General features: G+C 73.1%; 57 protein-coding genes (1 of these 57 only partly in view). 31 read left to right on the top strand and 26 right to left on the bottom strand.

Annotated features, from left to right (window positions below; genetic code table 11):
* The 5 genes from ureG to ATJ97_RS17525 all read left to right on the top strand — a co-directional run.
* Positions 1-391 carry the final stretch of an urease accessory protein UreG gene (gene ureG / locus ATJ97_RS17545; protein WP_098484841.1) on the top strand. Its footprint begins 413 nt before the window's first position, so only the last 391 of its 804 coding nucleotides appear in the window; its start codon lies off the left edge, out of view; its stop codon occupies positions 389-391.
* Between the two features lie 140 nt (positions 392-531).
* Positions 532-834, top strand: coding sequence for an urease subunit gamma (locus ATJ97_RS17540; RefSeq protein ID WP_098484840.1), 303 nt, complete (start codon positions 532-534; stop codon positions 832-834).
* Positions 831-1,391, top strand: coding sequence for an urease subunit beta (locus ATJ97_RS20500; protein ID WP_245862693.1), 561 nt, complete (start codon positions 831-833; stop codon positions 1,389-1,391). Before ATJ97_RS17540 ends, ATJ97_RS20500 begins: the two co-directional genes overlap by 4 nt.
* On the top strand, positions 1,369-3,078 hold the full coding sequence (locus ATJ97_RS17530) for an urease subunit alpha (protein ID WP_098484839.1): 1,710 nt from the start codon (positions 1,369-1,371) through the stop codon (positions 3,076-3,078). The genes ATJ97_RS20500 and ATJ97_RS17530 overlap by 23 nt, the downstream gene beginning before the upstream one ends.
* Positions 3,079-3,281: 203 nt before the next feature.
* Positions 3,282-4,007, top strand: a complete 726-nt coding sequence (locus ATJ97_RS17525; protein ID WP_170037555.1) for an urease accessory protein UreD — start codon at positions 3,282-3,284, stop codon at positions 4,005-4,007.
* Positions 4,008-4,502: 495 nt separating this feature from the next.
* On the opposite strand, the gene ATJ97_RS17520 is transcribed toward ATJ97_RS17525, so the two are convergent.
* Both ATJ97_RS17520 and ATJ97_RS17515 read right to left on the bottom strand, forming a co-directional pair.
* Positions 4,503-5,741, bottom strand: coding sequence for a serine hydrolase domain-containing protein (locus tag ATJ97_RS17520; protein WP_098484837.1), 1,239 nt, complete (start codon positions 5,739-5,741; stop codon positions 4,503-4,505).
* Between the two features lie 36 nt (positions 5,742-5,777).
* The gene (locus tag ATJ97_RS17515; RefSeq protein ID WP_098484836.1) at positions 5,778-6,200 is read right to left on the bottom strand and encodes a VOC family protein; all 423 of its coding nucleotides are present in this window, start codon (positions 6,198-6,200) and stop codon (positions 5,778-5,780) included.
* 250 nt (positions 6,201-6,450) lie between these two features.
* On the opposite strand from ATJ97_RS17515, the gene ATJ97_RS17510 reads away from it, so the two are divergent.
* Positions 6,451-6,861, top strand: a complete 411-nt coding sequence (locus tag ATJ97_RS17510) for a phage holin family protein (protein WP_098484835.1) — start codon at positions 6,451-6,453, stop codon at positions 6,859-6,861.
* Between the two features lie 39 nt (positions 6,862-6,900).
* Here ATJ97_RS17510 and ATJ97_RS17505 read toward each other — a convergent pair whose 3' ends face one another.
* Both ATJ97_RS17505 and ATJ97_RS17500 read right to left on the bottom strand, forming a co-directional pair.
* On the bottom strand, positions 6,901-7,344 hold the full coding sequence (locus tag ATJ97_RS17505; RefSeq protein ID WP_245862691.1) for a helix-turn-helix domain-containing protein: 444 nt from the start codon (positions 7,342-7,344) through the stop codon (positions 6,901-6,903).
* A gap of 49 nt (positions 7,345-7,393) precedes the next feature.
* Positions 7,394-8,239 carry an alpha/beta fold hydrolase gene (locus ATJ97_RS17500; protein ID WP_098484834.1) on the bottom strand — a complete coding sequence of 282 codons (846 nt, stop codon included), beginning with the start codon at positions 8,237-8,239 and terminating at the stop codon, positions 7,394-7,396.
* 175 nt (positions 8,240-8,414) lie between these two features.
* Here ATJ97_RS17500 and ATJ97_RS17495 point away from each other — a divergent pair, with 175 nt between their 5' ends.
* On the top strand, positions 8,415-9,188 hold the full coding sequence (locus ATJ97_RS17495) for an SDR family oxidoreductase (RefSeq protein WP_098484833.1): 774 nt from the start codon (positions 8,415-8,417) through the stop codon (positions 9,186-9,188).
* A 28-nt stretch (positions 9,189-9,216) separates the two neighbouring features.
* On the opposite strand, the gene ATJ97_RS17490 is transcribed toward ATJ97_RS17495, so the two are convergent.
* Both ATJ97_RS17490 and ATJ97_RS17485 read right to left on the bottom strand, forming a co-directional pair.
* Positions 9,217-9,897 (bottom strand): potassium channel family protein, encoded by a 681-nt coding sequence (locus ATJ97_RS17490; RefSeq protein ID WP_170037552.1) that lies wholly within the window; start codon positions 9,895-9,897, stop codon positions 9,217-9,219.
* 62 nt (positions 9,898-9,959) lie between these two features.
* Entirely contained in the window at positions 9,960-10,463 is a 504-nt protein-coding gene (locus ATJ97_RS17485) for a MarR family winged helix-turn-helix transcriptional regulator (protein WP_098484831.1), read from the bottom strand.
* 91 nt (positions 10,464-10,554) lie between these two features.
* Between ATJ97_RS17485 and ATJ97_RS17480 the strand changes: the two genes are divergently transcribed.
* Positions 10,555-11,550, top strand: a complete 996-nt coding sequence (locus ATJ97_RS17480; RefSeq protein ID WP_098484830.1) for an EamA family transporter — start codon at positions 10,555-10,557, stop codon at positions 11,548-11,550.
* A 44-nt stretch (positions 11,551-11,594) separates the two neighbouring features.
* On the opposite strand, the gene ATJ97_RS17475 is transcribed toward ATJ97_RS17480, so the two are convergent.
* Positions 11,595-12,185, bottom strand: coding sequence for a nuclease-related domain-containing protein (locus ATJ97_RS17475; RefSeq protein WP_098484829.1), 591 nt, complete (start codon positions 12,183-12,185; stop codon positions 11,595-11,597).
* Positions 12,186-12,226: 41 nt separating this feature from the next.
* Between ATJ97_RS17475 and ATJ97_RS17470 the strand changes: the two genes are divergently transcribed.
* On the top strand, positions 12,227-12,415 hold the full coding sequence (locus ATJ97_RS17470) for a hypothetical protein (protein WP_098484828.1): 189 nt from the start codon (positions 12,227-12,229) through the stop codon (positions 12,413-12,415).
* A gap of 943 nt (positions 12,416-13,358) precedes the next feature.
* On the opposite strand, the gene ATJ97_RS17465 is transcribed toward ATJ97_RS17470, so the two are convergent.
* Complete coding sequence (locus tag ATJ97_RS17465; RefSeq protein ID WP_098484827.1) at positions 13,359-14,417, bottom strand: glucose 1-dehydrogenase; 1,059 nt, start codon at positions 14,415-14,417, stop codon at positions 13,359-13,361.
* A 5-nt stretch (positions 14,418-14,422) separates the two neighbouring features.
* Positions 14,423-16,219: a glycoside hydrolase family 15 protein gene (locus tag ATJ97_RS17460; protein ID WP_098484826.1), complete on the bottom strand. Its 1,797-nt coding sequence runs from the start codon at positions 16,217-16,219 to the stop codon at positions 14,423-14,425.
* Between the two features lie 193 nt (positions 16,220-16,412).
* Between ATJ97_RS17460 and ATJ97_RS17455 the strand changes: the two genes are divergently transcribed.
* Positions 16,413-16,781, top strand: coding sequence for a cupin domain-containing protein (locus ATJ97_RS17455; protein WP_098484825.1), 369 nt, complete (start codon positions 16,413-16,415; stop codon positions 16,779-16,781).
* A 21-nt stretch (positions 16,782-16,802) separates the two neighbouring features.
* Here ATJ97_RS17455 and ATJ97_RS17450 read toward each other — a convergent pair whose 3' ends face one another.
* On the bottom strand, positions 16,803-19,328 hold the full coding sequence (locus ATJ97_RS17450; RefSeq protein ID WP_098484824.1) for an MMPL family transporter: 2,526 nt from the start codon (positions 19,326-19,328) through the stop codon (positions 16,803-16,805).
* Positions 19,329-19,462: 134 nt separating this feature from the next.
* On the opposite strand from ATJ97_RS17450, the gene ATJ97_RS17445 reads away from it, so the two are divergent.
* Complete coding sequence (locus ATJ97_RS17445; protein ID WP_170037549.1) at positions 19,463-20,134, top strand: TetR/AcrR family transcriptional regulator; 672 nt, start codon at positions 19,463-19,465, stop codon at positions 20,132-20,134.
* Between the two features lie 54 nt (positions 20,135-20,188).
* On the opposite strand, the gene ATJ97_RS17440 is transcribed toward ATJ97_RS17445, so the two are convergent.
* Positions 20,189-21,748, bottom strand: coding sequence for a serine/threonine-protein kinase (locus ATJ97_RS17440; protein ID WP_170037546.1), 1,560 nt, complete (start codon positions 21,746-21,748; stop codon positions 20,189-20,191).
* A gap of 24 nt (positions 21,749-21,772) precedes the next feature.
* Positions 21,773-22,207 (bottom strand): ATP-binding protein, encoded by a 435-nt coding sequence (locus ATJ97_RS19910; protein WP_098484821.1) that lies wholly within the window; start codon positions 22,205-22,207, stop codon positions 21,773-21,775.
* Between the two features lie 144 nt (positions 22,208-22,351).
* On the opposite strand from ATJ97_RS19910, the gene ATJ97_RS17430 reads away from it, so the two are divergent.
* The 4 genes from ATJ97_RS17430 (at position 22,352) to ATJ97_RS17415 (ending at position 27,463) form a co-directional block, all read left to right on the top strand.
* On the top strand, positions 22,352-23,911 hold the full coding sequence (locus ATJ97_RS17430; RefSeq protein ID WP_245862689.1) for an MFS transporter: 1,560 nt from the start codon (positions 22,352-22,354) through the stop codon (positions 23,909-23,911).
* A 218-nt stretch (positions 23,912-24,129) separates the two neighbouring features.
* Positions 24,130-25,989 (top strand): calcineurin-like phosphoesterase C-terminal domain-containing protein, encoded by a 1,860-nt coding sequence (locus tag ATJ97_RS17425; protein ID WP_098484819.1) that lies wholly within the window; start codon positions 24,130-24,132, stop codon positions 25,987-25,989.
* Between the two features lie 141 nt (positions 25,990-26,130).
* Positions 26,131-26,562 (top strand): GNAT family N-acetyltransferase, encoded by a 432-nt coding sequence (locus tag ATJ97_RS17420; RefSeq protein ID WP_098485579.1) that lies wholly within the window; start codon positions 26,131-26,133, stop codon positions 26,560-26,562.
* A 91-nt stretch (positions 26,563-26,653) separates the two neighbouring features.
* Positions 26,654-27,463, top strand: a complete 810-nt coding sequence (locus tag ATJ97_RS17415; protein ID WP_098484818.1) for a DsbA family protein — start codon at positions 26,654-26,656, stop codon at positions 27,461-27,463.
* 90 nt (positions 27,464-27,553) lie between these two features.
* On the opposite strand, the gene ATJ97_RS17410 is transcribed toward ATJ97_RS17415, so the two are convergent.
* The gene (locus ATJ97_RS17410; protein WP_098484817.1) at positions 27,554-27,823 is read right to left on the bottom strand and encodes a hypothetical protein; all 270 of its coding nucleotides are present in this window, start codon (positions 27,821-27,823) and stop codon (positions 27,554-27,556) included.
* A gap of 170 nt (positions 27,824-27,993) precedes the next feature.
* Here ATJ97_RS17410 and ATJ97_RS17405 point away from each other — a divergent pair, with 170 nt between their 5' ends.
* Together ATJ97_RS17405 and ATJ97_RS17400 are read left to right on the top strand one after the other, a co-directional pair.
* On the top strand, positions 27,994-28,764 hold the full coding sequence (locus ATJ97_RS17405) for a DUF554 domain-containing protein (RefSeq protein WP_098485578.1): 771 nt from the start codon (positions 27,994-27,996) through the stop codon (positions 28,762-28,764).
* A 498-nt stretch (positions 28,765-29,262) separates the two neighbouring features.
* Positions 29,263-29,724 (top strand): GNAT family N-acetyltransferase, encoded by a 462-nt coding sequence (locus ATJ97_RS17400; protein WP_211287274.1) that lies wholly within the window; start codon positions 29,263-29,265, stop codon positions 29,722-29,724.
* Between the two features lie 7 nt (positions 29,725-29,731).
* Here ATJ97_RS17400 and ATJ97_RS17395 read toward each other — a convergent pair whose 3' ends face one another.
* From ATJ97_RS17395 to ATJ97_RS17385, 3 genes are all read right to left on the bottom strand, one after another.
* Positions 29,732-30,472 carry a sulfite exporter TauE/SafE family protein gene (locus ATJ97_RS17395; protein ID WP_098484815.1) on the bottom strand — a complete coding sequence of 247 codons (741 nt, stop codon included), beginning with the start codon at positions 30,470-30,472 and terminating at the stop codon, positions 29,732-29,734.
* Positions 30,473-30,673: 201 nt separating this feature from the next.
* On the bottom strand, positions 30,674-31,261 hold the full coding sequence (locus ATJ97_RS17390; protein ID WP_098484814.1) for an NADPH-dependent FMN reductase: 588 nt from the start codon (positions 31,259-31,261) through the stop codon (positions 30,674-30,676).
* 324 nt (positions 31,262-31,585) lie between these two features.
* The gene (locus ATJ97_RS17385) at positions 31,586-32,539 is read right to left on the bottom strand and encodes an NAD-dependent epimerase/dehydratase family protein (protein WP_098484813.1); all 954 of its coding nucleotides are present in this window, start codon (positions 32,537-32,539) and stop codon (positions 31,586-31,588) included.
* Between the two features lie 217 nt (positions 32,540-32,756).
* On the opposite strand from ATJ97_RS17385, the gene ATJ97_RS17380 reads away from it, so the two are divergent.
* From ATJ97_RS17380 to ATJ97_RS17365, 4 genes are all read left to right on the top strand, one after another.
* Complete coding sequence (locus ATJ97_RS17380) at positions 32,757-33,269, top strand: hypothetical protein (RefSeq protein WP_143427062.1); 513 nt, start codon at positions 32,757-32,759, stop codon at positions 33,267-33,269.
* 103 nt (positions 33,270-33,372) lie between these two features.
* Positions 33,373-34,824 (top strand): sucrose phosphorylase, encoded by a 1,452-nt coding sequence (gene gtfA / locus ATJ97_RS17375; protein WP_098484811.1) that lies wholly within the window; start codon positions 33,373-33,375, stop codon positions 34,822-34,824.
* Between the two features lie 85 nt (positions 34,825-34,909).
* Positions 34,910-35,344, top strand: a complete 435-nt coding sequence (locus tag ATJ97_RS17370; protein ID WP_098484810.1) for a VOC family protein — start codon at positions 34,910-34,912, stop codon at positions 35,342-35,344.
* Positions 35,341-36,057, top strand: coding sequence for a DNA alkylation repair protein (locus ATJ97_RS17365; RefSeq protein ID WP_098484809.1), 717 nt, complete (start codon positions 35,341-35,343; stop codon positions 36,055-36,057). The genes ATJ97_RS17370 and ATJ97_RS17365 overlap by 4 nt, the downstream gene beginning before the upstream one ends.
* Positions 36,058-36,118: 61 nt before the next feature.
* Here the strand turns inward: ATJ97_RS17365 and ATJ97_RS17360 are convergent, their stop codons facing one another.
* Positions 36,119-36,562, bottom strand: coding sequence for a nitroreductase family deazaflavin-dependent oxidoreductase (locus ATJ97_RS17360; RefSeq protein WP_098484808.1), 444 nt, complete (start codon positions 36,560-36,562; stop codon positions 36,119-36,121).
* Positions 36,563-36,768: 206 nt separating this feature from the next.
* Between ATJ97_RS17360 and ATJ97_RS17355 the strand changes: the two genes are divergently transcribed.
* Entirely contained in the window at positions 36,769-38,664 is a 1,896-nt protein-coding gene (locus ATJ97_RS17355; RefSeq protein ID WP_245862686.1) for a penicillin-binding transpeptidase domain-containing protein, read from the top strand.
* Between the two features lie 282 nt (positions 38,665-38,946).
* Here ATJ97_RS17355 and ATJ97_RS17350 read toward each other — a convergent pair whose 3' ends face one another.
* Positions 38,947-39,555 (bottom strand): maleylpyruvate isomerase family mycothiol-dependent enzyme, encoded by a 609-nt coding sequence (locus ATJ97_RS17350; protein WP_245862684.1) that lies wholly within the window; start codon positions 39,553-39,555, stop codon positions 38,947-38,949.
* A gap of 350 nt (positions 39,556-39,905) precedes the next feature.
* On the opposite strand from ATJ97_RS17350, the gene ATJ97_RS17345 reads away from it, so the two are divergent.
* Positions 39,906-40,355 carry an SgcJ/EcaC family oxidoreductase gene (locus ATJ97_RS17345; RefSeq protein WP_098484805.1) on the top strand — a complete coding sequence of 150 codons (450 nt, stop codon included), beginning with the start codon at positions 39,906-39,908 and terminating at the stop codon, positions 40,353-40,355.
* A gap of 57 nt (positions 40,356-40,412) precedes the next feature.
* On the opposite strand, the gene ATJ97_RS17340 is transcribed toward ATJ97_RS17345, so the two are convergent.
* Both ATJ97_RS17340 and ATJ97_RS17335 read right to left on the bottom strand, forming a co-directional pair.
* Positions 40,413-41,540: a CE1 family esterase gene (locus ATJ97_RS17340; protein WP_170037543.1), complete on the bottom strand. Its 1,128-nt coding sequence runs from the start codon at positions 41,538-41,540 to the stop codon at positions 40,413-40,415.
* A 148-nt stretch (positions 41,541-41,688) separates the two neighbouring features.
* Positions 41,689-42,021 (bottom strand): TfoX/Sxy family protein, encoded by a 333-nt coding sequence (locus tag ATJ97_RS17335; protein WP_342746918.1) that lies wholly within the window; start codon positions 42,019-42,021, stop codon positions 41,689-41,691.
* Positions 42,022-42,180: 159 nt separating this feature from the next.
* On the opposite strand from ATJ97_RS17335, the gene ATJ97_RS17330 reads away from it, so the two are divergent.
* Genes ATJ97_RS17330 through ATJ97_RS17320 form a run of 3 tightly spaced genes read left to right on the top strand, consistent with a single transcriptional unit; the run spans position 42,181 to position 45,282 of the window.
* Positions 42,181-43,251, top strand: coding sequence for a LolA family protein (locus ATJ97_RS17330; protein WP_098485577.1), 1,071 nt, complete (start codon positions 42,181-42,183; stop codon positions 43,249-43,251).
* Complete coding sequence (locus tag ATJ97_RS17325) at positions 43,248-44,351, top strand: ABC transporter ATP-binding protein (RefSeq protein WP_098484802.1); 1,104 nt, start codon at positions 43,248-43,250, stop codon at positions 44,349-44,351. Before ATJ97_RS17330 ends, ATJ97_RS17325 begins: the two co-directional genes overlap by 4 nt.
* A complete protein-coding gene (locus ATJ97_RS17320; RefSeq protein WP_170037540.1) occupies positions 44,341-45,282 on the top strand; it encodes an ABC transporter permease in 942 nt (313 codons plus the stop codon). The genes ATJ97_RS17325 and ATJ97_RS17320 overlap by 11 nt, the downstream gene beginning before the upstream one ends.
* A gap of 6 nt (positions 45,283-45,288) precedes the next feature.
* Here ATJ97_RS17320 and ATJ97_RS17315 read toward each other — a convergent pair whose 3' ends face one another.
* Positions 45,289-45,810 carry a CarD family transcriptional regulator gene (locus ATJ97_RS17315; RefSeq protein ID WP_170037537.1) on the bottom strand — a complete coding sequence of 174 codons (522 nt, stop codon included), beginning with the start codon at positions 45,808-45,810 and terminating at the stop codon, positions 45,289-45,291.
* A gap of 360 nt (positions 45,811-46,170) precedes the next feature.
* Here ATJ97_RS17315 and ATJ97_RS17310 point away from each other — a divergent pair, with 360 nt between their 5' ends.
* Both ATJ97_RS17310 and ATJ97_RS17305 read left to right on the top strand, forming a co-directional pair.
* Positions 46,171-46,509: an ArsR/SmtB family transcription factor gene (locus ATJ97_RS17310; RefSeq protein ID WP_098485576.1), complete on the top strand. Its 339-nt coding sequence runs from the start codon at positions 46,171-46,173 to the stop codon at positions 46,507-46,509.
* Positions 46,506-47,000, top strand: coding sequence for an SRPBCC family protein (locus tag ATJ97_RS17305; protein ID WP_425432772.1), 495 nt, complete (start codon positions 46,506-46,508; stop codon positions 46,998-47,000). The genes ATJ97_RS17310 and ATJ97_RS17305 overlap by 4 nt, the downstream gene beginning before the upstream one ends.
* Positions 47,001-47,053: 53 nt before the next feature.
* Here the strand turns inward: ATJ97_RS17305 and ATJ97_RS20710 are convergent, their stop codons facing one another.
* A complete protein-coding gene (locus ATJ97_RS20710) occupies positions 47,054-47,551 on the bottom strand; it encodes a DUF1918 domain-containing protein (protein WP_170037534.1) in 498 nt (165 codons plus the stop codon).
* Positions 47,552-47,711: 160 nt separating this feature from the next.
* On the opposite strand from ATJ97_RS20710, the gene ATJ97_RS17295 reads away from it, so the two are divergent.
* Positions 47,712-48,128, top strand: coding sequence for a ChaB family protein (locus ATJ97_RS17295; RefSeq protein ID WP_098484799.1), 417 nt, complete (start codon positions 47,712-47,714; stop codon positions 48,126-48,128).
* A 146-nt stretch (positions 48,129-48,274) separates the two neighbouring features.
* On the opposite strand, the gene ATJ97_RS17290 is transcribed toward ATJ97_RS17295, so the two are convergent.
* Complete coding sequence (locus ATJ97_RS17290; RefSeq protein WP_143427061.1) at positions 48,275-48,991, bottom strand: hypothetical protein; 717 nt, start codon at positions 48,989-48,991, stop codon at positions 48,275-48,277.
* A gap of 58 nt (positions 48,992-49,049) precedes the next feature.
* On the opposite strand from ATJ97_RS17290, the gene ATJ97_RS17285 reads away from it, so the two are divergent.
* Positions 49,050-50,066, top strand: coding sequence for a DMT family transporter (locus ATJ97_RS17285; protein ID WP_098484797.1), 1,017 nt, complete (start codon positions 49,050-49,052; stop codon positions 50,064-50,066).
* Between the two features lie 63 nt (positions 50,067-50,129).
* Here ATJ97_RS17285 and ATJ97_RS17280 read toward each other — a convergent pair whose 3' ends face one another.
* Complete coding sequence (locus tag ATJ97_RS17280) at positions 50,130-50,798, bottom strand: slipin family protein (RefSeq protein ID WP_098484796.1); 669 nt, start codon at positions 50,796-50,798, stop codon at positions 50,130-50,132.
* Positions 50,799-51,266: 468 nt separating this feature from the next.
* Here ATJ97_RS17280 and ATJ97_RS17275 point away from each other — a divergent pair, with 468 nt between their 5' ends.
* Positions 51,267-51,824, top strand: a complete 558-nt coding sequence (locus tag ATJ97_RS17275) for a dihydrofolate reductase family protein (protein WP_098484795.1) — start codon at positions 51,267-51,269, stop codon at positions 51,822-51,824.
* A 52-nt stretch (positions 51,825-51,876) separates the two neighbouring features.
* Here ATJ97_RS17275 and ATJ97_RS20610 read toward each other — a convergent pair whose 3' ends face one another.
* A complete protein-coding gene (locus ATJ97_RS20610; RefSeq protein ID WP_170037531.1) occupies positions 51,877-54,735 on the bottom strand; it encodes a helix-turn-helix transcriptional regulator in 2,859 nt (952 codons plus the stop codon).
* A 5-nt stretch (positions 54,736-54,740) separates the two neighbouring features.
* The gene (locus ATJ97_RS17265) at positions 54,741-54,944 is read right to left on the bottom strand and encodes a hypothetical protein (protein WP_098484793.1); all 204 of its coding nucleotides are present in this window, start codon (positions 54,942-54,944) and stop codon (positions 54,741-54,743) included.
* Positions 54,945-54,962: the final 18 nt, after the last annotated feature.

Below are 54,962 nucleotides of genomic sequence, written 5' to 3'. Positions count from 1 at the left end.
CGACGTCGCCGGCGGCGGTGACGTCGCCCGCAAGGGGGGACCGGGCATCGCGCGCGCCGACCTGCTGATCGTCAACAAGATCGACCTCGGCCCCTATGTCGACGTCGACGTCGACCAGATGGTCGCCGACGCCACCGCCGCCCGCGACGGTGCGCCGGTGCTGGCCCTCTCCCGCAAGCTCCCCGACACGGTCGAGCAGCTGTGCGCCTGGGTGCTGTGGCTGCACGAGCAGCATGTGCAGGGGCAGCACATTCCCACCGACCCCGGCCCCATGGCCCCTCATTTCCACGCCGGGCCGGACGGGGGCGGCTACGTCCACGCCCACGGCCAGGACGGCGAGCACGTCCACGCCCACGGCCAGGACGGCGAGCACGAGCACAGTCCCCGGTAGGCCAGGCGGTGGTGTCGGGGCCCGGCACTCCGGCGAGGGGTGACAGGTGACCATTGCCCACGCCCGTCGGGCGCGAGTAGATTCGGCAGCCCAGCGAGGTGGCGGCGCCGTCACCTGTGGCTACCGCTCGGAGGACTCTGATGTTCTTGACGAGGTACGAGCACGAACGGCTGCTGATCTACACCGCGGCGAAGCTGGCGATGGAGCGCAAGGAGCGAGGGCTCAAGCTCAATCTGCCCGAGGCCACCGCGATCCTGACCGCCTACCTGCTGGAAGGTGCCCGAAACGGGGACTCGGTCTCCGACCTGATGGAGTCCGGCCGGGAGATCCTGACCCGCGACGACGTCATGGAGGGCGTGCCCGAGATCCTCGCCCAGGTGCAGGTCGAGGCCACCTTCCCGGACGGCACCAAGCTCGTGACCGTCACGGGGCCGATCCAGTGAGGGTCACCGAGAACCCCTTCGGGCGGCCCGGGCCGGCCGCGGACTATCGCGACGACAACTACTCTCACCCCAGCGACCATCCCGGCTACGAAACCGGGGTGGTGTACAACCACAAGGTCAAGCACCCCGCCTCGGGCCCGGGCACGCTGAGCCCGCCGCGCCGGCCGGGATCGAACGAGCGACAGGCACCTCAGCGGCAGAGCGAGAAGCAGCTCCACGCCTACGAGGCCGTCATACCTGGCGAGGTGCTCTACGGCGACCATCCGGTCGAGCTCAACGCCGGGGCGCCGGTAACGACCCTCCGGGTCGTCAACACCGGCGACCGCCCCGTGCAGATCGGGTCCCACTACCACTTCGCCGAGGTCAACGCCGCGCTCGCCTTCGACCGGGCGGCGGCCTGGGGGCAACGGCTGAACGTGCTCTCGGGCGGGTCCATGCGCTTCGAGCCGGGAGCCGTCGAAGAGGTCGAGCTCATTCCTATCCGTGGCCAGCGCATCGTCCGAGGCCTTCGCGGCCTGTGCGGAGGAAAGCTCGATGACACGAATCCCCCGTTCTGAGTACGTCGCCTCCTTCGGGCCGACGACCGGTGACCGCATCAGGCTGGCGGACACCGACCTGCTGATCGAGGTCGAGGAGGACCGCTGCGTCGGCGGCGACGAGGCCGTCTTCGGCGGCGGCAAGTCGGTGCGCGAGTCGATGGGGCAGGCCGCCGCCACCCGGGCCGAGGGCACTCCCGACCTCGTCATCACCGGCGCCGTGATCCTGGACCACTGGGGCGTCATCAAGGCCGACGTCGGCGTGCGCGACGGCCGCATCGTCGCCCTCGGAAGGGCCGGCAACCCGGAGACCATGGACGGGGTGCACCCCGACCTGGTCATCGGCCCCTCGACCGAGGTCATGTCCGGCAACGGCCTGATCCTCACCGCCGGCACCATCGACACCCACGTCCATTTCGTCGGCCCGGACATGCTCGCGGTCGGCCTGGCCGCCGGGACCACCACGGTCGTCGGCGGCGGCACCGGCCCCACCGAAGGGTCCAAGGCCACGCTGGCCACCCCGGGATCCTGGTGGATGCGGAAGATGCTCGAGAGCATGGAGCCCTGGCCGCTCAACGTCCTGTTCCTCGGCCGGGGCAACACGATGTCCCACGAGGCCCTGTGGGAGCAGCTGCGTGGCGGCGTCGCGGGCTTCAAGGTGCACGAGGACTGGGGCGCCACCCCGGCCTCCATCGACACCGCCCTCCAGGTGGCCGACGAGGCAGGCGTCCAGGTCGCGATCCACAGCGACACCCTCAACGAGGCCGGGTTCGTCGAGGACCTCCTTGCCGCCGTCAAGGGCCGCACGTTCCACGCCTTCCACACGGAAGGTGCCGGCGGCGGGCATGCCCCCGACATCATCAGGATCGCGGGCGAGCCCTACGTCCTGCCGGCCTCGACCAACCCCACGCGCCCCTTCACCGTCAACACGGTCCACGAGCACCTGGACATGGTGATGGTCGCCCACCACCTCAACCCTCAGGTGCCCAACGACCTGGCGTTCGCGGAGAGCCGGGTGCGTGCCGGGACCATCGCCGCCGAGGACGTCCTCCAGGACATCGGTGCCCTGTCGATCATGTCCTCCGACGCCCAGGCGATGGGCCGGATCGGGGAGGTCGTGATCCGCACCTGGCAGACCGCGCACCGGATGAAACGGCTGCGCGGCTCCCTGCCGGGCGACACCCGCGCCGACAACCACCGGGCTCGGCGGTACGTGGCCAAGTACACGATCTGCCCGGCCGTCGCGCACGGTCTCGAGCGCGAGATCGGCTCCATCGAACCGGGGAAGATGGCCGACATGGTGCTGTGGCAGCCGGCCCTGTTCGGCATCCACCCCACCGCGGTCTTCAAGGGAGGCGTGGCGGCGGTCGCCGCGCTGGGCGACCCGAACGCCTCCATCCCGACACCCCAACCGGTCTTCGAGCGGCTCGGTTTCAACGTCGCCTCCCGCTCGGCGGCATCCACCTCCGTCGCCTTCGTCGCCCCCGCCGCCATCGAGGACGACCTTGCCGGGCGGCTGGACATCAACCGCGAGCTGGTGGCGGTGGAGAACGTGCGCGGACGCGGCAAGGCGGACATGCCCGAGAACACCGCCCTGCCGAAGATCGAGGTCGACCCGGACACGTACGCGGTCAAGGTCGACGGCGAGCTCATCGAGCACGAACCCGCCACCGAGCTGCCGATGGCCCAGCGCTACTTCCTCTTCTGACCGTGCCCGGCACCGTGACACAGGCTGGAGCCGGCGCCACACCCGAGAGCCGGTCCGCACCACCCGCGAGCCGGTCCGCCACACCGTCCGGCCAACCCCGCGACTCCCCGCCGCCCCGGCGTGCCACCATGCGGGCCCGCGCCGTCGTAAGCACCGAATACACGGCAACGACAGCGGGCCCGGGACGTACCCAAATCACTCGGATGCGATCCGAGGCCCCGCTCGTCCTCCGTCCCACCGTTCTCGTACGAGGCGAGCCCGCAGGCGACAGGCCCCAGGCGGCGAGGGTCTCCGTCGCCGCCGGCGCCGCCGGACCGGTCGGCGGGGACGAGCTGAGCCTCGACGTCGACGTCGGAGCTGGGAGCACCCTCGTCCTCGGCGAGATCTCGGCACGCCTGCTGCTCCCCGGGCCGCACGGAGAACGCTCGCGTTCGAGCAGCACCGCCCGCGTCGGCAGCGGCAGCACCTTCGTGTGGCTGCCGCAGCCGATGATCGCCGCCACCGGCTGCCGGCACCTCAACGAGGTGATCGTCTCCCTCGCCGACGACGCCCGGTTGCTGCTGCGGGAGGAGATCTTGCTCGGCCGGCACGGCGAACAGCCCGGCACCCTCGCGCAGCACGTGCGCGTGCAACTTGCCGGCCGCCCCTTGTACGACCAGCGCCTCGACTTCGGGCCCGACGCCACCGGTTGGGACAGCCCCGCAGTCGTCGGCACCGACCGGGCGCTGGGCTCAGTCCTCGTCGTCGACCCCGCCTGGGCGTCCGACGGCCCACCCCCTGCTCGGCCCCTGGGTGAGGACGCCGCCGTGCTCCCTCTGGCAGGCCCCGCAGTCCTCATCTGTGCCGTCAGCCCAGACAGCCTGGCGCTCCGGAACGCCCTCACCGCCGGGCTCCGTTCCCTCGGGCCCCCCTGGGCACCCCCGGTCTAGACGCGTCCGGTGGAACGCAGGAGGAACCGGGCACCTCGGTCGTCCTGCAGTCAGTTGGTGATCTTCTTAACCATCCGTTGCCGCCGCTTGATATGCGGCCCGCCCTGGTGATGATGGAAGAGCGGCCCAAGGGGCCGACACCGACAAGCAGGGAGGCAACAATCCATACGTGGATGAAGAAGCAGGACTTCGCTACCCCCACGAGCCCCGGCTCACCACCGCCGAATGTCGTGTACTCGACCGCGGTGCCGAAGAGTCCTGGGAACCCCGTGCCGGACGCGCCTCCGGCGCTCGTCGTCCCGAAGAGTCCGGGCTCACCGCCTCCGGGCGTGCCCGAGCCCGACGCCGTGCCGATGGCGCCCGGCGCCTCGCCGGCCGCTTCCGTGGAATGCGGGAGCTGAACAGGCTCTGAGGCCCCGTCAGGTCCACGACGGGCGTCGCCCCTGCCGGTTGTCGGCAGGGGCGACCGCATACCGACCGCCACGCACGGCCGGCTCAACGACCGGCAGACCCACCGACGTCGTCGGCCACCGTCCGGAGCACCTCGACCCAGGCGTCCGGCTCGATCCCGTAGCCGGAGCCCAGCCGGACCACCACGACGTCCGTCGCCGGATCGACGTAGACGAACTGCCCATGGTTGCCGTGGGCGTAGAAGCGGCCGTCCCTCTCGACGTCGATCCACCAGCCGTACTGGTACTGCGCGGCCGGGTCGGTCGTGAGGTCCTCCGCCGTCGCCTCCTGCAGCCACGCCGCGGAGACGACCTGACGGCCGTCGACCACACCCTCGTGGGCGGCGAGGTAGCCGAACCCAGCGAAGTCCATGGCGCGGGCGTTGACGCCGCTCTCCATCTTCTCGAAGCCGCTCTCGGTGCTGTCGATGCTCCACGAGCCGTCCGCCCCGGCGCCCATCGGCTGCCACAGCACCTCGGACATGTACTCGGCCACGCTCATGCCGGTCGCACGCTCGAGCACCAGCCCGGTCAGCAGCGGGTTGTAGTTGTTGTAGTGGAACCGCTCCCCCGGCGGTCCGGCCACCTCGGCGGAGAGCGCGACCGCGCGCAGGTCCGGCGCGTAGTACGTCGTCGCGTCGTCGCTCCAGGGCAACCCCTGCTCCTCGTACCGCAGGCCGGAGGACATCGAGACCAGGTGGCGCAGCGTGATCTGCTCGAACCGCTCGTCCCGGTCGGCCAGCTCGGGGACGTAGTCGGTGACCGGATCGTCGAGGCTCCCGATCTCGCCACGGTCAATCGCGATGCCGAGCAGGGTGGAGAGGAAGGACTTGGCCACCGAGAAGGACGTCTGTGTCGCCGTCGCCGACGAGCCGTTCAGGTACTGCTCGACCAGAACGTCGTCGCCCCGGAGCACGATGAACGCCGTCGACCCGGTCTCCTGGAGCAGCTCCTCGAGGCTTCTTCCGTCGACGTCGGAGCTGAGGATCGCGCCGTCCGGCGCCTCCCGTAGCTCGAGCGTGTGGTCGCCGGCGGGAACGGGCCGGGAGTCGAAGCGACGCCAGTCACCGGTGTCGGACTCCATCCAGACGAGAGCACGGGCCACGCCGGACTCGTCGAGCATCAGCCGTGCCCACACCAGCACGCCGCCGGCGACCACCGCGAGCACGACGACGACGCTCACCAGCGCGCGCAGCCGACGTCGCGCGGTCGCCCGGCGGACCAGGAGCACCCCGGCCACGGCGAGTGCCACGACACCTGCGGCGACGGCCAGCGTCACACCCATGTCCACCTCCCGGCGGACGCTAGCACGGCGGCGTCGTCACACCTGCGACGTCGGGACGTCGGCGAGCTCGGTGACGCGGATGTGGTTGCCGAACGGGTCCCGCAGGCCGAAGTCGAGGCCGTAGGGGCGGGCGGTCGGTTCGTCGGTGATGTCGACGCCGCGCTCGACCAGCCGCTCGTACATGGCCTGGGCGTCCTCGGTGATGAAGAAGAGGTGGCCGCCGGCGGCACCCTTGGTCACCAGGTCGCGGACCTGCTCGGCCGTGGCCTCGTCCATCGACGGCGGACCCGGGCGCTCGAGCAGGACGTGGCGGCCGTCGGGCGTCTTCACGGTGAGCCACCGCATGAACCCGAGCTCCATGTCGTCGCCGACCTCGAGACCGAGCGTGCCGACGTAGAAGTCGAGCGCCTGGTCCTGGTCGAGAACGTAGAGCTGGCTGATGCGAAGCGAGGTGATCATCGTCGGTCTCCCGGTTCGGGCCGCCGGCGGTCCGGCGGCTGACAGGGCACGACGCTACCGAGGCCCGCCGACGCGCGGCTTCTCCGAAACTGCTCGATCGCCGCACCCCGGGCCGCCGGTCGACCGGGGACGACGACGTCGAGGAGGTTCACGGCCCGGGCACCTCGCTGCGTGCCGCAACCCTCTACGGAACGGCGCGGGACCGCCGTACCCTGGAGGTGCCACAGGGCTGTGGCCGGAAGGGAGCATCATGATCCGTCTGCTCATCCGGGCGCTGATCTTCCTCGTCTCGGCGGCGCTCGGGCTCCTGGTCGCGACCTGGCTGCTGGACGGCGACTTCGTGCTGTCGGCGTCGGGCTTCGTCGTCGCCGTGCTGGTGTTCACCGTGGCGCAGAGCGTGCTCTCGCCCTTCATCGCGAAGACGACCGCCCGCTTCGCGCCGTCGTTCCTGGGCGGCATCGGGCTGGTCTCGACGCTGGTGGCACTGGCCCTGGCGACGCTCGTGTCGGACGGGCTGAGGATCACCGGCGCCAAGGGCTGGATCCTCGGAACCGTCATCGTCTGGCTGGTGACTGCCCTCGGCACGCTCCTCCTGCCGATGATCTTCCTGAAGGAGAAGGCCGCTGAGCGAGGGGGCACCGGCAAGCCCGGACGCCCGTAGTTGCGGTGGACAGGTCGTCGGAGGGCCTGTCGCTCGTGCTCACGCCCGTAGGGGCGCGGGTGAGCTCGGGGGTGGGCCCGAGCTCTCTCCGAGGCTGCTCGGCCTGCTCCACCGCTTGACGAAGCACGTGGGCACCGGCAGGGCAGGACCTGCGGCACGGAACTCGCTCGGCGACGTCCCGACGATCTCGCGGAAGGTCCGGCTGAACGTGCCGAGACTGGTGAACCCCACGCTCATGCAGATGTCGGTGACCGAGCGGTCGGTCTCGCGCAGCAGGCTCATCGCGCGCTCCACCCGCCGGCGCTGGAGGTAGCGGTGCGGGGTCTCGCCGAAGGTGTCCTTGAAGGTACGGATGAAGTGCGCGTCGGACACCAGCGCGATGCGAGCCAGCGCCGGGACGTCCAGCGGCTCGGTGTAGGCGCGGTCCATCGCGTCGCGGGCGCGCAGCAGCCGGCGGTTGGTCTGCTCCGACTCCCGGCTCACGGCACGATCCTGCTACGGGTGCCCCGGCATCTCCAGCACCTCGGCCGCCTCACCCCGCCGGCTCGAGGAGGCGCGGGACCGCCAGCACGCGGGCGAGCCCCGGCTGGTCCGGGTCGTCCCGGATGGGGCGCCCCCCGAGCCACGAGCCGACGACGTTGGCGAGCTCGCCGGGATGGCTGAAGTTGAGCGCGTGCGCGGCACCCTCGATGAGCACGACCGCGTCGTGCTCGGGTGCCAGGCTCGCCACCTCACGGACCCGGTAGGGCGGCGGCATCAGCGGGTCGCGGGTGCCGATGACCGCGAGCGCGGGAACCGGGGTCCGCAGGAGCCGTGCCTGCGAGGGGAACCGGATCAGCTGGGCGAACAGGCGCAGCGCGCTCACCGGACCGAACCGGACGTAGTCCGGGACCGCCACGCGCGCCATTCGCGGGCTCTCCCGCACGGCATCGATCCCCAGCTGGACCAGGGCGCGAGCGAGCGGCTGGTTGTGGGCGCCGCCGGCAGGGGAGACCAGCACCAGCCGGTGCACCCGGTGGGGCGCGGCGTGCGCGACCTCGAGGGCCACCGGGCACCCCATCGAGTTGCCCAGGAGGACCGCCTTCTCCAGCCCGAGCTCGTCGAGCAGGGCGAGCAGGGTGCGGGCCAGGGCGGGGATCCCGAGGGGCCGCGACGGTCGCTCGCTGCGCCCGTACCCGGGCAGGTCCGGCACGATGTTGAGGCCGACGGGCGTGAGGAGCCGCGCCGTCGGCATCAGGTAAGCGCCGGAGATGCCGAACCCGTGGACGTGGACGATCGGGACGCCCGCGGCGGCGTCCCCGCCCTGCCGGTAGCGGACGGTCCACCCGCCCACCCGCACGGCGCCGGAGGTCCACCCGGCACCGTCGCTGCTGCTCATGCCGCGATGGTGGCACCGCGTTCCCTCCGGCGGCTCACCCCGGACGGGTGAACCGCGGGCCTCGACGCCAGCGGCGACGGCGCCATACCCGGCGGTGGGCCCATGGTCCGGTCCCTCAGCCTGCGGCGCCCCGTAGTTTCGGAGACAGCAGGACCCACCTACCGAAAGGGTCGTCATGAGCACCTACGTCGTCACCGGCGCCGCCTCCGGCATCGGCCTCGTCACCACCGAGATCCTCACGGGCCGCGGCCATCGCGTCCTTGGCGTGGACCTCGCCGGCTCCGACATCGACGCCGACCTGTCCACCGCCGCCGGGCGCGCCTCCATGGTCGAGGACGTCCGCGAGCGCACCGACGGCCGCATCGACGCGATCATCGCCTGCGCCGGCCTGTCCTCCCCGACCGTCGCCACCGTGCGCGTGAACTACTACGGCGCGATCGCCACGCTTGAGGGGCTGCGGCCGCTGCTGGCCGGGTCCCCCGCGCCGCGCGCCGTCGCCGTCGCGTCCATGGCCTCGCTCTTCCCGCCGGACGAGGAGCTGCTCTCGCTGCTGCTCGACGGGACCGAGGACGACGCCGTCGCCCGCGCCGCCGAGCTCGCCGCGGACGAGCGCGCCGGCCAGATCTACGGGACCAGCAAGCGCGGGCTGGCGCTGTGGGTGCGCCGCCAGGCCGCCACCCCCGAGTGGGCGGGCGCCGGCATCCCGCTCAACGCGGTCGCCCCCGGCATCATCGAGACCCCCATGGTCACCGACCTCATCGCCACCGACGAGGCCAAGGCCGCCCTGCTCCAGACGGTGCCCATGCCGCTCAACGGCATCGCGAAGCCCGAGGTCGTCGGCAACCTCATCGCCTGGCTCACCGGCGAGGAGAACACCCACCTGTGCGGCCAGGTCGTCTTCGTCGACGGCGGCTCGGACGCCGTCCTGCGGGGCGCCAGCACCTGGTGACCACCCCGACCTGAGCGGGCGACGGCGGTCAGGTGGCCCCGCCGTCGTCCGCTCTGCCACCCTCGCCCTGGCGAGGGTGGGCGTCGTCCCGGGCTGCGACGTCGTCAGGACCGTCGACGACGTCCGGACGCCCGACGACGTCCGGCGCTCCGGCCCCAGCCATGGGCAGCCACCCCGCCGGGAGACCGGCGCGGCGCACCCCGGACTCCGCCGCGCCGAGAACCACCTTGACCCCCACGCCGAGCAGCACGAGGCCTGAGACCATCTGGACGGTGACGGCGACCCGGGCCGTCTCGGTGACGGCGGTGATGTCGCCGAAGCCCACCGTGGCGAGCGTGGTGACGGTGAAGTACAGCGCGTCGGTGCGGTCGAGCTGCTCGGTGAACGACTCCGGCTCGTAGGCCGAGAGGTTCGCGTAGAAGCCCGCGAAGAGCACGACGAAGAGCGGGATCGACGTAGCCAGGGCCTCGACCGCGCGAAGGCGCGGCGCCCGGGACATCGAGATGGCCCGCACCTGCCACATGAGCAGGCCCACCAGCACGGCGATGATGAGCACCACCGGCGCCAGGGTGGCGGTGCTGCGTCGCGCGTTGGCCGGCCAGAGGTAGTAGACCACCACGAGCACGACGGCGATCAGCAGCGGGCGCAGCAGCGCCAGGCGCCGGAGCCGACGGCGACTCCTGCGATCGGGGGTGGGCGCACCGCTCATGGTGGGCACCATGTTCCGCCCTTCCTGGCACCGGCGTGGCGGCTTCGCAGCCGCCGTCGGAGTCAGGCGCCGTCCGGGACGTCCCCCCGCCCGACCAGCAGCTTGCGCAGCAGGTTCGCGAGCCGGTCCTGCTCCGCGGGCGTCAGCGCGGACAGCAGCCGGCGCTCGTTCTCCAGGTGCTCGCCGACGACGGCGTCGACCTTCTCGCGCCCGGCGTCCGTGAGCGTGATGAGGACCGAGCGCCGGTTCGCCGGGTCGGTCTCGCGCGTGACGTAGCCCTTGGCCACCAGGTGGTCCAGCCGGTTGGTGATCGCGCCGGACGTCACCATGGACGTGCTCACGAGCGCCCCCGGCGTGAGGCGGTAGGGCTCCCCGGAGCGGCGGAGCGTGGCGAGGATGTCGAACTCCCCGGGCTGCAGGTCGTTCGCGGTGAAGAAGGTGCGGAGCTCGCGGTCCAGCAGCTGCGCCGCGCGGCTCAGCCTCCCCACGACCCCCATCGGCGCCGTGTCGAGCTCCGGGCGCACCGCACGCCACTGCGTGAGGTACCGGTCGACCCTGTCCTCCATGCGAAACCCCTCAACGTTGAACTGTTTGACGGCATCCTAACGCAGGCGTACTGTCCTCAGCATTCAACACTTCAACATTAAGGAGTTGGCGATGTCCCGATCGCCCGGCCGCTCCTCCGCCCTCGCCCTCACCGCGACGACCGCCCTCGCGCCGGCCGTGTGGGGCAGCACCTATCTCGTCACCACCGAGCTCCTGCCGCCCGGGCACCCGCTGTGGCTCGGCGTCATCCGCGCCCTGCCGGCCGGGCTGGTCATCCTGGCCCTCACCCGACGGCTTCCCCACGGCGGGTGGTGGTGGCGGGCCGCCGTGCTCGGCACCATGAACATCGGCGCCTTCTTCGCACTGCTCTTCGTGGCGGCCTACCGGTTGCCGGGCGGGGTCGCGGCGACGCTCGGCGGGGCCTCGCCGCTGCTGGTCGCCGGGCTCGGCGCCCTCGTTCTCGGTGAACGACCGACCCGCGCCCGCCTCGGGTTCGGCGTGCTCGGCCTGGTCGGTGTGGCCCTGATGGTGCTGCGGGCGGACGCCGCGCTCGACGCCGTCGGGGTCGCCGCGGGGCTGGCCGGCACCGTGTCCATGGCCGCCGGGATCGTGCTGACGAAGCGGTGGGGGCGGCCCGTCGGCCCGGTCACGTTCACGGCGTGGCAGCTGACCGCGGGCGGGCTGGTGCTGCTGCCGCTGGCCCTCGCCGCGGAGGGGGCCCCACCGCCGGTGGACGCTCCGGCGCTGGCCGGGTACGGCTGGCTCGCCCTCGTCGGGACGCTCGGCGGGTACCTGCTCTGGTTCCGCGGGCTCGGCAGCCTGCCCGTCTCCGCGACGTCGTTCCTCGGGCTGGTCTCCCCCGGCGTCGCCACGCTGCTCGGCTGGCTGGTGCTCGATCAGGACCTGACCGGCCTGCAGGCGACCGGGTTCGCGCTGGCGATGGCCGCCGTCGTCGGGGCGCAGCCGATCTCCTCCAGGCGCTCTGCCGAGACCGCCCCGCCGCCCGAATCTCTCGGAACGACGTCGGAGCGCCCGAGGGCGACCGGGACGCACCCGGAGACCACCGTCTCGCCTCCCGCCGTGGCTGTCACCGGCACGCGAGCGTGAGAGGCGATCGCCCGCGCCGACGGGCACGATTCGCTGGCGCGTGCTCAGCGACTCGACCAGGTCGTCGAGATCCGTGCCTGGTCCAGGATCACCCCCAGCTCTGACGGGGGCACCGCGTCGGGAAGCCGCCGGAGGAACTTGGAAAGCTGGCGCCGGTTCACGAGGAGCACCCCCTCGGGCGGTGTCCTGATCGTGAGGCTGGCGTGTCCGACCAGCACGATCATGGGGAACACGCTCACGTGGAATCCGCACGCTGCGCTGAGCAGCCGTGACGCCCGGTCCCCCTCGTGCACAGCGTTGCGGATGTAGGGCCGCTTCTTGCCGTTGACCATCAGCGTGGTGCCCGCCACCCAGACCTTGCCGCCCGGATGGTGCTTCGCGTTGATCGTGAACACGCCGCCCGGCCCCATGATGACGTGGTCGATGTCGGAGCCCCTGGTGCCGACGGGAACCGCGTTGAGGTAGCCCCAGCGGGGGTCGCGTCCGCGCAGCCGGGCGAGCTGGTCGGCCACGGCCTCCTCCCCCTTGGCGCCGACCCGCCACGACCTCTCCTCCGTGTGCGCGTCGGTGAGCCGGCCGAGGAAGGTGCGCACCGGAGCCTGCGAACGCAGGGCCTCCGCCTGCTCCCACGCCATCGCCCCGGGACGGCGGCCTACGAGATCGAAGGGTTCCGCGGATGTGGGACGGCGGCGCTCCCTGGCTGACGTTCGCCGGGGCCCCGGTGGCGCCGGGCGAGGAACTCCGTCGCCCGCGCCTCGCCGCGACGGCGGCGGCGGCAACGTGGGCGCTGGTGCCAGCGCTGGCACTGGCGCTGGCGCTGGCGCTGGCGCCACTGACGGTGCCGGCGGTGACGGCGGACGCGTGAGCAGCTGCGCCGGCGGTGGCGGTGGGGCGTCGCCGGCGAACGCACGGGCGATGAGCTGGTGGGCCTGCGGCGCCAGCACCCCATCGGCAGGCCCCCGCACCGGACCGGAAGTGGTCGGCAGCGCCGTGTCCTTCCCGGGTGCTGGCGCAGGGGCATACGGCTCCGGTGCGCCGCGCAGGCGCCGGATCCGCACCCGTGTGCGGGGGTCCGGCGGCGGCAGCACCGAGGGCGGCGCGGCGGCGACGCCGTTGCCTCCGCGCCCACGCTCCGGCTCGGCTCCGACGTCCGAGCTAGAGACCGCCGGACCCGACTCCGGCCCCACCTCGGGATCCCCGCCGGGACGGGTGCCTCCGTCGTCGTCGCCCCAGGTCCTCATCCAGTGATCGACCTCGGCGAGCACCGCCGCGACGCCCGGACTGGCCGCGTGCACCTGCTGGTCGAGGAGGTCGTACCAGCCGAGCTCGAGACCGTCCTCGTTGGTGACGTGGAGCCGGTCGCTCCCCACCCGCTGGCGCCGGCGCACGGTCAGACCGCGGAGGTCTCGGCGCCGGACGCCAGGGGTTCCGGCCGGAGGGATGGCCATGAGAAATGCTCCCAAATCCTCGCCACCGCGTCCGGAAAACGGAAAGTGCAGATCGAGCAATTTCAGGGGCGCTTCTCGACAGTCGTCCGAGGTCGGAAGTGTCCCCCGCCCACACGTCAGCGACCATCGTCGGGCGGGGCATCAGCTACCGTCCCGATCACGGACGTGGATGGTCCGGTGTGACCGGACCGACGGGACACGCACCGGAGCATCGGAAGAGCTGGGAGACGAAGACCCGTGACGAACGTGCGGCGGCCCGGCCCGGACGCTGGAGAGGTTCGGTGCCGTCGCCGGTCGTAGGACAAGCGCACCGGCCCTGGGTCCGCCGCCCTCGTCCGACCGTGTCGCTGACCCGTCGCGCTACGCGGCACCGGCGAGGTCGAGCACCACCTTGATGTCCTCGGGCCGGCGCTCGAACGCCTCGGCCGCACGTTCCAGAGGAACCCGCCGGCTGATGAGACGCGCGAGCCAGTCCCGGTCCGCGCGGGCGAGGGCGTCCGCAGCGGCGGCGTAGTGGCGGAGGTTGGCGTTGACCGAGCCGACCACCACGTCGTTCTCGAGCACGATCTCGCGGTTGAGCTGGCCGGCGTCGACGGTGATGCGCCGCCCGGCGGCGGAGACGCCGGTGAGGCAGACGATCCCGTACGCGGCGGTGCTGGCCATCGCGTCGATGACGACGCTGCTCGCCCCGGTGGCCTCGACGACGACGTCGGGGCTGACCCGGGCGGCGACGTCCTCCAGGCTCCCGGTGTGGAAGGTGGCACCGAGGTCGGCGACCAGCCCGGGCTTGGGACCCTCGGTGACCCGGTCGAGGACGTGGACCTCCAGGCCGCGCTGCGCGCCGAGCATGGCGGCCAGCAGCCCGATCGGTCCGGCACCGGTGACGAGGACCCGGTGCGGCTCGAACCAGGAGCGCTCCCCCACCCGCTCGACCTGCTCCCACGCCTTGGCGACGACGCTGGTCGGCTCGAGCAGCATGCCGACGTCGGCGAGCCCGGGGTCGAGACGGACGGCGTAGTCGGCCTCCACCCGCCACACCTGGCTGCCGTAGCCGTCGCGCTCCTTGATGCCGCGCTCGGTGTACCGGCCGTTGCGGCACATGTCGAACTCGTCGTGGGCGCAGGCGCCGCAGGGCTCGGGGTCCGGCCGGCGCACGACGCCCACGACGAGGTCGCCCGGCGAGACCGCGGCTCCCTCGGGTGCGGTACGGACCCGTCCGAGCGACTCATGGCCGAGTACGAGACGCTCGTGCCCCGGCGGCGCCCAGCCGTACTCGCCTCCGGCGATCTCCCGGTCGGTGCCGCACACGCCGAGCGCGACGCCGTCGACGACCACGTCGCCCTGGGCGTCGTCGGGCTCGGGGACGTCGGTGACGGCGAGGCTGCCGGCCTGGCCGGGGACCACGGTGAGGGCGCGCATACCGGTCACTCCTTCTTCCGGGGGCGTTTCGCGGGGTGGGTGCCGCTGAGGTGACGGGCGGTGTTGACCAGACCGACGTGGCTGAACGCCTGCGGGGTGTTGCCCAGCTGCCGGCGCAGGTGCGGGTCGTACTCCTCGGAGAGGATGCCCACGTCGTTGCGCAGGTCGAGCAGCCGCTCGAACAGCTCGGTCGCCTCGTCCGTGCGGCCGGTGCCGTGGAGGGCGTCGGCGAGCCAGAAGCTGCACGCCAGGAACGCCCCCTCCCCGCCGGGCAGGCCGTCGACCCCGCCGTCCGCGTCGGGCCGGTAGCGCAGCACGAAGCCGTCCTGGAGGAGCTCGCGGCGGACGGCGTCGACCGTGCCGACCACCCGATCGTCGTCCCACGGCAGGAACCCGACCTGCGGGATGAGGAGGAGGGCGGCGTCGAGCCCCTTGGAGCCGTAGAACTGCGTGAAGGTGCGGCGGTCGGCGTCGTAGCCCCGCTCGCACACCTCGGTGCGGATCTCGTGGGCGGTCGCCCGCCAGCGGTCCACCGGCCCCTCGAGGCGGAGGTGCTCCACCGCCTGCACCGCACGGTCGAGGCCGGCCCACGCCATCACCTTGGAGTGGACGAAGTGGCGCGACGGGCCACGGATCTCCCACAGGCTTCTGTCCTGGTCCTTCCAGTGGCCCTCCAGGTAGTCCAGGAGCGCGAGCTGCAGGTCCCACGCCTGCGGGTAGGCCGAGAGCCCCGCCTGCCGGGCCACGTGCAGGCCGTCGAGCACCTCGCCCCACACGTCGAGCTGGAACTGCCCCGCGGCGGCGTTGCCCACCCGCACCGGCGCGGAGCTCTCGTACCCGGGCAGCCAGTCGACCTCGTACTCGGTGAGGCGCCGGGTGCCGTCGATGCCGTACATGATCTGCAGGTCCGCGGGGTCCCCCGCCACGGCGCGCAGCAGCCAGTCCCGCCAGGCCCCCGCCTCCTTGACGTACCCCGTCCCGAGCAGCGCCTGGAGCGTCATCGTCGCGTCCCGCAGCCAGCAGAACCGGTAGTCCCAGTTCCGGGGGCCGCCCAGCTGCTCGGGCAACGACGTCGTCGCGGCCGCCACGATGCCGCCCGTGGGTGCGTAGGTGAGCCCCTTGAGGGTGATGAGGGAGCGGTGGACGGCCTCCCTCCAGTCCCCCTCGTACACGACGTCGGAGATCCAGCGCCGCCAGAACCTCTCGGTGCGGCGGAGCACCTCCTCGGGGTCGCGCCGTTCCGGCGCGCGCTCGTGGGAGGGGTGGTGCGTCAGCACGAACGGCACCCGCTGGCCGGCGGCCACCTCGAACTCGGCCACGGTGGAGAGGTCCTTGCCGACCAGCGGCGCGGGCGTGTCGAGCCAGACCGCGTCGGGGCCCGCGACCGCGGAGAGCTGCTCGCCGCGCCGCGTCACCCAGGGGACGATGTGGCCGTAGTCGAACCGCAGCCGCATCTCCATCCGCATCGGGACCCGGCCGGAGACGCCCTCGACGATGCGCACGACGTCGGCGGCGCGGTCCCGCACCGGCATGCAGTCGATGAGCCGGACGGTGCCCTCGTCGGTGTCCCACTCGGTCTCGAGGATCAGGGTGTCCTCGCGGTACCGCCGCCGCGTGCAGGTCTCGCCCGACGCCGGGGCGATGCGCCACGCGCCGGCCTGCTCGTTGCCCAGCAGCGCGGCGAAGCACGCCGAGGAGTCGAACCGGGGCAGGCACAGCCAGTCGATGGAGCCGTTCCGCCCCACCAGCGCCATCGTGTGCAGGTCACCGATGGGGGCGTAGTCCTCGATGCGCATCCCCATCGGCCACCTCCCCGCGGTCACGACGTCGTAGGCCGACTCTCGTCCTCCCCGGAACACCGCGCAAGCCGTGCCGCACGGCGAGGCGTGCCAGCCCCGCACTACCGCCGCGCGGATTTGTTGGACGTTTCCGCCATGGCGCGAGGGCGCCGGCGGGCGGAGCCTGACCTCACCCGCTCAAGGAAGAAGGGCCACCATGGCCAGCGCCGAGACCAAGAACTTCAGCTCGCCCGACGAGACCCGGGAGTTCAAGGGGAAGGGCCGCGCAGAGTTCCTCACCGTGAACGGACGCCCGGTCAGCAAGGGAACCTTCGAGCCGGGGTGGAAGTGGTCGGTGAACCTCAGGCCGATCGCCCAGACGGACTCCTGCCAGGTCGAGCACCTCGGGTACGTCATCTCCGGCAGGATGCGGGTCGTCATGGACGACGGCACGCAGTTCGAGGTCGGCCCCGACGACCTGTTCGCGCTGCCGCCCGGCCACGACGCCGAGGTGGTCGGGGACGAGACGTGCGTGCTGGTCGACTTCGGCCAGGTCGGCCAGTACGCGACGCCGCCTGCTTCCTAACGGAAGCAAGCCGCCAGGCCGTTAGGAGCCGACGGCGGACCCGGCCGGCTCGATCTCCGGCTCGTGGTGGTGCCGCCGCTCGAGCGCGGCCCCCTCGACGTCGACGTTCGGCAGCAGCCGGTCGAGCCAGCGCGGGAGCCACCAGGCCTTGTCGCCGGCGAGGTGCATGAGCGCCGGCACGAGGAGCATGCGGACGAGGAAGGCGTCGACGAGCACGCCGAACGCGAGACCGAAGCCGATCGGCCGGATCATCGCCATGTGGGAGAACATGAACCCGCCGAAGACGGAGATCATGATGATCGCCGCGGCGGTGACCACCGCACGGCCGGCCCGGCGCCCCTCGATGACCGCCTCGCGGGCCGGCGTGCCGTGCACGTAGGCCTCCCGCATGCCCGAGACCAGGAAGAGCTGGTAGTCCATCGCCAGCCCGAACAGGACGCCGATGAGGATCGTCGGCAGGAAGTTCAGCACCGGCCCGGGCGTGTGGACGCCGAAGACCTCCCCCAGCCAGCCCCACTGGTAGATCGCGGTGACGCCGCCGAAGGCCGCGAACACCGACAGGATGAACCCGCCCGTGGCGATGACCGGCACGAGGATCGAGCGGAACACCAGCACGAGGATGATCAGCGAGAGCCCGATGACCAGCCCGAGGTAGGCGGGCAGCGCGTTCGAGAGCTTCTCCGAGATGTCGATGTTCCCGCTGGCCGCGCCGGCGACCGCCAGGTCGACGTCGGGCTCGCCGTCGACGCGGAGGTCGCGCAGCTCGTGGACCAGCTGCTCGGTGGACTCGGTGCTCGGCCCCTCGGCGGGGACCACCTGGAACGCGGCGAGCGCGAGGTCCTCGGACGTCCCGACCGGGGCGACCGCCACGACGTCGTCGAGGCCCATGATCTGCCTGCCGACGGCGACCTGGATCGCCTGCACGTCGGCCTCCTCGGTCCCGGCGGGCAGCTCCGCCACGACCAGCAGCGGGCCGTTCTGCCCGGCGCCGAACTTGTCCTCGATCACGGAGTAGGCGCGGTACTGGGTGGAGTCCTGCGGCTCGGAGGACCCGTCCGGCAGGCCGAGGCGCATGTCGAGCGCGGGCAGGGCGACGACGACGAGCGCGGCCACCCCGGTGACGATGGAGAGCACGGCGGCGCCGGTGGACATGGCGCGCGCGGGCTTGCGCTCGTGCGGGCGCACGGTCCGCCCCCGCAGCCGGCGCGGCAGCACCCGGTGCCCCACGAGCCGGAGCAGGGCCGGCATGAGGGTGACGGCCACGAGCACGGCGATCGCCACGCAGGCGGCCGCGACGGTGCCCATGAGCCCGAGGAACCCGATGCCGGTGACGTTGAGCGCCAGCAGGGCGATGAGCACGGTGAGGCCGGCGAAGACGACGGCGTTGCCGGACGTCCCGGTGGCCAGGCCGATGGACTCGTGCAGCTCCATGCCCTCGCGGAGCTGGCGGCGGTGCCGGTTGAGGATGAACAGGGAGTAGTCGATGCCGACGGCGAGGCCGAGCATGAGGCCCAGGACGGGCGTGACGCTCAGCATCTCGATCGTGCCGGACAGCGCGAGCGCACCGAGGGCGCCGACCCCGACGCCGATGAGGGCGGAGAGGATGGGCAGCCCCGCGGCGACGAGGGTGCCGAGCATGACGATGAGGACGACGACGGCGACCCCGAGGCCGATGAGCTCGGCGGCGCCGGCGATGCTGTCGATGCTCTGGGTGATCTCGGCGGAGTAGTCGACGTCGACGCCGTCGACCGGGTTGTCCTCGAACGCGGCCTCGACGCCCTGCTTGGTCTCGGTGGGCACCTCGTAGGTCGGGTCCGTGAACTGCACGGTCACGGTGGCGGCGGAGCCGTCTTCGGAGACGGTGCGGATCCCGCCGGCCATGGCGAGCTGCTCGGCGCCGAGCTCGAGCTTCGTGCTGCCGGCCTCGAGCTCCTCGCTCTGCGCCTCCAGCTCGGCGGACTGCTTCTCGAGCTCGGTGCGCCCGGCGTCGAGCTGGGCCTGCTGGGCGTCGAGCTGGGGCTGCGCCTGCGCGAGCATCCCGGCCGTCTCGGCCTGGGAGCGGGCGGCGTCGAGCTCGGCCTGCCCGGCGTCGAGCTGGGCGCGGGCGCCCTCGAGCTGCTGGCGGCCCGCGTCGATCTGCTCCCGTCCGGCGGCGATCTGCGCGCGCCCGTCGGCGATCTGCTTCTCCTGGTCCGCCAGCTGGGCCGTCACGGCGAACGGGTCGACGACGGTGCTGACGCCCTCGACGTCGGAGACCTCGGCGAAGACGCCGGTGAGCGCATCACGCTGGGCGTCGGTGAACGGCGAGCCGTCGGCGGTGTGGAGGACGACGGTGCCCGTCCCGCCCGCGGCGTCGGGGAACTCGGCCTGGAGGCGGTCGGTGACCTCCGCCGTCGGGGTGCCCGGGATGGTGATGGCGGTGCTGAGCGTGCCGCCGAAGGTGGCGAACGCCGCCCCGACGGCGACCAGCACGACCAGCCAGGCCGAGACCACGAGCCAGGCGCGCCGGGCTGCGAACCTGCCGAGCCGGTAGAGCAGTTCTGCCATCGAGCGTTTCTCCTCCGGGAGCGTGCCGGACGGCGTGCGCCGCCGTCGTCGAAGCGGATTCGATTGATCCGCTTACGTACGGTACGCGCCTAAGCGGATAGGTCGCATCCACATGCATCCGTATGATCCGTCACATGAGGGACGACGGCGGAGCCGCGGACGGTACGTCCGCGCGCCCCCTGCGCCGCGACGCCGAGGAGAACCGCGGGCGCATCGTGCGCGCGGCCCGTGAGCTGTTCGCCGCGCAGGGACTGGGCGTGGGGTTCAACGACATCGCCCGCCACGCGGGCGTGGGCGTCGGCACGGTCTACCGGCGCTTCCCGGACAAGGCCACCCTGGTCCGCGACGCCCTGCAGGACGAGGTGGCCCGCCTCCTCGAGGTCGCCGACGAGGCGCTGGGCGGCGCGCCGGCGTGGGACGGCCTGATGCTCCTCGTCGAGCACGTGGCCGACCTGCTCGCCGCGAACCTCGGGCTGCGCGACGTCGCGCTCGGGCCCGGCCAGCTCTGGAGCGAGTTCGACGAGGTGGCCGACCGTGTACGGCACCACTTCGAGGAGCTGCTCCGGCGGGCCCAGGCGGAGGGGTCGGCTCGGGCCGACGTCACGCCGCAGGACCTGACGATGGTGTACTTCATGGTCACCGAGCTGGCGCTGCACGCGTCGGAGACGAACTCGCGCGCCTACCGGCGGTACCTGACGGTGTTCATGGACGGCCTGCGGGCCACGAGCTCAGCGACCCCGCTCCCCGAGCCGCTCGACGAGGCGGACGCGGACCAGATCGCCGGTCGGTGGACCTCCTCGTCCTGAGAACGGGCCACGGGGCCCGCGTGCGGGCAACCCTGGCCGGCGAGGACTGGCCGCTCAGTCCTTGCCGCGTCCACCGTCCTTGCCGCCGCCGTCCCGGTCCCGGTCGCCGTCGTCGGCGCCCTTCTCGTCGCCTTGCTGGTCATCGCCGGCGTCCTGGACCTCAGCGCCGAGGGTGGCGGTGACCTCGTCCAGCAGGGCGTCGGCGTCGGCCTGGCTGAGGCTGCCCTCGCGGGTGAGCTCCTCGACCTGCTTCTCGAGGTCGCTGGCCTTGTCGGCGGCCTTGTCCGCCTTGCCCTTCTCCAGGGCCTCGGCGACCTTGTCCCACTGCTCCTGCAGGTCGTCCCTGGTCTCGTCGTCGGTCCGGAGCGAGGCGAGCAGTGCCGGGACCCCCTGGCCGGTGACCGGCCCGGTCCGCCCCCGAGGTGGTTCCTCGGCCGGCCCGGGAGACGGCCGGGCGGCCTCCGGGGCGGGCGTGGCCGGCGGCTCGGACGTCGGGGCGGCGGTCGCGGCGGGCGGTGCACCGTCCGCCGAGGGGGCGTTCCCGGCCGGCTCGCCGCCCCCGAGAAGGACTGCCGACGTGGCGACGCCGCCGAGCACCGCGAGGGCCGCAACGCCGGCGACCCACCCGCGCCCGGAGCGGGCCGCGCCGGGGGAAGCCCGCTCCTCACCGGCGGGGGCGCCAGGGGCAGCCGCGCGGGGCCGGTCCGCTCCCCCGCCGTCGTGCCTGAACGCCCGCGTGGCTCCCGTAGCGGGCATCACCTCGGTCGCCGCGGTGGGCGTGAGCGATGCAGCAGCGGGCAGGCGGGCGCGAAGATCCTCGAGCGCACGGGCGGCCGCCGCGGCGGACGGACGCTCGGCGGGCCGTTTGGCCAGCATCGCCGCGACGAGGTCGTCCAGCTCGTGCGGCACGTCCGCGGCGAGGGTGGCGAGCCGTGGTGGCGACGCGGCTGCGTGCTGGCGCAGGACCTCCAGGGGGTGGGCCCCGGTGAAGGGAGGTCGTCCGGCGACCATGGCGGTGAGGAGGCACCCGAGCGCGTAGACGTCGCTCGCCGGGGAGACCTCGCCGCCCTCCCCCTGCTCGGGAGCCATGTACTGCGCCGTGCCGACCACGGTGCCCGGCTGCGTCAGAGCCGCACCGGCGGCCTGGGTCGCGGCCGCGATCCCGAAGTCGACGACCGTGACGTCGTCCCCGTGCAGGAGGACGTTGGCGGGCTTGACGTCGCGGTGGACGATGCCGGCCGCGTGCGCCGCGGCCAGGGCTCCGGCCACCCGCCCGGCGACCCGGAGGGCCTCGCTCACGGGCAGGGGGCCCTGCCGCAGCGCCGCCGCGAGGTCGCCGCCGTCGATCAGCTCCATGACCAGGTAGGCCGTCTCCCCCTCGACGCCCGTGTCGTGCACCGTGACGATGTCCGGGTGCCGCAGGCCCGCGACGGCCACCGCCTCGCGCCGCAGCCGCTCGCCGAGGGCACGATCGTCGGCCGTGGCGAGGTCGACCGTCTTGACGGCGACACGGCGGCCGAGCCGGGCGTCCCTGGCCTCCCAGACCTGGGCCATCCCGCCTCGTCCGATCAGCCGCCGCAGCTCGTAGCGGCCCGCGAGAACCTGAAACCTCATGGCAGCCATGATGACGGCCGGCGACTACCGCCTGGGGAAGCGGGCCCACACGTGCTTGGCTCCGCCCTCGGAGTACCAGGCGACGTCGAGGGCCACGCGCTGGGCGATCTTCAGCCCGGCCCCACCCTCGCCCAGGGCACGGTCCTCGGAGATCGCGGGCGGCAGCTCGGGGGCGTGGTCGATCACGTCGAGCACGAACTCCTCGTCGCCCACGAGCAGGCGCACCTTCGTGGGCGGCAGCGCGTGGACGATCGCGTTCGTGGCCAGCTCGGAGGCGACGAGCACCATCCGGTCGGCGACACCGCTCAGGCCGTCGGAGTAGGCGGCGCCCCGTTCGCGCAGCGCCTGGGTGAGGTCCGCCCGGAACGTGGAGAGGTGCTCGCTGCGGTCCAGAAGCCAGTGCGCGACCACCTCGTAGTCCTGCGGCGGGTAGGACTCTGCCGGCAAGGGCTGGTTCACGGCTCTCCTCAGGTCGGACGGCGAGGTCTCATGGTCGGGGGACCGGGCTGGGACGGCAACCGGTGTGGAGATTCCGGTCTCATTCGCGGCGCTCCGACGCCGTACCGATGGATTATTCGCCCGCCACGGCCTACAACTCGTCCTGTGGCCGACGATCCGAACCTCATCCGCGTGGAAGGCACCGACAGGGTCTTCCGACGCAGCCGCATCCTCGTCGTCCTCCTCATCCCCATCGCGATGGCGCTCGTCGCCGTCTCCTCGATCAACGTCGCGCTGCCGACGATCTCTCACACCCTCGGCGCGACCGACTCCGACCTGCAGTGGGTGCTCTCGGGCTACGCGCTGACGTTCGGGATCAGCCTCGTGCCCGCGGGCCGGGCCGGGGACGTGCTCGGCCGCGGCAGCTTCTTCGTCATCGGGCTGCTGGTGTTCTCGCTCGCCTCGCTCGCGTGCGGACTCGCGCCGAACCCGGAGTTCCTCAACGTCTCCCGCTTCGTCCAGGGCGTCGGGGCGGGGCTGTACAACCCGCAGACCATGGGGATGATCCAGCAGTACTGGCGCGGCATGGAGCGGGCCCGGGCGTTCGCGCTGTTCGGCATGGTCGTCGCGTTCTCGGTGGCCGTGGGCCCGGTGCTCGCCGGGTCGATCATCCAGTTCTTCGGCCCGGAGATCGGCTGGCGCGCAACCTTCCTCATCAACTTCCCGTTCGGGCTGCTCGGCTGCTTCCTGGCGCTGCGCTGGTTCCCCTTCGGCAAGGAACGCCTGCGCCGTGCCGCGAGGCGGGCCGCGAAGGACGCGCGCGACGGCGCGGGGCCGGGCCGCGCCGTCGTCCCGGCGCTGCGACGCGAGCGGGTGGATCTCGACCCCGTCGGCACCGTCCTGCTCGTCCTCACCGTCCTCTGCGTGATGCTGCCGTTCATGTCTCACACCGGCGGCGCGGTCTGGCTGCTCCTGGTGGCGGGGGCCGGGCTGCTGGCGCTGTGGGTCCTGTGGGAGCGGCGCTACAAGGCGCGGGGACGCGCGCCGATGGTCGACCTGGCGCTGTTCTCCTTCACGTCCTTCTCCAACGGCACCGCCGTGGCCGGCACGTTCTTCCTGGGCTCCACCTCGATCTTCGTGGTGGTGGCTCTCTACATGCAGAACGGGCTGGGGGCGAGCGCGCTCGAGACCGGTCTGATCGGCCTGCCCAACGCCGTCGTCTCGGCGTTCGCCTCCATGTGGGCGGGGCGGCGCACGATGACGAGCGGGCGGGCGATCATCGTCGGGGCCCTGGCGTGCGTGCTGGCCGGCGTGGGCCTGAGCGTCGGCGTGGTCGTGCTCATCGAGCTGTACGGCATCAGCTTCTGGTGGCTGGCCCTCTCCCTGATGATCTGCGGCATCGGCCAGGGGGCGCTGGGCTCCGCCAACCAGACGCTCTCCCTGGAGGACGTCCCCAGCGCCTACGGCGGCACCGCCGGCGGCGTGAAGTCCACCGCCGAGCGCATCGGCACCGCCGTCGGCAACGCGATGATCACCGGCGTCTTCTTCAGCTTCGTCGGCGCCGGCACCTGGACCACGGGGTTCGCCGCCGCGTACGGGGCGATCGTCGTGTGCCTCCTCGTCTCGCTGCTGGCCGCGGTGCGGGACCGGAAGGTCTCCGGCGACGGGCCGGCCGCGCCGCCGGCCGGCGGGCCGGCCGCGCCGCCGGCCGGCGGGCGCCGGTAGCAAACCGTCCCGGCCCGCTAGTCGACCGTCCCGGCTCGGTAGCTGCCCGTCCCGGCCCGGTTCCCCACCCGTTCACCGGGACCTCGACAAGTCGTTCGGCCACGGTTAGCGCCCCGCTGGCCACGGGGAAGGTTCTCGTTCACCCGCGGCTGCGAGATTGCGCTCGGCCGGCCGTTCGGGGCCGGCTCAGAGTCGAGGGGAACCTGTCCGTGAGATCGATGTCCAGACCGTCCGACCACCTGCCCGCCCGCTCGCGCCGGCTGACCGCCGGAGCGTTCGCGCTCGCGTTCTCGGGCGCGCTGCTCACGCCCGTGGCCGCAAGCGCCTCGCCCGGGGACGCCGCGCCAGGGAGCGCCGGGTCGGCTTCCGCGGCCGCCGCCCCTCAGGGCGACTGGGCCGAGACGGCCTACCGGGGAGGCGTCCACGTCGTCCCCGGCGCCGACGAGAACGCCGACGTCATTGACGGCACCGTCTTCGCCGACAAGAACCGCAACTCCGTGCAGGACCGCAGCGAGCGCGGCCTCGCCGGGGTGACGGTCTCCAACGGCCGCGACGTCGTCACGACCGACAGCCAGGGCCGCTACGAGCTCCCGGCGTTCGACAACATGACCGTCTTCGTCACCCAGCCGCGCGGCTACCAGGTACCCGTGGACGCGGACAACGTGGCCCAGTTCTTCTACCACCACCTGCCCGAGGGGTCGCCCGAGCTGCGCTACGGCGGCCTCGAGCCCACCGGTCCGCTGCCCGAGCAGGTCAACTTTCCGCTCGCCCAGAGCAGCCTCACCCGGCACCCCGAGCAGCACTGCGTCATCGGTGCGGACGTGCAGACGTACAACCAGAAGGAGGTGGAGTTCGCGCGCAACGGTGTGTTCACCGACCTGGCGGAGCGCACGGACTACGCGGGCTGCGGCGCACTGTTCGCCGGGGACGTCGTCGGTGACGACCTCTCCCTCTTCGCGCAGACGCGCGAGCTCACCGGGATGCTCAACGGGCCGGCCCGGTTCCTGCCAGGCAACCACGACCTCGACTTCGACTCCCCGGAGAGGGAGCACAACTTCGACACCTTCCGCGCCCAGCTCGGACCGGAGTACTACTCCTACGACGCCGGCAAGACGCACGTGGTCGCGCTGAACACGATCGAGTACCCGACGGTGATGCCACCGAAGAAGAGCAGCTACACCTACGGCCTCGGCGAGAAGCAGCTGGAGTGGCTGCGCAACGACATCGCCCAGGTGCCGGACAACCAGCTGATCGTGCTCGCCTCCCACAGCCCCCTGCTGGAGTTCTACTACTCCAGCTCCCACCGCACGAAGCAGCTCGAGGAGATCTACGCGATCCTCGAGGGCCGCGAGGTCATCGCCGTCAGCGGGCACACCCACATGTCGGAGAACCTGCGCAAGGGCGACCTCATGGCCGGCTGGAAGGACATCGTCGGCGAGGAGGGGCTCCCGTTCACACACCTGACCGCCGGCGCGGTCTCGGGCCACTGGTACGCCGGTCGCGTCCTGGACGAGGGCTTCCCGACGGCGATCCAGCGTGACGGCACCCCTCCCGGGGTCCTTACCCTGGACATCAGGAACACCGAGGTCACCGAGCGCTACACCGTCACCGGCGGGGACGAGTCCGAGCAGCTGGCGCTGGGCCTGAACACCCCGACCTACCGCGACTGGTACGCCGAGAACGTCGTGAAGCCGCGCGGCACCGCGCCGGCGCTCGAGAACCCGCTCGCCGTCTCGCGCGAGGACCTGGCCGGCACGACGTGGCTGACCACCAACTTCTGGATGGGCTCGACCGGGTCCACCGTGGAGGTCACGCTCGACGGCGGTGAGAGCGTCGAGGCGGTCCGTACCCAGCAGTTGCGCGGCGAGACCGTCAACGTCGGCGCGGAGTGGTCCGACCCGGCAGCGATCCAGGAGCAGTTCGTCCACGGCGGCGGCCTCGCCGACCGCACCATGCACCTGTGGCGCCTGGAGCTCCCGGCCGACCTCGCCACGGGCGAGCACACCGCCGAGATCACCGCGACAGACGTGCACGGCCGCGAGTACACGGACACCCTGACCTTCACGGTCACCGGGTAGCAGACCCAGCCGGTGCTCCGCGTACCGGCCACACACGACGACGCCCTGCCGGGTCCGCGAGGAGCCGGCAGGGCGTCGTGGTTCCCGGGATCCGCCGTCGCCACGGAGTCACCGTCGCCTTCACCGGCGACAATGGCGGCCATGCCCGAGGTACCAGAACCGCAGTACCGGATCGTCGACGGGACGCCTGACGTCGCCAGCTACCTCCGCCTCCGCGAGGAGGCCGGACTCACCCCCAAGACCCGCGCCCAGGCCGAGGCGGCCCTCCCGGGCAGCTGGACCGCGGTCCATGCCGTGGTACGGGCTACCGGGGAGGCCGTGGCCATGGGACGGGTGATCGGCGACGGCGGGTGGTACTTCCACGTCGTCGACATGGCGGTCCTGCCGCCCCACCAGCGCCGCGGCCTCGGGGACCGGATCCTCACCACGCTCCTCGACCGGATCCGGGAGCGGGCGCCGTCGGGCGCCTACGTGAGCCTGATGGCCGACCCGCCAGGGCGTCGGCTCTACGCCCGGCACGGGTTCGAGGAGTCCGCTCCGTCGTCAGTCGGGATGGTTCTGCGCCTGGAGTGAGCGAGTGGTGACCTTTGTCCCGGTTTTCCGCCCGTGCCGCCCGGCAACCTTGTCCGATAGGTCGACGAACCACCCGACGAAGGGGACTGGCATGAGCACCACCGCATCCCGGCCGACGAAGGCCGAGCAGCGCGAGGAGGCCCGGCAGCGGGCCCGCGAGCTGCGGGCCGAGCAGGAACGGAAGGCACGGCGCAGCCGGCGCCTTCTCGTCGGCGCCGTCGCGGCGTTCGTGCTCGTGGTGGCCGCGGCGGTGACCGCGATCGTGGTCCAGGGCAGCAAGAGCCTCCTCGACGGCGTCTCCGCGACGCCCGCGCACACCACCGAGGAGGGGGCGGTGACGCTCGGCTCGGACCTGGTCGCCGGCGCGGTCAACCCCGGCGCTCCCGTCGTCGACGTCTACTTCGACTACACGTGCAGCTACTGCGGCGAGTTCGAGCGGATCAACGGCGAGGACCTGAACGAGGCGACGGAGGCCGGCGACATCACGCTCGCGCTGCACCCGGTGTCCATCCTCGACCGCTCGGGCGACTTCTCCGCGTTCTCCGGCCGCGCGGCGCAGGCCGCGGTGACCGTCGCGCACGGCGCCCCCGAGGCGTTCCTCGACTTCCACGAGGCCATGTACACCCTGTGGGCCGACGCCGTGGCGGGCGGTGCGGTCGAGGGTGGCAGCGGGGGCGGCGAGCCGACCGACGCGGACATCGCGGCGGCCGCGCTGGACGCCGGCGTCCCCCAGGACGTCGTCGACCGGTTCACCGAGGGCACGTACACGGAGTGGGTGGAGGCGAGCACCACCCAGTTCGGCCGCGACGGCTTCACCGGTACGCCGACCGTTTTGGTCGACGGCGAGCCCTTCCAGAACTGGTCGGACGCCGGCGCGCTGGTCGCCGAGGCGGTCGGCTGACGATCGTCCCGACGCCCGACGACGGCGCTCACGCCGGACGGCGACAGCGGGCGCGCTCCGTCCCTGACAGGGGACGGAGCGCGCCCGTGGTCAGTCGGTCTGTCTGATGACGCCGTAGTCGTTCTCGACTGCGGCGACGAGCTGCCAGCCCGACTCCTCGAGCTCGCGCAGCTCCTCCGCGAAGGCCTCCAGCTTGCGCGCGGCCTCGGAGAGCGTGCGCGCGCCGTCCATCACCCATCTCGCCCGGACGACGTCGTCGCCGTCCTCGGCCGCCGTGTCGTCGTCGAACAGCTCGTCGTCGTCGAGCTCGATGTCGTCGTCGTCCGCGTACACGTCCGGCTCGTAGTCCTGGTTCGTCACGTCGCCCCCTCAGCCCGGCATCGTCCAGGGGCAGCGATCATCTCAGGCATCCGGCGACGAGACCGCGGAATCGGTGGCGCCGATTCCGTGGGGCCCGAGACGATTCCTTGCCGCCCGTGAGCGCGTTGCATGATGTCCCGGGTCGAACCGCAGTCAGGACAGGAGTGGGCGTGGACAGTGCGTTCCCGGGGCTCGGCACGCTCATCAACGTGGCGGCCATCGTCGTCGGCTCCCTGCTCGGCATGGCCGTGGGCCACCGGCTGCCGGAGCGGGTCCGGGACGTGGTCACGGACTGCCTGGGGCTGGTCACGCTGCTGATCGCCGCGCAGTCGGCGATGGCCGTGGCTGATCCCGCCCTGGCCGACGCGGTCGGCGCCGGTGCGCCCGTGCTGATCGTGCTCGGCGCGCTGCTCATCGGTGGCATCGCCGGTTCCGGCCTGCGGATCTCCGCCCGTCTGGAGTCTCTCGCCGGCCGCGTCCACGCCTGGTCCACCCGCCCGGGCACCGCCAGGCTCGAGGCCCACGCCGCCCGCCAGCGGTTCGTCGACGGCTGGCTCACCGCGACCCTGCTCTTCTGCGTGGGTCCCCTCGCCGTGCTCGGCAGCCTCTCCGACGGTCTGGGCCGCGGCATCGACCAGCTCGCGCTGAAGGCGGTGCTCGACGGGTTCGCGGCCCTCGCCTTCGCCTCCACCTTCGGCGTGGGCGTGCTGCTCTCCGCGGTCTCGGTCGGGGTGGTGCAGGGTGCCCTGACGCTCGTCGGGCTGCTGCTGGGCTCGGTGGTGCCGGACGCCCACGTGGCCGCGCTGACCGCGACCGGCGGCCTGATGCTGGTCGGCATCGGGCTGCGCCTGCTGCGGGTGCGGGAGGTGCCGGTGGCGGACATGCTGCCCGCGCTGGTGGTGGCGCCGCTGCTCACCCAGGTGGTCGTGCTGCTGCGCTGACAGGCCCGGCGGGGGCCGGCGCAAGGACGAACGTCCCCGTGCCATCCGGTCGTCGGAGTGGCACCATAGAAGCAGCTGGACGGCACGACGATCGCACCACCCGCGACAGACCCGACGTTCCAGGAGGAGCGACGCGGCGGCGGTTGGTGACCACGGTCAACGGGGCCGACCAGCACGGGGGGTGCAACACCGCATCTCCCGGAGTCCGTCTACGAGAGCCGGTGATGCGTCGCCAGTGGGAACAACTCACAGCTACCTGGCCGTCGGACGACTCGAGCGACAAACCGGCCGTTGATGCTCACTTGAGGCACCGGCACCGCCCAGTGATCGGGCATGCGACGAGGGTCTGACCCCCTAGGCAGCTTCGGACGGCCCGGGCGTACGCGCCCGGGCCGTTTCCTGTGCCCCACCGGCGGTGTCCTGTGTCGGCCGCGGGCCCGAGATCTGGTGCCGAAATCCGCTCCCCGCCCCGGTCCCGAGCCAGTAGTGTCACCAGCCGTGCCCCACGCGAACGCCCCCGTCTCCCTGCGCGAGATCACCCGCGAGAACCTGCGCACCACCCTCCAGCTGGAGGTCTCCCCCGATCAGCGCGAGTTCGTCGCCCCCGTCGGCGACTCGATCGCCGAGGCGCACTACGCCGGCGACGTCGCCTGGTACCGCGCCATCTACGCCGGCGAGGAGGCGGTCGGGTTCGTCATGATCGTCGACGACCCGGCGCACGAGCACTACTACCTGTGGCGTCTTCTCGTGGACCACCGCCACCAGGGCCGGGGCTACGGCGCGGCGGCCATGCGTGAGGTGGTCGACTACGTGCGCTCGCGCCCCGGCGCGCGTCGGCTGGGCACCAGCTACCACGGCGAGGCCGGCGGGCCGGCGGGGTTCTACGAGCGCATCGGCTTCGTGCCCACGGGCGAGGTCGACGACGACGGCGAGATCGAGGCGGTCCTCGAGCTCACCTGACGCCGGCTCAGCCGAGGAGCCGGGCGGCGCCGTCGGCGATCGTGGTGAGGGCGCCGGCGGTCGCGAGGACGACGACGAGGCGGTGCGCCGTGGCCGCGGAGAGCCGCTTCGCGACCAGCTCTCCGAGCGCGACCCCCGCACCCAGGGCGACGGCGACGAGCGCCCACGTCGTGGCGTCGAGCTGGCCGCCGGCGGCCGGTTCGAGGAGGAGCCGCGCGGCGACGGTGGCCACGCCGGTGACGACGAAGTAGGGCTGCATCGTGGCGGCGAAGCGCACGGTGTCCCAGCGGGTGAGGACGGCGAGCACCGCCATCGCGGGACCGCTGACGCCCGCCACCACCCCCATCGCCCCGGACGCGAACCCGGTGGCGCCCACCAGGCCGAGGTTGCGGGGCATCGTGCGGGCACGGACGACGACGGCGGAACCGATGAGGCCGAGGATGATCAGCACCCCGGCGACCACCTGCGCCCACGCCGCCTCGAGCACCGCGGCCGCCGCGGCGCCCGCCACGATGCCGACGAGCGCGCCGGGCAGGAGCCGCCCCAGGACGGCCCAGTCGACGTCCTGACGGACCCGGCCCAGCACGATGAGGGCGGCCAGCACACCGAGCAGGGCGATCACCAGCACACCGGCCGCCGGGCCGAGCGCGAGGATGACGAACGGGGAGGCGACCAGCGCGAACCCCATGCCGGTGACGCGCTGCATCACGGCACCGACGAGCACGGCGAGCACGAGCGCGGCGGTCATGCCGTCCGTCCGGCGTCGAGCAGGCGGAATCGGACGGGTCTGAGCACCGGCTCAGGCTACCCAGCGCGGCCGGGCCTGCCGAAAACGCCGACGGCGGCACCCGGGTGGGGTGCCGCCGTCGAGCGGGCCTCGGAGGTGGGCGCCGCCGGTGGGACCGCGCCCGTACGGCGTCGTCGCTCGGACGCCGGACCTGCTGATGGATCAGGCGTTGGCGCCGACCGGGGCGAAGGCTCCCGCGCGCACTGCCTCCAGGGCCTTGGTCCACGGCACGAGCTGCTCGAGCATGGGCTCGACCGAGGCGGTGGCCGGCTCGGTCGGGGTGAAGACGGAGAAGTTCTCGAAGTCCGTGAACAGCGACATGACCACGGCGTTGCGCACGTGCGCGACCTGCATCTCCGACAGGATGCCGCGCAGGTGCTCCACGGCGCGGGCGCCGCCGGCGGAGCCGTAGGAGACGAAGCCCGCGGCCTTGTTGTTCAGCTCGGGCGAGAGGTAGTCCAGGGCGTTCTTCAGCGCGCCGGTGATGGAGTGGTTGTACTCGGAGACGACGAAGACGAAGCCGTCGAACTCGGCCATCTTGGCGGACCAGGCCTGGCCCTCGGCGGACTGCGCCGGACCCCAGGACGGGGGCGTCGCCTCGGCCCAGACCGGCAGGTTGAAGTCCGCGATGTCGACGATCTCGAACTCGGCGTCGTCGCGGCGGTCCGCGATGGACTTCACCCAGTTGGCGACGTTCAGGCTCTGACGGCCGGGACGGACGCTGCCGGTGACGATGGCGATCTTGGTCATGCTTGCTGCTCCTTGGAGATGTCCTCGGGATTCACGGCGGACTGGCGCCCGCACTGTGGATGCAAACGCATGGACCACGAGAGCCATTCCGGACGGCGCCGTGGCGTGCGTCACGCCGCCGGCCGACGCCCGCCGCAGGACGGGCTACTCGCCCGGGGAGGTTGACGTCCGAGCGCGTGACGGCGCCAACGCGACCCGGGGGGCGCGTGCGGGGACGAGTTGGCCCTTTTGGTTCGAAAAGTCTGTCCGACGAACCAACATGGCCATCTCGTCCGCCCGGGTCGCGATGACCTGCGGCCGCTGCCGACTCGCGTCGTCGGTCGGCTACGCCGGCGTTGAGCCTCGCGCACGCCAGTCGGCCGCGACAGCGGCGAGGCCGTCGCGGACGCTCGGGTACCGCGGTACCCAGTCCAGCTCGCGGCGGGCCTTCGCGGTGTCGAGGTGGATGCCGGCCCGCGTCATGACGGTGCCGAGGTACGCCGACGCCCGGAAGACCACGTTGGGCAGCCGCCACGGGCGCGGCGCCCCCGCGGCGTCGGCGACGGCGTCCAGGTACTCCGACCAGGTGAGCGGGTGGTCGTCGGCGACGTTGTACGCCTCCCCCGCCCGGCCCCGCTCCAGCGCGGCGACCGTCGCGGCCGCCGCGTCCTCCACGTGGACCACCGACAGGTTCGTCCCGTGGGCCGGGGCGGGCAGCAGGCGCCGCGCCGCCATGTCGAGGAGACCGAAGGTGCCCGACTCCGAGCCGTAGAAGAAGGCGTAGCGCAGGGCGACGCCCTCGACCCCGCGCGCTCCGAGCACCTGCCTCTCGTTGGCGCGCATCGCACCGACGTGCCGGTCGAACTCGCCGCCGCCGCTCGGCCCGAACGGCTGGTCCTCGCGGACGGGGGTGTCGCCGTGGTCGACGTAGCCGTGGACGTAGAGGAAGGACTGCGTCACGAACCGCCGGGCACCGACCACCTCCGCGGCGAGCAGCAGGTTCGCGGTGCCGCGCGTGCGCAGCACGTTCGTGGGGTGGAGGTCACGGTGGCGCCACGGCGTACCGGCGATCGACGTGCCCTCGTGGACGACGGCGTCCGCACGCACGCCGTCGAGGGCCGCGAGCAGCGCGGGCGCGTCGAGCACGTCGGCGACGACCGGCTGTGCGCCGGCGGTCCGCAGCCGCACGGCCCCCTCAGGCCGACGGGTCAGGCCGACCACCTCGTGCCCGGCGTCGAGCAGCTGCCGGGTCAGGTGTGTGCCGATGGTGCCCGTCGCACCGGCAAGAAGCACTCGCACCGCAGACCTCCGTGTCCGTCCCGTTCCCGTGCATCCTGCCCGTTCGACGGCGGAGCCGGGAAGCATCGACGGGGTCACCCGCCCCTGCGCCGTTCACCCAGGAACCACCCTCCCCTACCCTCGGCCGGGTCTTGGGAACCACCTCGGCAGGAGCCGATCATGGCGGCAGCGGGTCCGACGTCGGTGTCGGACCCACTCCTCGCACGGGGAGAGCGAAGTGACTCTCGAGCATCACGTCGCCCGATTGAGCGTGGCGGGGACCGCCGCCCTCGTCGCCGCCCTGCTGCTGAGCGTCCGGGGGCTGTCCCTCTCCCCCGCTGCCGCTCACGCCGCCGGCCACCTGGCGGTCGGTCTCCCGCTGCTGGGCCTTCTCGTCCTGGTGCTGCGGTACTGGCCGCTGCGCCCCGGCCTGCTGGCCCGGGTGGCGCGGGGCACGCTCGTCACCGGGCTCGCGCTGGCCTCGTTCGGCCTGGTCGCCGAGGCGGTCGGGGCCTTCGGCCTCGATACCGACGGGCAGCCCGCCACCGGCCTCGCCACCCTGCACGAGGTGAGCAACGCCGTCTGGGTCGTCGGCCTGCTCGCGGTCGGGGTGAGCGGGCTGCTGACGTCCGTCGACCTGCTCGCCCAGGCGCACGGGCTCGAGAGCTCGCGCGCGCTGGCCGTGGCCGGTGTGGTCGTCGTCCTGGCCGTGACGGTCTTCGCCGTCGGCGGGATGCTCCTCAGCTCCTGAGTCGCGGCGAGGTCGTCGCCGTCGGCGGCCGTCGGTACGGTGGGCCGGCAAGCGCCGGGCGAACCTGGTCCGCCCGCCGACGCGCAAGGGTGCGAGGTGAGGTATGGAAGAGCGCCGCGGTGTCCAGCTGATCGCGTACGCCGACCGCTTCGGCGGGTCCGTCCGCGGCCTGCTCGACCTGCTCGACGGACCGCTCGCCGGGGTCTTCGACGGCGTGCACCTGCTGCCGTTCTTCACGCCGTTCGACGGCGCCGACGCCGGCTTCGACCCGGTCGACCACACCGCCGTCGACCCCCGCCTCGGCAGCTGGGCCGACGTGCGCGCCCTCGCCCGCCGCTACACCCTCATGGCGGACCTCATCGTCAACCACGTCTCCGCCGACTCGGCCGAGTTCCGCGACGTGCTCGCCCGCGGGGACGTCTCCGAGCACGCAGGGATGTTCCTCACCATGTCCGACGTCTACCCGGACGGCGCGGACGAGGACGAGCTCGCCGGCATCTACCGGCCGCGGCCGGGGCTGCCGTTCACGCCGATGACGCTCGGCGGGCGCCGCCGGCTGGTGTGGACCACGTTCACCTCGCAGCAGATCGACCTCAACCTCGCCCACCCCGCCGGGCAGGCGTACCTCGACGGGGTGCTCGCCGCGCTGACCGACGGCGGGGTGTCGATGGTGCGCCTGGACGCCGTCGGGTACGCGGTGAAGACGGCCGGGACCTCCTCGTTCATGACCCCCCGCACGTTCGACTTCATCGGTGACCTGACAGCGCGGGCGCGGGAACGGGGCGCGGAGGTGCTGGTGGAGATCCACTCGCACTTCGAACGTCAGGTGGCGATCGCCGCGCGCGTGGACCGCGTCTACGACTTCGCGCTGCCCCCGCTGCTGCTGCACACGCTGTACACCGGCGACATCGCGGCGCTGCGGCGCTGGCTCGACGTCCGGCCGGCCAACGCGGTCACGGTGCTGGACACGCACGACGGCATCGGCGTCGTCGACGTCGGCCCGGACCAGATCGAGGAGGGGCGGCCGGGGCTCCTCGCCCCCGAGCAGGTCGACGCCCTCGTCGAGGGCATCCACACCCGCTCGGGCGGCCAGTCCCGGCAGGCGACCGGGTGGGCGGCCTCGAACGTGGACGTCTACCAGGTCAACTGCACCTACTACGACGCCCTGGGCGGGGACGACGACGCCTACCTCCTCGCCCGGGCGGTCCAGCTCTTCGTGCCCGGGGTGCCGCAGATCTACTACGTGGGGCTGCTCGCCGGCCGCAACGACATGGGGCTGCTCGCCCGCACCGGGGTGGGCCGGGACATCAACCGCCACCACTACACGCGCGAGGAGATCGAGCGGGACCTCGACCGGCCCGTGGTGCGCCGGCTGCTGGAGCTGGTCCGCCTGCGCAACGCCCACCCAGCGTTCGACGGCGACTTCCGGGCGGCAGGCGAGGGCTCCGTCGTCGTCCTGACCTGGGAGGCGGGCGAGCATCGGGCGAGCCTCGAGGCGGACGTGGCGACCAGGACGTTCCGGGTCGACGCGACGCCCGCACCGGGCGGGCGATGAGTCGGTGCTTCTCGCCCAAAAGTCTCGCGAGCGCGGCCGCCCGGCCGCCACACTGGGCTGACCACCCACCGTGCGAGGAGGCACCGTGACCACCCGACTCAACCCGTACATCTCGTTCCGGGACACCGCCCGTGAGGCGCTCGAGTTCTACCACGGCGTGTTCGGCGGAGACCTGAACATGAACACCTTCGCCGAGTTCCAGATGAGCGAGGACCCCGCCGACGCCGACAAGATCATGCACGGCCAGCTCGACGCCCCGAACGGCATGACGCTCATGGCGGCCGACACCCCGAGCTCCATGGACGTCCAGGACACCAGCAACATCACCATCTCCCTCAGCGGCGACGACGAGTCGCAGCTGAGGGGCTTCTGGGACAAACTGGCGGACGGCGGCAGCGTCACCGTGCCGCTGGAGATGGCGCCCTGGGGCGACCACTTCGGCCAGCTCACCGACCGGTTCGGCGTCGCCTGGATGGTCAACATCGCGGGTCAGGGCGGGCAGGGCGGCCAGGGCTCCTGACCACCACTTCAGCCGCCCGTGGCGACCTTGTCGCAGCGGTCCGGCGCACGCTGGCCAGCGGCGGGGACCCCGTCCGCGCCGCCGGCCAGCAGCGCTACCTGCGCTCGGAGATGCCGCTGCGCGGCTTCCGTCTCCCCGAGCTGCGTGCGGCGCTGCGCCCGGTGCTGGACGCCCACCCCGTGGACGACGCCGGCGCCTGGGAGGCCACCATCCGTGCCCTCTGGGACGAGGCCGGGTACCGGGAGGAGCGGCACGCGGCCATCGCCCTGGCACGCCACCGCCCGTACCGGGCGTGGGCGACCGACCCCGCGACGCTGCCGCTGTACCGGCACCTCGTGCTCACGGGTGCGTGGTGGGACCTCGTCGACGACGTCGCCACGCACCTCCTCGCGCCGCTCCTGCTGGCCCACCCCGAGGTGGCGGCGGAGGTGCGCGCCTGGGCCGTCGACGACGACGTGTGGGTGCGACGCGCGGCGATCCTCGCCCAGATCGGCGCCCGCGGGCGCACGGACACCAGCCTCCTGACGGACTGCGTCGAGGTGAACCTGCTCGGCAGCCCGCACGGTCGTGAGTTCTTCGTCCGCAAGGCGATCGGCTGGGCGCTGCGCGACCTCGCGCGCACGGACGCCGCCTGGGTTGCCGCGTACGTCGAGGCGCTGGGTGACCGGCTGTCCCCGCTCTCGCGGCGCGAGGCGCTCAAGCACCTCGGGTAACGCGCCGGTGCCCACCCGAGGTGTGCCGATCGACGACGTCGTCCTGACCGCAGGCCAGGCGTCAGTCCGAGACCGGCTCCAGCAGGAACACCGGGATCTCGCGTTCGGTCCGCTCCTGGTACTGCGCGTACTGCGGGAAGGCCGCCACGGCCCGCTCCCACCACTGCGCACGCTCGTCACCCGTCACGATCCGCGCCCGGGCGCTGACCACCTGCGCACCGTCCTGCACCCGGACCTCCGGGTGCGCGACGAGGTTGTGGTACCACTGCGGGTGCTTCGGCGCACCGCCCTGCGAGGCCACGGCGACGTACGTGCCGCCGTGCTCGACCCGCATGAGCGGGACCTTGCGGACCTTGCCGGATCGCGCGCCGCGCATGGTGACCACCACGATCGGCAGACCCTGCATCGTGTTGGCCCGCTGCCCCTCGGAGGCCTCGTACTCCGCCACCTGACGGCGCACCCACTCGCTCGGGCTGGCCTCGTAGTCGGCGTCCAGCTGCTGCATCGCTCGCCTGCCTCTCGATCGTTCTGGTCCAGGTCCGTGCGTCACCCTACGGCGGAGCATCTCGCTTCGCCTCGCCGTCCGTGGAGCCCGACGACCATGCGCCCCCGTGCCGCCGGTCGAGCTGCCGCGCGGATCGAAAAGGCGTCGACAACCGGCGAGGTCGGCGCCATCCTTGGCCGGTGAGAGTTTCCGGCCGACGACGTCCTGTGAGCTCCGTCGTCGTGCTCCTGACGCTCTCGGCCGGACTGGCCGCGTGCAGCGGCACGGACGACCCGGGCGACGAGGCCGCCGCCCTCGCCCGGGCTCTCGAGACCGGGGAGACCTCCTCCGCCCGGGGGCTGGGAGAGCCGGAGAACCTCGAGGCCCTGCTCGGGGATCTCGCCGGGCTGCCGCGGACGGTCGAGGTGGCCGGCCTCGGCGAGCGTCGCGAGGTCACGGAGAGCAGGGCGAGCGCGGTCGACGTCGAGCTGAGCTGGGCGTGGGACCTCGACGCCGACGGCGAGCCCGACTGGAGCTACACGACCACCGCCCAGCTGGCCGAGGACGCCGACGGCGCCTGGGCCGCCAGCCTCTCCCCCGACATGATCGCGCCGGAGCTGCCCCCGCAGGGGTCGCTCGTCCTCGAGCGCGTGCGTGGCGAGCGCGGTGACGTGCTCGCCGGCGACGGCTCCGCCATCGTCACCGACCGTCCCGTACTGCGCGTCGGGCTCGACAAGACCCGGCTCGAGGGGGCGCCGGAGGCGGACCTGCGCGCGAGCGCCGAGGCCGTGGCATCCCTCGCCGGGTATGACGACACCGCGGCGTTCGCCGACCGGGCCGTCGCCGCCGGGCCCCGGGCGTTCGTCGAGGCGATCGTGGTGCGCGAGGGCAGCTCCGACGTCGACCTCGACGCCCTCGCCGAGGTGACCGGCGGCGTGGCGCTGCCGGGCGAGCTGCCGCTCGCCCCGACGGCCACCTTCGCCCGGGCGCTGCTCGGCCGGGTCGGGGAGGCCACCCAGGAGATCGTCGAGGCGTCGGAGGGTCGGGTCGTCGCCGGCGACACGGTCGGGCTCTCCGGCCTGCAGGAGCAGTACGACGTCACCCTCGCCGGGAGGCCGGGCCTGCGGGTGAGCTCGCAGGTCGGCGCGGAGCTGACGACCCTGTACGAGCGGCCCGCCGCCGACGGGGCGGACCTGCACCTCACGCTCGACACCCAGCTCCAGACCACCGCCGAGATCGCGCTGGCCGGCACCACCTCGCCCGCCGGCCTCGTCGTGCTGCGCCCGTCCACCGGAGAGATCCTCGCGGCGGCGTCGGGCCCGGGCAGCGAGGGGCAGAACACGGCGATGCTCGCCACGCTGGCGCCGGGCTCGACCTACAAGATCGTCACCGCCCTCGCCCTCCTGCGGGCCGGCGTCGGCCCGGACGACCTCGTCTCGTGCACACCCGACGCCACGGTCGAGGGCTACACCGTGGGCAACTACCCGGGCTACCCCGCCGCCCACCTCGGCGAGATCACCATGTCCGACGCCATCGCGCAGTCCTGCAACAGCGCGCTCATCAACGCCCGCGACGCCCTGACCCCACAGGCGATGGCCGACGCCGCGGCAGCGCTGGGTCTCGGCCGTGACCTGGCCGGGCCGTGGCCGGGCTTCCTCGGCTCGGTCCCTGCCGACGCGACGGGCACCGCGTTCGCCGCCTCCCTCATCGGCCAGGGTGACGTGCTCGCCTCCCCGCTCGCCATGGCCACGGTGGCGGCGTCCGTCAAGGCGGGGGCGGCGGTCTCGCCCACGCTCGTGCTCGGGCCCGGCGACGTCGCCGACGACCCGGCCGCGGTGGCCGCGCCGGCGAGCCCGCTGACCGTCGAGGAGGCGGAGGTGCTGCGTGGGTACATGCGCGGCGTCGTCACCGGCGGGACGGCCACTCTCCTGGGCGACGTGCCCGGGGAGCCCGTGCACGCCAAGAGCGGCTCGGCCGAGGCCGGGGGCGACGACGCCCGCGTCGACTCCTGGATGACGGCCTACCGCGGCGATCTCGCCGTCGCGGTGATGGTGCAGGGCGGCGGGCACGGCTCCGGCGTCGCCGGCGGCATCGTGCGGGACTTCCTCACCGCCGTCCCCTGACCCCCCACTCGTGGCGCGAGACGTCAACTCCTCCTCGAGTGGTCAATTGCTCCTCGAGTGGTCAAGTCCTCCGCGAGAGGTCAACTCCTCCGCGAGAGGTCAACTCCTCCGCGAGTGGTCAACTCCTCCGCGAGAGGTCAACTCCTCCGCGAGACGTCAACTCCTCCGCGAGAGGTCAACTCCTCCGCGAGACGTCAACTCCTCCTCGAGAGGTCAACTCCTCCGGAGCGCGGACGTTCAGTGGCGCGCGCGTCATCGACGCCCGGGCCGGGAATCGTGGTGCTAAGACATGTGGGCGCGGTCCTGGAGCGTCGCGACGCCGTCGCCCTCGAGCTCCTCGCAGTACGCCGCTCGACCGGTCATGGCCATGACCAGCGCGAGCGTGGCGCCCCGGACAAGCGGTCCGGTCCCAGTGGCGAACGGGCCGTCCGCCGCCTCGAGCCGTAGGCCCTGCACGCGGCTCTTCGCCACCACGACAAGGTCGGACCGGCTGTAGTACTCGGCGACCTGGGTGACCGTCTCGATCGGGTACGCCCGCCGGACGCCGAGGGGCCGGCGGATGTCCTCGGCGTGGACGACGGCCTCCCCCAGCCAGGCGACGTTCGGCCCCGGGGGTGCGGTCCGGCTGTCCCCCACCTGGCGGAACCGCGCGAGCGTCTCGGCCGGGGTGGAGCCGAGGTACTCCGCCAGGCGCATGGCCACCTGCTTGTCGAAGTCGAACCGGCACCGGATCACTCCGGCCATCCAGGTGAACGGGTTGAGCGACGCGCCGGCCGTCAGGTGCGCCACCACCTCTCGGACGGACAGCCCCGCGCAGAGCGACGGCGTCGCCCACCGGTGCTCCGGCAGTCCCGCCAGGTCGTCCGCGAGCGCCGCCCGCTCCGCGTGCACCCGCCTCCATGTCTGCGCCCGTCCCACGGGGACAACCTAGTGGCGGCCGCTCAAGCCTCACGACAGCCAGAGCTACCTGGAGCCGTCCGTGACAAGCCGTGACCGCGGGCAAGGCCCGGCGCCTGTCGGAACTTCCGCGTGGGAAGAAGTCAACAGACGCCGGCATGCCGCCGGTCAGTTGCTGATGACCTGCGGCGCCCGTCGGCGCGCACCCAGGTCTCCGCGCCGTCGGCGCGGCGGTGCACGCGGCTCATGGCGCGCACGTCGTGGCCCGCGGCGGTCAACGCCGGCACGGCTGCGCTGCCGAAAAGACATGCCGGTCGGCGCACGGTCCGCATAGGTTCGGCGACATGACGACGGAGCAGACGGCCAACGCCGAGGCCTCGGGCCCGGGAACTGGCGTCGACACCGGCAGCCTCGCCGAGATCCATGAGCTCGTGCGGCGAGCGCAGGACACCCAGTTCGATCCCGAGCCGTTCCTCGACCTGCACACGCCTGGTGCCGTCGTCGTCAACATCGCCGGCCGCCGGGTGCTGGGCCGTGACGCCCTCGGCGAGGCCATGCGTGCCGCGCTGGCCTCACCGCTGAGAGACGTGGTGACGACGGCGGAGATCCACGACGTCCGCCTCCTCGCACCCGGCGTCGCCCTCGTGAGCTGCACGAAACGGGTGGAGGACGCACGCACGGACCGCGCGACGCAGCTGCCGACCGGCGGTGCACTCACCTACGTCGTGGTGCACTCCGACGGCCGCTGGCGCATCGCGTCGGCGCAGACGACGCCGGTGGCCCAGCCCGTCTGACCGTCGGCGCTGGAGCACCGGCAGGCGGGCGCCGTCGCACCCGCCCGCCGGCACGCATCAGCGCGCGCCCGGCCCGTAGGCGTGACCGACACCGTTCCCGGGCCTGCCGTCGCCATGCCCGGGCGTGCCCGGACGGTGGCCGTTCCCGTCACCGTTGCCCTTGCCGCGTGCGTCGACGGAGTGCTCCTCGAAGAAGTCCCAGATGACCTCGTTGGCGTTCACCGCGAAGGTGGGGGTGCCCGCCCACGAGGTCTCGTGCTCGAAGGCGGGACTGCCCGGCCACACATGGCCGGCGCCCTCGATCGACCACGACTCGATCTCGTTCCTCCCGCTGCCGTCCCCGATGGCCGTGAGCGTGACACCGGGCGCCGGCTCCGACACCTCGACCGAGGTGTAGCCGCCGATCTCCGCCCACCGGGCGAGAGCCGCCTCGTGGCCGTACCGCCAGTACGCCGCACCTCCGCCGTCGAGGGGGTTCACGGGGTCCTCCGTGCCGACGAACGTGACGATCGGGGTGACCTCCTCCGGCGCGCACGACGCGGGGTCCGGCACCCACGCACCGGTCCCGTCCTGCACCGGGAACCCGGCCCGGAGCCCGGTCACCGGTGCGATGGCGCGGAACAGCGTGGGGTCCTCGCAGGCCGCCTGGGAGATCATCCGCCCTCCGCCGGAGTAGCCGGTCGCGAACACGTTCTCCGCAGAGGTGCCGTACTCGTCGGAGGCCCACTCGACGAGGCTGCGCAGGAAGGCCACGTCGTCGGGGCTCCCCGCCGGCGCGTCCGTCACGCCGGGGACGTTCCAGAGCCAGCCGTCGCCCGGGTTCTCGATCCCGCCGTCGGGGAGGACGACGACGTACCCCTCCTCCTCGGCGAGCTGCGCGGCGTCGGACCACACGAGCTGCTCCGCCCCGTCCGAGCGGGAACCGTGGAGGTTGAGCACCAGGGGCAGGTCCGAGCGTGGTGTCCAGCTCTCCGGCAGCAGGACGACGCCGGTGCGCGCGTGACCGTCGATCTCGACGCTGAACTCGTGGACTCCCGGCTGCAGCTGCGTGCCGGCCGCGCCGGCCGCTCCGGCGGCACCGGCCACCCCCGAGGGGGCAGCGGCCGCGACCGTCGGGACCAGCATCAGGCACGCCACCGTGGCGGCGGTGCGGAGAGTTCGTCGGGCGGGGTGGGCGGTGCTCATCATGCTCCTCGGTCGGTTCTCGTCCGCCGGACGCTACGGCCGGGAACCGTCCGGAGAGTGCCGCGTCTCGCCCGCGTGGACACCGTCCGCCGTGGTCTCACCGGTTGGACCGCCGCGGGCGAGCGACTTGACGCCCCTCGAGTGGCCGTCAGCGCCTCTTCGCGGTGGGTTTCGGGGGGAACGTCGCGACGTACTCGGCCGCCCGGGCGACCAGCCCGGCCGGGTCGACGCCCTCGGGCACGGTGATCCAGCCACCCATCGGGCGCTCCGGCGGCCCGTAGTCGCCGCCACCCGCGGCCCGCACCTCCACGAGCTCGTCCTCGGGCAGCTTGACCCCGAGCTGCGAGCCGAACAGCCCGGCGAACATGTGGCCGCCGACGAAGGCGCCGAGGTTGCCGAACATGGGCCGGATCTCGACGCGCGGGTCCTCCGGGACGGCGGCTCGGAAGCGCGCCTCGTCCTCCTCTGTCGGCCTGGGCATCCGCATGATGACCTCCGCTCGCTCGCACGGCGCTCGCGCTCCACCCATGCAGCGCTCGGCCCGATGCTCGCACCGGCAGGATAGTCATCCCGCGGGAGGATGGCGGCGGGCAACCGTCACGACGTACCGTCGTAGCACGCATCGAGGGAGAGTGTGCTCATGTCCCGCTGGTACCGGTGGCTCCCCGCGGCGGCCGTCCCCGCCGTCGTGGCGGCCGCAGCGCTCACGTCCCAGGCCGGCGCCGCCGACCTGCCCGACAAGTCCCCCGAGGACGTCCTCGCCATGCTCGCCGACCACTCCGTGGAGGCGTTCTCCGGCTCCTCCACCCAGACCTCCGACCTCGGCCTGCCCGCGCTGCCGAGCGGCGCCGGCGGCCAGGGCGGCGACGACCTCGCCCAGGCGGTCGACCTGCTCACCGGCGACCACACCGGCCGGGCCTACGTCGGCGGCGAGAACACCGCCCGGGTCCAGGTCATGGACTCCTTCTCCGAGCGCGACCTGGTGGTCAACGGCCGCGACGCCTGGGTCTACGACTCGCGCGACAACTCCGCCCTGCACCTCACGCTCCCGAAGGACGCCGCCCGCGCCGACGCACCCGCTCCCGCCCAGACACCGGAGGAGCTCGCCCAGAAGTTCGTCGACGCCGTGGGGCCCACCACCAAGCTGTCCGTCGCCCAGGACGTCACCGTCGCGGGCCGGGACGCCTACGAGCTCGTCCTGACCCCGCGCACCGACCAGACGCTCGTCGGCTCGGTCGCGATCGCCGTCGACGGCGATACCGGCTTCCCGCTGCGGGTCACCGTCGACGCCCGCGGCCGGACCGACCCCGCCTTCGAGGTGGCCTACACGTCCTTCACCCTCGGCAGGCCCGACCCCGCACGGTTCGAGTTCGCCCCGCCGGCCGGGGCCAGCGTCGAGCAGAAGACGGTCCCCGACCAGCCGGCCGGCGGCGCCCCGTGGATGCCCGGGTCCGGCTCCGCCGGGGGGTCGACGGCACCGGCCGGCCCCGCGCCCACCGTTGTCGGCAAGGGCTGGGACGCCGTCGTCGTCCTCCCGCCCGGCGCCGCCGCCGACGTCACCGCTGACCCGCTCCTCGCCCAGATGACGCAGGCGGTCGACGGCGGTCGCCTGCTCTCCACCGCCCTCGTCAACGCCCTGATCACCGACGACGGCCGAGTCCTGGTCGGGGCAGTCCCCGTCGAGCGGCTCCAGTCCGTCGCCGGGTCGTGACCGCGACGACGGCGGAGCCCGCCCCCGCGCCCGCGGAACAGGCCCGACCGTGGCAGGACGGCGACCTCGCCGTCCAGACCCGCGGGCTGACCAAACGGTTCGGCCGCCAGCTGGCCGTCGACGGCGTCGACCTCGCCGTGCCGCGCGGCTCGGTCTTCGGGTTCCTCGGCCCCAACGGCTCGGGCAAGACGACGACCATCCGGGTGATGCTCGGCCTGGCGTCGGCCACCGCGGGACAGGTGCACCTGCTCGGCCGCGAGATGCCGCGCCACGGCCGTGAGGTCCTCCCCCGGGTCGGCGCCCTCGTGGAGGGGCCGGGTTTCTACCCGTACCTGTCCGGCGAGGCGAACCTGCGCCGCCTCGACACCGCCAACCGGTATGCCCCCGGCGACACGCGGACCGCCCGCGTGGCCGCGGCGCTCGAGCGGGTGGGGCTGAGCCATGCCGCGCACAAGAAGGTGCGGGCGTACTCGCTCGGCATGAAGCAGCGCCTGGGCATCGCGAACGCGCTGCTCAGCCCGCGCGAGCTGCTCGTGCTCGACGAGCCCACCAACGGCCTCGACCCGCAGGGCACCCGGGAGGTCCGCGCGCTCGTGCGTTCGCTCGCGGAGGGCGGCACCACGGTGTTCGTCTCCAGCCACCTGCTCGCCGAGGTCGAGCAGATGTGCACGCACGCGGCGGTGATGAGCGTGGGCAGACTGGTCGCGCACGGCAGCCTCGAGGAGCTGCGCCGCGCCGGGCAGCCGCGCGTCCGGGTGCTCACGCCGGACCCGGGGCCCGCCCGCGACGTCCTCGCTCGACTTGGCATCGCGCCCCACGACGGCCCAGGAGAGAGCGGCGGAGGCACGGCCGGAGCTGCAACGGGGGACCGTGCGGGAGCCGTGACCGCCGGTTTGCGTGCCGAGGTCGGCGGCATTCTCGACGGCGATCGGGCGACCATCCTCGTCGCTCCCCTTCCCGACGACGCGCCCCCGCCGGAGGACATCGCCGCCGCCCTGGTGGCGGCCGGCGTGCGCCTGCGCGGGTTCGCCGTCGAGGAGGCCAGCCTGGAGGACCGGTTCGTCGCGCTCACCGGTGAGGGGTTCGACGTTGCCCAGTGACGCCTCTTCGCCCTCCGCCGTCGAGGCCGTGACCGCCGGCGGACGCTCGGCGAGCGGCGCCGCCGCTCCGCAGGCCCGCCCCGGGAGTCCCGACCGCGCGACCGTACGGCCGTCTGCGGGCTGGGCGCTGCTCGGCTCGGAGCTCGCGGTGCTGTTCCGCCGCCGGCGCACCTGGGCCATGCTGCTGGCGCTGGCCGCGATCCCGGTCGTCATCGCCGTCGCCGTCCGGCTCTCCTCGAGCCCGCCCGGACCGGGCGAGGGCCCGCCGTTCCTCGACCGGGTCACCCAGAACGGGCTGTTCGTCTCCGTCACCGCCCTGGTGGTGACGGTGCCCCTGTTCCTGCCGCTGACGGTCGCCGTCGTCGCGGGCGACACGATCGCCGGCGAGGCCGGCCACGGCACGCTGCGGTACCTGCTGACCGCTCCCGTGGGACGGCTGCGCCTGCTGCTCGTGAAGTACGCCGGCGCCGCGGTCTTCTGCGTGGCTGCGACGCTGACGGTGGTGCTCACCGGCGCCGCGATCGGCGCGGCGCTCTTCCCCGTCGGGCCGGTGCCCCTCCTCTCGGGCGACACCATCGGCGTCGGTGAGTCGGTGGTGCGCTCGTTGCTGGCGGCCGGCTACGTGAGCGTCTCCCTCCTGGGGCTCTCCGCCGTCGGCCTGTTCGTCTCGACGCTCACCGAGGTGCCGGTCGGCGCCATGGCCACGACGGCGGTGCTCGCCGTCGTGGCCCAGGTGCTCGGTTCGCTCGACCAGCTCGCGTGGCTGCACCCCTGGCTGTTCACCAACTACTGGCTCGGTTTTGCCGACCTCCTGCGTCAGCCGGTGGTGTGGACGTCGTTCGCGGACAACGCCCTGCTGCAGGCCGGCTACGTGGCGCTGTTCGGCGCCCTGGCCTACGGGCGCTTCGCCACGAAGGACGTGCTGTCCTGAGGCCGTTCAGCCCGCCACGGCGAAGGTGCCGAGGCGCGCGACCATCCCGTGCAGGATGACCTCGTCCAGCGCCTGCCCCGCCTCCTCCTCGGTCAGGGAGAGGGCCAGCGCGAGCTCGGTGACCACCGGCTGCCGGGCATGGCGCAGCAGGTCCTTCTCGCCCCAGGAGACCCCCTTGTCGGCCTGGCGACGGGTGAGGTCCCGGACGACCTTCGCCGTCGAGAGCAGGTCGCCGGTACGCAACTGCTCCACGTTGTTCTTGAACCGGCGCGACCAGCCGGCCTCCTCCTCGCCGGTGGGCGCCCGGAGGAGATCGAGCAGCTCGTTCAACCCCACGCCGTCGAGGACCGGCCGCAGCCCGACCTCCGCGACGTTGTGCAGCGGGACGCAGATGCTCATCTCCTTGGCGTGCACCGCCAGGTCGAGGTAGCTGGTGTCGACGCCCCTGACCGTCCGGTTCGTCACCCCTGCCACCGTGCACGGTCCGTGGTGAGGGTGGACGACGATCTGACCTTCGGAGAACTGCATGCTCACGACCTTCTTGCGCGCGGTCGCCGCACTCGATTGACGAGGCCGGGAGCTGACGCTCCACGACCGAGCCACCGTCCCGCCACCACATACCTCGACCGCGACGGCCGACGCACCGGGCGCACGGCGGGAGCACGGCGGCAGACGCCCCACACGGATGGGAGCGCCCGACCACCGCGAGCCGGCACGGTCCATTTTCCCAGATCAGCACCTGGTGGCTGGGGTGTGACGTTGGTCGCCCACACCTCTTGACAGCAGCGCTCCACGCCGACCATGCTTATTCAACACATCAGTTGAACAACGAGGACGTTGACTACCGTGACAGACTCCGACGACGAGGCGAACCTCGACCGGGCGTTCATGGCCCTGGCCGACCCCGCCCGCCGTCGGATCATCGCCCGGCTCAGCCGTGGACCTGCCACGGTCAACGAGCTCGCGGAGCCCTTCGAGATCACCAAGCAGGCGATCTCGAGGCACATCCAGGTGCTCGAGCACGCCGGGCTCGTCACGCGCAGCCGTGACGCCCAGCGCCGGCCCGTGCACCTCAACCCTGCCCGGCTCGAAGCGCTGACCGCCTGGATCGACCGCTACCGGTTGGTCAAGGAGTCGCAGTACCGCTCCCTCGACGCCGTGCTGGAGGAACGTCACAGCAGCAAGCGCACAGCAACGCCAGAGAACCGGTCCAGGAGCCAGCGATGAATAAGGCACTGCGCAACGACCTGCACGTCTCCGCCCCCGAGGGACTCCCCTTCATCGACTTCGAGCGGGAGTTCGACTTCCCCGTCGCGGACGTCTTCCGCGCCCACGCGGACCCGGACCTGGTGGCCCGGTGGCTGGGGCCGCGCGGCCTGAAGATGGAGATGGACCACTACGACTTCCGCACCGGCGGCACGTACCGCTACATCCACACCGGGCCCGACGGTGTTCCGTACGAGTTCTCCGGCGTCTTCCACACGGTGCGGGAGAACGAGTTCGCCATCCAGACGTTCGAGTTCGGCGGCTACCCGGACGTCGTCAGCATCGAGTTCCTCACCTTCACCGACCTCGGCGACGGGCGCTGCAGGCTCTCCGGCCACGCCGTCTACCCGAGCATGGAGGCCCGCGACGGCATGGTGTCCTCAGGGATGGAGCAGGGCATGGGCGAAGGGTACGAGCGGCTCGAGGAGCTGCTCCGCGAGCGCTCCGCCTGACGGCTCGGCCGTGCGGCCCGGTCGTGGCCGGGCCGCACGGCCGACAGCGACTCTCAGCTCGCCCGGATGTCGACGTCGTGCTCGCCGGTGGCGTTCTCGACGTCCTGCCGGGCGCGCTCGAACAGCTTGTCCGAGAGGTGCCGCAGGGCCCGGGCCACGGCGATCTCGTCACCGATGCGCGGCGACGCCGGGTCCCGGGCGCTGCGGTGCGCGCTCCCGCTGGCGTCGGTCTGCTCCGCCGGTCCGCTGACCAGGACGGCCTGCGCCGTCGTGTCGTCCTGGTGCTCATAGAGCGACACCCGGATGCTCCACTCGTGCACGGGCTGCGCCGCCGTCGGCGCCGGTACATCCGGCTGTGCCTCCGTCTCGCCGCGTGTGCGCACGACCGCACCGGGGCCGGGGAAGAACGTGGCCTCGTGCCCGTCGCTCCACCGGACGACGTACGGCGGTGCACCCTGCTCGCCGCGCACCTCGATGATCTCCCCGTCCCGGACCGGATGGCCCACCTGCTCCCCGGCCAGGACGATGCGGTCTCCTCGTCGAGCCCTCATGACGCGCTCCTTCGTGCGTGCCTACCCGTGACTCCACTGTCCCTCCCCCCCACCGCGGAGCGGAAGGGCCTTGCGGATGCGAGCGTCCACGACCGGGGCCACGCTGGGGTTGCAGAGGCCCGGCACGGGCCGGGGCCTGCGACGGAAGGGGACGATCGCCATGCCCAAGACGAACAAGGACGGCTCCGCCAAGAAGAGCGAGCTGCCCAGCACGCTCAAGAAGTCACCGGCGAAGGCGCAGCGCACTTTTGCCAAGGCGCACGACTCGGCCGCCGAGTCCTACGGCGAGGGCGAGCGCGCCAACCGGACCGCGTACTCGGCGCTCAAGCACTCCTACGAGAAGGTCGGCGACCACTGGGAGGCCAAGGACGACAAGGGCCCGTCGGACAAGAAGGCCGAGGGGACCCGCGGGTCGGCCGGCGAGACGGCGGGCGGAGTCGACGCCAACGCGTCCAAGTCGCACCTGTACGACGTCGCCAAGCGCCTCGACGTGCCGGGCCGGTCGAACATGAGCAAGGACGAGCTCGTCAAGGCGATCCAGAAGGCCAACGAGCGCGAGACGCGCAAGAACCGCTGACCGGAGCCTTCGCCGTCGGCAAGGCGCAACGCTCGGGCGTGGTCACTGCTCGATCTCCACGTGCACGGGCGCCTCGCCGAAGGTCTCGGCGACGCCGGACGCGGGGAACGCCGAGAGCACGAGCCGCATCCGAGGGACGAACGGCGTCAGAACAGCCAGTCGATCGCGGACATGAGCACCCCGCCCACGAACGGCACGGCGGTGACGCTCAGCAGGAACGCCCACCCGCCCGTGAGGCGGCGCGGCGGCTGAGGCAGCGGGCGGTTGTTCCACAGCGGCACAGGCTCCAGCACCACGAACGCCAGCCAGAGCAGCGGGGCGTTGCACGCGATCCAGAACCAGGCCCACTTCGTGGCCAGACGGGGCTGTGGCCCGCCGATCAGCCACAGCAGCGCCGCCAGACCGACGAAGGCTCCGACGTGCCAGGTCGTGCCGGGGTCCAGGAAGTTGTAGCGGACGGTGACGTCCACCGGCGTCGGCGAATGCTTCGCCGCGTCCAGGATGAGCTGACCCTCGTCGACCACGTGGAAACCGTCCTCGGCGGCGACCTCATAGCTCGCCCGGCCCGGCAGCCCGCCCCCGGTCCAGCGCACCTCCCACGTGCCGTGAGCCTCCGCACCCGGCTCGGGGCGCGCCATCGTGACCGTCCTGACCTCGCCCTCCTGGAGCCCGTGAAGAAGGTCGCCCAGTGGTCGCTCGACCGGCTCCGTCAGGCTCTGGAGCAGGCTGACGAGGAGGCCGACGGCGAGGAGCAGCCGCACCGCGAGGGCCGTGCGGCTCGACGGCGGCACGAGCAGCTCGCCGACGGCGAGGGGATCGCTTCCGGAGGCCGGCGCCGGCACGCCCGGGGTCACGGCGCTCATGCAGGTGGACACTACCGCTCGGGTGCGCGCACGATGTGCCGGACCGACAGGAGGCCACATGACGCAGGCCGCGCCCACCCCCGCGCGCACGCTGCCCAAGTTCCTCGCGCTCGCCACCATGTGGGGCGCGAGCTTCCTGTTCATCCGGGTGGGGCTGGAGGGTCTCTCCCCCGCGCAGGTGGTGCTCGGCCGGCTCGTCGTCGGGGCGCTCACGCTCGCGACGATCATGACGCTCACGCGCCGCCCCTGGCCGCGCGAGCGCCGCGTGCTCGGTCACCTGTTCGTCCTGGGGCTCCTCATCTGCGTCGTGCCGTTCCTCCTCTTCGCGTGGGCGGGTCAGTACATCCCATCCGGGCTGTCGAGCATCTACAACGCGACGACGCCGATCATGACGCTGCTCATCTCCCTCGTCGCGCTGCCGACCGAACGGCTCACGGCCGTGCGCTCGGCCGCGCTCGTGCTGGCGGCGGCCGGGGTCGTCGTCATCGCGGCGCCGTGGCAGCTGACGACGGCGTCCGCCGGCGAGCACTACTACACCGCCCAGCTGGCCGCCCTCGGGGCGACCACCTGCTACGGCACGGGCTTCGTGTACATGCGCCGCTTCCTCACCGGCCACCACTACGACGGCGTCACCGTGGCGGCGACGCAGGTGGGGCTGGCCGCCGCCGTCATGCTCGTCCTCGCCCCGTTCGTGGCCCGCGGGCCGGTGAACCTCAGCCCGGCCGTGGTCGGCTCCGTCCTCGCCCTCGGCGCGTTGAGCACGGGCGTCGCCTACGCGTGGAACACGGAGATCGTGCGGGCGTGGGGCGCCACGCTGGCGTCCACGGTCACCTACCTGACCCCCGTGGTGGGCGTGCTCCTCGGCGTGCTCGTCCTCGACGAGCGGCTCACCGTGAACCAGCCGGTCGGCGCCGCGATCGTCATCCTCGGGATCCTCGTCGGGCAGGGGCACCTGCGGCTGCTCCGCCGTCCACCCTCGCCCGGGCGTGCCCCGGCGCCCGGGACCGGTGACGAGATTGCGGAGACGCCTGCGCCCCGGACCGGCGCCCGTCGGACGCGGCGCCCGGCCCGGTAGGTCCCGGGCCGGGCGCCTCGGTCGCGCGTGCCTGCCGTTCGGCGGGCGCCGGGCGACCGGTCCTCAGCGGGGAGCGCCGGGGCCGCCCACCTGCACGACCACCTGCGTCCCGGGCGGCGCGCACTGCACGAGGCGAAGCTGGGCGAGCGCGGGGTGCGCGTCGAGCAGCTTGGCGCCGTTGGCCATCGACCGCAGGGCCGCCGTCTCCGCACGTGCCTGCTCGAGGACGGCCTGACCCCGCTGGCGTGCGGTGGCGAGGTCGGCCGCGGCGGCACGCAGCTCGGCCGGCAGGATGACGTCCTTGACCACGACCTCGGCCACGGTGATCCCGACGGCCCGGGCTCCGGCGTCGGCCGCGGCGGTCAGGTCGGTCCCCGGCAGGGCCGCACGCCGCTGGACGACCTCCTCCACCGTGAGCCCGCCGAGCGCCTCCCGCAGCGCGACCTGCGCGGAGAGATAGGTGTGCCCGACGGGGTCCGCCGCACGCTCGACGAACGCCACGGCGTCGGACACCGCCCAGCGCACGACCGCGCTGACCTTGACCGCGACGCCGTCGGCCGTGGGGATCTCCTGCGGCGCGAGCGCCAGGAGCTGGTCACGGAGGTCGACCAGGACGTGCCGGGCGCCCCAGACGCGCGGGTGCCGGCCGCTCCCGAGCACGACGTCGAGGCGTCCGTGGCGGTACCTGAGCGCGCACTGGCGCGCCGGCACCGTGATGGTGAACAGCGACATGTCCTTTCCCTCCTCCTCCAGCTCGGTCCTGCAACAGCTCTCTCCTGCAACGGGTGGCCCGGGCACCGGCCCGGGCACCGCCGTCGGCCACGGTCGACACGGCACGGCGGACGCCGCCGGCCGGCACGGCCGGGCGCGGGGTCGGGAGCTTCGTTCGGACAGCTCCGGACCGCAGGCGCCCGACCGCGGAACCCGGCGGGCGACGCCCTGACGGGGAGTTGAACCCCAGGTGTGTCAGCACCGTGCCAGATCTGCTCCGCAGGCAGACGACCCCGGCGGGCACACGCGCAGGACCGGGACCCGGCACGCCGGGCCGGCTGCTCGCTCGCCGGGAGCGGAAGCATGGCACGGCGCGCACCGGGCGGGCCACGGATTAATCCGCGGCTCGCAGCTCGGCCGCGGCGGTAACGTGACGGTCTGCCGAGTGACGGTCGGACGACGTGACGGTCGGACGAGAGGAGCGCGACGATGCGCCAGATCTACGCCTTCCTGCTGACGAGCCTGGACGGCCACCACGCCGCCACCGACGGCAGCCTCGACTGGTTCCGCACCGACGAGGAGTTCGAGCGGTACTCCCGCGGCCAGGGAGACGTCATCGACACGATCGTCATGGGCCGGCGCACCTTCGAGATGATGGCCGCCTACTGGCCCACCGAGGAGGCGTACGCGGAGGACCCGGTGGTCGCCGCGTTCATGAACGACCTGCCCAAGATCGTCGCCTCCCGCACGCTCACCTCCCACCCGTGGGGCCCGACGACGTTCGTGGCCGACGACGTCGCCGGGCATCTCGCAGCGGTCAAGGACCGACCGGGAAAGGACATCGCGATCTTCGGCAGCTCGACGCTGGTGGGCGACCTGCTCCCCACCGGCGTCATCGACGAGCTGCGCGTCATCGTCAACCCGGTGGTGCTCGGCTCGGGCCGCTCCGTCTTCGCGGGCACCGCCGGGCCCGTGGGTCTGCACCGCACCGCGGTCCGGGAGTTCGGCAACGGGAACGTGCTGCTCACCTACCGCCTCGACGCCTGAGTAGGCACATCGGGGTAGGAAGCAGCCTGAGCAAGCCCCACCGGGGCCCGGCTCAGGCGTCGCGCACGCCCAGCAGCTCCGGCCGCGTGTGGGCCAGGGCGGCCGCCTCGCCGCGTCCGCTCACGCCGAGCTTGGCGAGGATGTTGGAGACGTGGACGCTCGCCGTCTTGGTGCTGATGAACAGGGCGGAGGCGATCTCGCCGTTGGTGCGCCCCTCGGCCACCAGGGCGAGCACCTCCCGCTCCCGGTCGGTCAGCTCCGTGGGCGCTGCCGTGCGGCGCCGGGGCCCGGCGATGCCGGCACGACGGCGCACGTCGTCGGCGACCCGGGTGAGCACCGGCATCCCGACCTCACGAGCCCGGTCCCCCGCCCGCACCAGCACCGGCTCCGCGTCCGCCCGCCTCCCGGCCGCCACCAGCGACCGGCCCAGACCAATACCGGCCCAGGGCTCCAGGGCCGCGTGCCCGCCCACGACCGCCGAAGCCTCGAGCGCCGCCCGCCAGCTGGCGACGTCGTCGGCCAGCTCCGCCACCACGAGCGGCTCCCACATGGGACGGACCAGGCAGCTCGGCAGGGCGTCGACCTGTCCCGCGAGAAGGCTCCGCTCGGCGGCAAGGTCAGCTCCGGCGTCGTCCGTCCTGGCGCGCAGCGCGGCCGCGGCGAGGAAGGCGAGCTGCCACAGACGGGCGGGGGCGGCGCCGCGGGGTGCGGCGAGCACCTGCTGGGCACGACGCCAGGCGGCCGCGGCGTCCGGTTGCGGCGCCAGCAGGTGGCGCCAGGCGTCGATGACGGCGAGCTCGTGGACGAACTGCGGCTGCCCGCGGCCGGCGAGCACCTCGCAGTAGTCCACCAGCACCTGCTCGACCTCGTGCGGGCGGTCGCGCCACAGCGACGTCCAGGCCTGCAGCGTTCGCAGGTGCACGACGTAGTTCGGCGGCGGCGACTGCTCCAGCGCCCGGCGGACCATCCGGTCGGCGTCGTCGAGCTGCCCGAGGGCGATCATCGGCTCCGCGGCGTTGCCGACGAGCATGATCCCGCCGGAGCGTTCCAGTCCCTCGGCCCGGGTGCGTTCCACGCCGGCGAGCGCCGCGTCCCGCGCCTCGCGGAAGCGCCCCGCGAGGTTGAGCTGGTTGGACCAGTTGATCCAGAACCGCACCGTGGTGCGGGGGCGCGTCTCGGAGTCGGCCCGGGCTGCCTCCATCTCCGCCATGCCGAGCTCCTCCTCACCCATGGCGCACAGGGCCATGGCGCGCGAGTTGCGGGCGCTGCCCCGGTAGGCGGTCTCGCCGACGGCGTCGGCCGCGGCGATGGCCTCGTCGGCGACCTCGAGGCCCTCCTGGTGCTGCCCGGTGAGCATGAGGAACGTGCTCAGCAGCTCCAGGACCATGGCCCGGACGGCGGTGGGACGCTCCGGCGACGTGAGGGCGACCGCCTCCCGCAGCACCTCGACGCTGCCGTCTCGCATGAGGTTGCCCATCGCGCGGGCCTTCAGGCCGAGCCGGTGCGCGCGCACCTCCGGGTCCAGACCGCGCGGGGCCTCCCGCAGCGAGGCCTCCACCAGGGCGAGGGCCCGCTCGGCCTCACCGGCGCGGATCGCCGCGCCCGCGGCCTCCTGCAGCACGTGGTCGCGGCTGCCGGCGACCGACTCCGGCTCGCTGACGCGGTCCCACACGTCCAGCGCCTGCTCGTACAGGGCGAGGGCCTCGTGGTGGGCGGGCGTGCGCTCGGCCGCCCGGGTGAGCGCGGCCCGGAAGCCCTCGTCGAGGCGGTGCGCGGCGAAGAGGTGGTGGATGAGGTCGTGGCTGTGCGCGACGGAGAGGTCCGGGCGGCGGGCGAGGACGTCGGCGAAACGGCTGTGCAGCCGGGCGTGCTCCCCCGGCAGCAGGTCGTCGTGGAGCACCTGGGACAGCAGCGCGTGACGGAACCGGTACCCCGTCCCGGACGGCACGAGGACGACGGCGTCCACCGCCTCCCGCAGGGCGGCGTCGAGCTGGCCGGCGGGCAGGTCGACCACCTCGGCGAGGAGCTCGTGCTCCACCTCCAGCCCGGCCGCCGAGACGGCGCGCAGCACCTGGTGCGTCTCCTCCCGCACGGACCGCACCCGGGCGAGGAGGGCGTCGCGCAGGGTGCCCGGCATGCTGATGCCGCCGGCGGCGGCGCGGGCGAGCTCGTCGACGAAGTACGGCACGCCCTCGCTGCGGCGCACGATGGCGGCCCTGGTGGCGTCCGAGACGCCCGGTGCGAGCGCGGTGACGAGGTCGGCGACGGAGTCGGGGTCCAGCGGGCCGAGGTCGAGGCGCGTGGTGCCGCGCTGGCGGAGCAGCTCAGCCAGCACCGGACGCAGCGGGTGGCGGCCGGGCAGCTCGTCGTCGCGGTAGGTGGCGAGCACCAGCAGGGGCGCGTCGCCGAGAGCGGCGGCGAGGAAGCGCAGCAGGTGCCAGGTGGAGGGGTCCCCCCAGTGCAGGTCCTCCACCACCACGAGGAGCGGACGCTGCCGGGCCGCGCCCTCCAGGACGCGGGCGATCGCCTCGTAGAGCCGGAGCCGTTCCACGTCCGACCCCGACGTCGGAGCCGCCAGCCCCGGCACGACGGCACCGAGCGACGCCCATCCCGCTCCCGCCCACTCGAGGACGACGTCCTGGCCGTGCCGTTCCACGAGCGTCCGGAGGATCTGGACGACGGCGGCGTACGGCATCCCGTCCCCGGCGAAGGCGACGCACTGACCCGAGACGACGTCCGCCTCGTCGGCGAGCAGCTCGGCGAACCGGGTGACCAGCGTGGTCTTGCCCATGCCGGCCTCACCGGCCACGAGGACGGTGCGGGCGCCCTCCTCACGGGCGGCGTCCCACGCGCTGCGGAGCTGGTCGAGCGGACCGGCGCGGCCGACGACGAGGGGCGCCAGTGAAGTCACGGCGCTCATCGTGCCACGGGCAGCCCCCGCCGGGTCGAGGCAATAGTGATCCAGCGGTAGGCCCGGGCCACACGGGCCCGGCTCCCGCGCCAGCTGCGGGCGCGGGCTCCCAGCGCCTCGCGCAGCCGCGCCTCGGCGGCACGCTCCGCAAGCTCGTGCTCGCGGGCGGCGTGAAGGAAGTGGTGGGTGGTGGCGTCGTGGATGCTCATGACTCGAGCCTGCTCCGG

This window comes from Georgenia soli (assembly GCF_002563695.1).
GTDB lineage: Bacteria > Actinomycetota > Actinomycetes > Actinomycetales > Actinomycetaceae > Georgenia > Georgenia soli.
The sequence above is the reverse complement of the archived record's forward strand: the minus strand, read 5'-3'. Positions and strand labels throughout refer to the sequence as shown.

Bases quoted from the DNA above. Each gene is read 5' to 3' on its own strand.
- ATJ97_RS17540 (WP_098484840.1), top strand. From the start codon at position 532: ATGTTCTTGACGAGGTACGAGCACGAACGGCTGCTGATCTACACCGCG.
- ATJ97_RS17530 (WP_098484839.1), top strand. From the start codon at position 1,369: ATGACACGAATCCCCCGTTCTGAGTACGTCGCCTCCTTCGGGCCGACG.
- ATJ97_RS17525 (WP_170037555.1), top strand. From the start codon at position 3,282: ATGCGATCCGAGGCCCCGCTCGTCCTCCGTCCCACCGTTCTCGTACGA.
- ATJ97_RS17520 (WP_098484837.1), bottom strand. From the start codon at position 5,741: ATGGGTGTGACGCTGGCCGTCGCCGCAGGTGTCGTGGCACTCGCCGTG.
- ATJ97_RS17515 (WP_098484836.1), bottom strand. From the start codon at position 6,200: ATGATCACCTCGCTTCGCATCAGCCAGCTCTACGTTCTCGACCAGGAC.
- ATJ97_RS17510 (WP_098484835.1), top strand. From the start codon at position 6,451: ATGATCCGTCTGCTCATCCGGGCGCTGATCTTCCTCGTCTCGGCGGCG.
- ATJ97_RS17500 (WP_098484834.1), bottom strand. From the start codon at position 8,239: ATGAGCAGCAGCGACGGTGCCGGGTGGACCTCCGGCGCCGTGCGGGTG.
- ATJ97_RS17495 (WP_098484833.1), top strand. From the start codon at position 8,415: ATGAGCACCTACGTCGTCACCGGCGCCGCCTCCGGCATCGGCCTCGTC.
- ATJ97_RS17490 (WP_170037552.1), bottom strand. From the start codon at position 9,897: ATGAGCGGTGCGCCCACCCCCGATCGCAGGAGTCGCCGTCGGCTCCGG.
- ATJ97_RS17485 (WP_098484831.1), bottom strand. From the start codon at position 10,463: ATGGAGGACAGGGTCGACCGGTACCTCACGCAGTGGCGTGCGGTGCGC.
- ATJ97_RS17480 (WP_098484830.1), top strand. From the start codon at position 10,555: ATGTCCCGATCGCCCGGCCGCTCCTCCGCCCTCGCCCTCACCGCGACG.
- ATJ97_RS17475 (WP_098484829.1), bottom strand. From the start codon at position 12,185: ATGGCGTGGGAGCAGGCGGAGGCCCTGCGTTCGCAGGCTCCGGTGCGC.
- ATJ97_RS17470 (WP_098484828.1), top strand. From the start codon at position 12,227: ATGTGGGACGGCGGCGCTCCCTGGCTGACGTTCGCCGGGGCCCCGGTG.
- ATJ97_RS17465 (WP_098484827.1), bottom strand. From the start codon at position 14,417: ATGCGCGCCCTCACCGTGGTCCCCGGCCAGGCCGGCAGCCTCGCCGTC.
- ATJ97_RS17460 (WP_098484826.1), bottom strand. From the start codon at position 16,219: ATGGGGATGCGCATCGAGGACTACGCCCCCATCGGTGACCTGCACACG.
- ATJ97_RS17455 (WP_098484825.1), top strand. From the start codon at position 16,413: ATGGCCAGCGCCGAGACCAAGAACTTCAGCTCGCCCGACGAGACCCGG.
- ATJ97_RS17450 (WP_098484824.1), bottom strand. From the start codon at position 19,328: ATGGCAGAACTGCTCTACCGGCTCGGCAGGTTCGCAGCCCGGCGCGCC.
- ATJ97_RS17445 (WP_170037549.1), top strand. From the start codon at position 19,463: ATGAGGGACGACGGCGGAGCCGCGGACGGTACGTCCGCGCGCCCCCTG.
- ATJ97_RS17440 (WP_170037546.1), bottom strand. From the start codon at position 21,748: ATGAGGTTTCAGGTTCTCGCGGGCCGCTACGAGCTGCGGCGGCTGATC.
- ATJ97_RS17425 (WP_098484819.1), top strand. From the start codon at position 24,130: ATGTCCAGACCGTCCGACCACCTGCCCGCCCGCTCGCGCCGGCTGACC.
- ATJ97_RS17420 (WP_098485579.1), top strand. From the start codon at position 26,131: ATGCCCGAGGTACCAGAACCGCAGTACCGGATCGTCGACGGGACGCCT.
- ATJ97_RS17415 (WP_098484818.1), top strand. From the start codon at position 26,654: ATGAGCACCACCGCATCCCGGCCGACGAAGGCCGAGCAGCGCGAGGAG.
- ATJ97_RS17395 (WP_098484815.1), bottom strand. From the start codon at position 30,472: ATGACCGCCGCGCTCGTGCTCGCCGTGCTCGTCGGTGCCGTGATGCAG.
- ATJ97_RS17390 (WP_098484814.1), bottom strand. From the start codon at position 31,261: ATGACCAAGATCGCCATCGTCACCGGCAGCGTCCGTCCCGGCCGTCAG.
- gtfA (WP_098484811.1), top strand. From the start codon at position 33,373: ATGGAAGAGCGCCGCGGTGTCCAGCTGATCGCGTACGCCGACCGCTTC.
- ATJ97_RS17360 (WP_098484808.1), bottom strand. From the start codon at position 36,562: ATGCAGCAGCTGGACGCCGACTACGAGGCCAGCCCGAGCGAGTGGGTG.
- ATJ97_RS17345 (WP_098484805.1), top strand. From the start codon at position 39,906: ATGACGACGGAGCAGACGGCCAACGCCGAGGCCTCGGGCCCGGGAACT.
- ATJ97_RS17340 (WP_170037543.1), bottom strand. From the start codon at position 41,540: ATGAGCACCGCCCACCCCGCCCGACGAACTCTCCGCACCGCCGCCACG.
- ATJ97_RS17335 (WP_342746918.1), bottom strand. From the start codon at position 42,021: ATGCCCAGGCCGACAGAGGAGGACGAGGCGCGCTTCCGAGCCGCCGTC.
- ATJ97_RS17330 (WP_098485577.1), top strand. From the start codon at position 42,181: ATGTCCCGCTGGTACCGGTGGCTCCCCGCGGCGGCCGTCCCCGCCGTC.
- ATJ97_RS17315 (WP_170037537.1), bottom strand. From the start codon at position 45,810: ATGCAGTTCTCCGAAGGTCAGATCGTCGTCCACCCTCACCACGGACCG.
- ATJ97_RS17310 (WP_098485576.1), top strand. From the start codon at position 46,171: ATGGCCCTGGCCGACCCCGCCCGCCGTCGGATCATCGCCCGGCTCAGC.
- ATJ97_RS17305 (WP_425432772.1), top strand. From the start codon at position 46,506: ATGAATAAGGCACTGCGCAACGACCTGCACGTCTCCGCCCCCGAGGGA.
- ATJ97_RS20710 (WP_170037534.1), bottom strand. From the start codon at position 47,551: ATGAGGGCTCGACGAGGAGACCGCATCGTCCTGGCCGGGGAGCAGGTG.
- ATJ97_RS17295 (WP_098484799.1), top strand. From the start codon at position 47,712: ATGCCCAAGACGAACAAGGACGGCTCCGCCAAGAAGAGCGAGCTGCCC.
- ATJ97_RS17290 (WP_143427061.1), bottom strand. From the start codon at position 48,991: ATGAGCGCCGTGACCCCGGGCGTGCCGGCGCCGGCCTCCGGAAGCGAT.
- ATJ97_RS17285 (WP_098484797.1), top strand. From the start codon at position 49,050: ATGACGCAGGCCGCGCCCACCCCCGCGCGCACGCTGCCCAAGTTCCTC.
- ATJ97_RS17280 (WP_098484796.1), bottom strand. From the start codon at position 50,798: ATGTCGCTGTTCACCATCACGGTGCCGGCGCGCCAGTGCGCGCTCAGG.
- ATJ97_RS17275 (WP_098484795.1), top strand. From the start codon at position 51,267: ATGCGCCAGATCTACGCCTTCCTGCTGACGAGCCTGGACGGCCACCAC.
- ATJ97_RS17265 (WP_098484793.1), bottom strand. From the start codon at position 54,944: ATGAGCATCCACGACGCCACCACCCACCACTTCCTTCACGCCGCCCGC.